Below are 57,671 nucleotides of genomic sequence, written 5' to 3'. Positions count from 1 at the left end.
CCCAGGGCGCAAAGCTCTTCGGCCGCTACGACTCCAAGGTATCGTTTGGCCAGGAGCGCGTTCTTGTGGTTTGGACGGACCTCATTTTCCCGAATGGATCTACCCTGCAGATCGGCGGCATGGCCGGCACGGATGCCGAAGGATATGGCGGCTTCCGGGACAAGGTCGACCGCCATCTGTGGAGGACTTTCGGCTCAGCGGCGCTGGTAGCATTGATCGGAACCGGGATCGATATGTCGATGCCTCAGAGTTCGACGCTGGCGACGCAGGACACAGCCTCCGACGCGGCAAGGCGAAATTTTGCCGAGAGCTTCGGTCGCGTTGCGGAAGAGACTATCTCGAAAAACCTGAACGTTCAGCCGACGATCCACGTCCGTCCGGGCTACAAGTTCAACGTCCTCGTCGACCAGGACATCGTCTTTCCGTCGAATAACGCCCTAAGATAATTTAATCTTTGGATGCTTCAATCATGGGCTTAAATATATGAGAATTTCATGCGCAGTATGTGTCACTTCCCTTACACATGACTCTAGAAACACTCGCAAAAGCTGAGTATTATAGGATCGCAACTTGATGGGCCATCTCGTCGTAGACTCAGATCCGTCACTGCATTTGCGAATGGCCTATGGTCGAGCAGTTTATATTTTATAACTTTCGGTGCCGCCTGGTTCGGGCCATCTCGCATTCACCGGATAGGAGAAAGTCAGTGGACGGTCACATTCGCTCACTCATCGACATGACTGAAGCCGCGCATGATGAGCGCATGATCAAAGGTGCCCTGAAGATATTTGCGCACGCATGTGGCTTTGAGCGCTTCGCATATCTTCATACCGAGGGGTTGGATCTGCGCACATTCAATTCTTATCCAGAAGATTGGCAGGGCGTTTATCTCAAAAGCCGATATTCCCGCATTGATCCCGTGGTTACGGAAGGCAAGCGTCGTATGGAATTGTTCTCCTGGACGGCTGACAATTGGGCGGATCGAGGGAGTTCCGAACTCAGGAGTTTTCGCGACCAAGCGGTCGATCACGGCATCAGGAGCGGAGTGACGATACCCGTTGAAGGGAGTTTCGGATCGACGATGATGCTAACATTTGCATCTTCGGCCCTGACCGCCGACGTTTCAAAGTTGCAGGATTCGCACATGGCGTTTCGAGCGGTTCTTGCGATCCATTACCGTTTGAAGATCATTGCTGCGACGACGATCATTTCACCAAAAAGAGTGCTGTCATCACGAGAGGCTATGTGTCTCATGTGGGCAACTAAAGGCAAAAGCGCGCCGGAAACCGCAATGTTGACAGGGATCAAATCGAGGACCGTGCAACATTATTTGGATAAGGCGCGAGAGAAGCTCGAAGCGGCGACTGTTCCCCACCTCGTCGCCATCGCCAAGGACCACGGCCTGCTCTAGCGTCAATCGTCAACATCTGTGGCAACGTCAGGGATGTAGCCGAGTGCATCGATGATTTCCGAAAGTTCTACTTGCTGGGCTTCGGACTTATGCTGGCGCACGAAGTATTCTCGCTGCAAGGACTCGACTACAGCGCTCGACACCGCAAGATCAGAGGACGCGCGGGTCCATTCTTCATAAACAGCTTCGTCGGCAACAATAAGTCGGCGGTGCTCTTTGATCGCAGCGATCGCCAGAGCCTCCATTTCCGACTTTTGCATAACGCTGAACTGTGATTCCCTGTTTTCTGCTTCGTCGTTACCATCGGCTGAGCCCGCATTATTCATTCCGCCGCCCCTAACGTCATTTTCGCACCGTCTGTCACAGAGGGTTCGCTCATATAAACGCCAACCCTTACATCCACAATCACTGGGTTCGAGGAATAGACTGGGTTCTTTGATCGAAACCCAACCAGTTGCAACCCGAGCTGACAGCGCCTATCGAACAAGCGTTTACATACTTTAGTTGATAAACTCAAAGTGTGTAAACAGCGATCTTCTGCGCATGGATATGCGCAAATTGGTCGGCTCTAACTTTGCACGCCTGCGTCGGGAGAAAGGCCTGACACAGGAGGAGGTAGAGGCACGTTCTGGTTTCAGTCAGCAATATCTGAGCAGTCTAGAGCGAGGTCGACGCAACCCAACCGTAATTACGCTTTTCGAACTCGCTCAAGCCTTGGATGTCAGCCACGTCGAGTTAATTCGTCCCGGGAACGAGAGATAGTAAGCGATACGACGGCCTTGAGATTTCGCGAAGCGTCGTATATATTCTTCTCAAGGAGAATAATTATGGTTGCAGCACTTCGTGAATATACACCTACCGAGGCGGCAGCCGTAAGCGAGATCGGCATTAAATCGGTACATAACGCAATCGACAAACGGATCATTGGAAGTCTGTCTTCCAATTCGCGCAGCCGTTCGATCACTGACGACGATCTGTTGCGCCTGAAGCTCTGGTTCGGCGTGGGTTCAATCCTTTCCGCCGAACGCAGGAAGCGCCTTTTTGCCGCCATCGACGAAAATCCTGAAGCCGACACCGTCAGAGCGGACGACTATCTGATCGTCGACGTTGCGAGAGCGAGGGAGCATTTAGCCGCGCGTGGCGAAGCGCTCAGGGAAGCGGACAAGATCATACACAGCGTGAAAGGCGTGGTTGGCGGCGAGCCGGTCTTCAAAGGCACGCGCGTTCCAGTCCGAACAATCGCTGCGATGAAATTGCAAGGCGCCGCTACGGACGAGATCGTCGAGGGCTATCCAGCTCTTACGACGCGTATGGTAGAGCTCGCCGAAATCTGGCTAGCGGCTCACCCCGCCCGTGGGCGGCCACGAAAGTTGTCGGAACAGGGGCTGAAAGTGAAGTCGGTGAAGCGTCTGCCTCTTGAAGCCGAAAAGCCCTCGGGCAAGACTTCGTGAAGTTTCTCGTCGATGAATGCCTGCACACATCGCTCGTGGCGGTGGCTCAAGAGCACGGCCACGATTGTTTTCACGTGAATTGGCTGGGGCTGAGTGGCGAGACCGACTGGGATCTGATGCCTCGGATCGTTGCGGAAGATTTTACCTTCGTGACGAACAACGCCCGTGACTTCAGGAAACTCCATGCGCGAGAGGATGTGCACGCTGGCCTGGTGATCATCGTGCCGCAGGTCCTGCCAGTGCAGCAGAGGGAATTGTTCGCGCTCGTTTTGCAGGAACTCGCCGGTTCTCCGGACTTGGTGAACGAGGTGATCGAAATTGCCATCGACGAGGGCGAGGCTCTGCTGACGCGCTATTCACTACCCGAGTGAAGAACAATCCCCGCTAATTTGGACAGATCGATCCGAATCCCAGTGTGCCGACGCTGTATATCTAGCTCACACTAATGTCATGCGTTGGAAGCACACTAATTTGATGCTTTCGGACCAAAGCTGCGAACTAGGTCGATCAACAACCCTCACGGGAAGAGCACCTCAACGCTACGGCTGACTACCGATGCGAGATAGGTCCACCCGCATCTCCGCAGTGCCGACTTTCTTTTCGTCCATGGTTTTTGCCTCAGTCTGCAGGGGAGCCCCGGCATTGTCCGTATCCGCCTCCAATGTATCGGCTTGCGGTTCCTTTTGGTTGGCTATTGCCCCACCCGGATCCTCCGCCTGAAACACCCTCACGCCCTCGAACTCACCAGTCTTCCATGCGTATATCGCATCCTCGAAAATCTGCGAGAAGACGTCTTTGTTCGTGGGGTTACCATACCATTTCGCGACGATCCTGAGGACCTTGGCGAACAACGCCGTGCCTCTGCGAAGGTTCTGGCAGGGGTCGACTAGATCGGGCTTCAAATCGGTAGCTTCCTTGACCCCAACGCCTGCGGGAAACTGCGTCAGGCCAACGCGGACGACAGCTTGGCCAGCATACCGCCGCACGATCGCAATCACCTCCTCGGCCGATGCGGCTTTAGGAACGAGGATCAACCGGCCGCCAGATTTCACGGTGACGGCGAGGGGATCACTGGAGCCGGCGTCGGCTACGAACTGCTCCACGATCGCGAGCTTGAGGGAAGGGTCTGCGCATTCTTTTATCAGGTCGGCGTCGAGCATGGGGCCTCCTTGGCGCTCAGGTGTTGAAGGCAATAACAAGCGGCTTTGCGAAGAGCTTTGCCGAGGCTCTGGCAGCTGCGCGCTGGATCGCGACAATTGATGTCCCTCCGGTCCACCAGCCGTTTCCCACGGCAACGACAAAATCAGGGTCGTGCAGCATGGAATGGAGGATCGGCCAAACGATCAGTTGCTCGTAGCAGATCAGCGGCGCTGCCCGATTGGCACCGATCGGGACTACGGGGTTCGCAAAGAAATCCGCCCGTGCTCCACCGCTCTGCTCGAACAAGGATCGCCATGGTTGCCACATCGCGCCAGGAACCGGCATACGTTCCCGATAAACGATGCGGCCACCGCGGCTGTCGATCGCGACCAGGACATTGTCATACCCGGTGGCGTCAAGCAGCGCGGCACCAGCAATGACCGTCGCCGCGCTCGCAAGGAGTGCGCCTCCCCAAAGCCGCTCGACAGTCGGTGTCCAGAAGCCAAGCGTACTTTCGGGGAGCACCACGTAGCTTGCGCCATCGCTGGCCGCATTCTGAAACGTTGCTCTCAAGTCACGTTGGCGTTGAAGACCTGCGTCCCGACCAAGTGAAGCGCCCATTTGCAGATCGACGCCGCGCCATCCCTCAGGTAGGGTCGGTTCGGTCCAGATCGCGGCGGACCAAAGCCACAAGCCTGTCAAGGCAGTGGCAACAGCTGGCCAAGTGCGGGTTACGAGGCCCGCAAGGCCAGCTGTCATGAACGCAAGTCCCCACCATCCCCATCCCGGAAACACAACACCTGCGGCTGTGACGGGATGCGCCCAGCCCGTGATGCCGAATGGTGGGATGGCCATGAGGCCCGCTGCCACAAGATAGCGAAACGGACGGACTCCGCTGTTCCTTGTCCAAAGCACAGTATGCACGGCAACGAAGCCCAACGACGCGCACAGCCAGAGCAACAAGCCGGGCCAGATATCGGACGAATAGAAAGCGGCGACGCCCTGTGGCAAACCTCGCGAGGCGGCCAGGAAATATCCGGCGGAGACAAATGCCACCACCAATCTCGTTCGCGCGATTGACCAAAGAACGGGAAATCCCAGCGCGACCGGCAAAAGCAACGCGTGACCGCTCCAGCCAACCACGCCGATCGCGACGGAAGCGAACACGAGTGTCATCGCCCGAAGGTACTCACGGCGCATAGGTGAGAACCTCCTGCGCTAGACCGAGAACGCCGGAGGCGGGCACCGGACCGAAGTATCGGCCGTCGTAAGAACCTGGAAACGAGGAGTAAAGAAAGACATGTCCTGGCGGTACGGTGCCACTCGGGAAGGGCGTCAACGACCGACCTTTTCCATCGCGCAGTGCGATATCTGAGGAGGAGGTCCTCCGTCCATCCACGCTCACGCTGTCGCCGATTTCGACATGCTGTCCTGCAACGGCGATCACTGTCTTGATCAACGGTGAGAAACCGCCTGGGCAGGAACCAGAGTGGAAATAACGTCGTGCCCTCGCTGCCCGCATCGCCACCGTTTCCGGTGGGCAGATGAACAAGAGGTCGTCGATTGCTGCCGGTCGATGAAGCGGGATGATACGCCACAGGCCGAGTGGCGCGCTCGGGGTCAGATTGATGCGGTAACCGCCGGAGACGGCGGTTACCACCAGCAGGATGGCGGCTACGGCTACTATCGCCAGACCCACTATGGCTCGTCGCTGCTGAGCGGTCATGGACCGGAGCGTTTCATTTCCCGCCCTCATTTCAGCGAGAGCCACTGGCTCTTGGTCTGCCGCAGCGTCTCGGCCTGTTTGAGCGCTTCGGTCGTTCGTTCGTGGGCGCCAAGTTGCTGGACTGTCCGCATGGAATTCCAGGCCGACTGGACCTCGGCCTTCTGGCCGACCGTCATGCCTGCTGTGACGGTCTCGAACGTCTTGCCATCAGTGTCTTTCGCGGCCAAGGGCAGGAAGGTCCGTTCCTCGAACCGTTCGGATACCGCCTTGGCAAAACCTTCGAGTTCGGCCTTCACCATTTTGTCGGCGAGTGCATATTCGAGGCCTGCGGGCAAATCGTTGCGATCGATCGCGTCGCGGACCCGTTCAAGCGTTTGCCTGGCAGATGGAGAGAGCGCCGGGATGTCGACGGAAACCTTCAGCCGGACCGCGCGCTCCTCGGTCTCATGTTTGACTTCGGCCTCGGCCCGCTCACGAAGGTAACGTTGAAGATTTCGGGCGAGTGCTGGCACATTGGCGATGGCCTTTTCCCTGTCCTGCTTGTCGCCACGGCTCGCGAAAAGACCGGTCTTTCCCTTGAGGGTGCCAAAACTCTCTGGCTCGTGCGCGATTTTTGCCAGGGTGGCCTGTGCGACCGAATGGTCCTTCAACATGGTGTCCACATCGATGGCCTTGAAGGCTGCTTGCGGGTTCGCATAAACAAGATGGAAGCGGGTCGAGACGTCGTCCCATTGCGTCTTGAGACCTGGGTCAGTGGCGAGCTTGTCTTCGACAGCCTGATCGAGTGATTTCGGGAAGATGGTGATGCCTGATACCATGGGCCTGGCCTCCTTGATTGTATCAGTGATGGCGTGTTTGTTACGGCCGTGAGCCAGTCCCAGCGCTGCACCGATGGCGGCAAGACGGGTGCCGAGGTCGGCGAGTTTGTGTTTCTGCCGGACGGCCCATTGAAGACGATCATGTGCGATCGTGCGGGCGACGTTCATGAGGTGCATGCCGCGGGCCTCGGCAAATCGCAAGGCGTGGCCGTAGAACGATGCCTTCTCGTAATCGAGGGTCGTCTCCTTGGCGTTTTGGCGCGACAGGATCGCGATGAGGCCGCCCGCCTTGGCAAAAGAGCGACTGCCATAGTAGACCGCGAGATCCTCACGGTGGCGGGTCATGGCCACATAGGTGAGATGACGGTCCAACGAGAGGGATGCCAGCACTTTCACCCGGTCGACGGTGGCGCCCTGGGCTTTGTGGATCGTCGTCGCATAGCCATGATCGAGAGTGTTGTAGAAGCGCTGCTCGACCGTGACCTGGCGACGATGCTCGCCGTCTCCAACCTCGGCGACGATACGGCCAGGTGCTGCCTCAAGCACTTTTGCGAGCATGCCGTTCTTGACGCCAAGGCTGCCTTCGTTCTTGAGGAACACGATCTGGTCGCCGGTGGCGAACATGCGAGATCCGTCCTCTGTCCTGAACACAAAACCGTCTTCGAGAACACCGCGCTCGACAAGTCTGGCGCGGGCCATGTCGTTGAGCTTTCGCACATCACGACGAAGGTGTGCGAGGATCAGGCTGGTCCTGGAAGGATCGTAATCGCGATCCCAATCGGCGATCAGGCGCTCGACCGCCTCGTCCTTCAGCCTCAAACCGATCATTCGACCTTGGGCGGTGTAGGCATCGACCGCCTGGCCGACGTTGCCGCGCGCCAGGTCGAGCGAGGCGTCGCGCATCCATTGCTGGCGCTGACGATAGATCGTCTCGAGTTCGGCATAGCCAATGCGATCGGCGATCGCACGGAAGGCAGCACCCGCTTCGATCGGTTGGAGCTGTTGCGGATCGCCGACAAGGACGAGCTTTGCGCCAGCCTTGGTGATAGCTTCAACGACGAGCGCCATCTGCCGTGACGAGACCATGCCGGCCTCGTCGAGGACGAAGACGCATCTGTCATCGAGCTGGTTGCGACCCTGGTTCCAGCGCAGCTCCCACGACGACAGCGTGCGGGAAGCGATACCCGCTTCCTTCTCCAAACCTTCGGCGGCCTTGCCAGCCAAGGCACCGCCGACCACACGATAGCCGGCCGCTTCCCAGGCTTCGCGCGCCGCCTTCATCATCGTCGTCTTGCCAGCGCCAGCGCGACCGATAACAGCGGCAATCCGCGCGGGCGCAGCGACATGGCTGATTGCCGTTCGCTGCTCATCCGACAGACGGGAATGGCGTGCAAAGGTCGCCTGCAGCACGGCCTCACGGACGCCATGGGCGGGGCTGCCGGAAAGCCAGGTTGCGCGATGGGCCATTCCGGCTTCAAGCCGGATCATCTCGCGCGTGGTGTACTTTGCTGGAGAACGAATGCCTGTCGTAAAGTTGATCCGCTCGCGTTCCAGCCGGAGCGCTTCAGGGCTTTGCAGAACGCGGACCATCAGACTTTGGAACAGAGCGACATCGTCGATATAGCGATACAACACCTTCGCGACATCGCGCTCGTCGAAGACACTTTTTTCCCGCGTGATCAGGTCGAGCACGATCTCCGGACGGCGCTGGATACGACGGGCATTCTCACTACGACGCTGCTCCTGGATCTCGATGCGTTCGAGCTTGATAGCTGGCCTTTGCTGCTTCCGATCGGTCTCTTCAGCCTTGCGCTCGATGGCTTTGGTGCCGACGCCGAGGTGGATGGTTGGCTCGAGCTCGATCCCCTGCTTTTCGAAGGAACGGCCATCGATGCGCAGATCGAGACCGGCGAGCGCCAGATGTCTGTTCTGGCAGGCAAACCAGCCGTCGCGAAACGCATTGAAGTCGTCCGTGTTACCGGCCCATAGCTGATAGACGATCTTGCCGGCATCATTGCGGATTGGCGTGCCATCCGGACCCAGCACCGCGACCTTCTTTGAACCGAAACCATCTTCGGTGAGCGGGCGCAATGTGGTCATGAGATGGACGTGGGGATTGCCGGGGGCGTCGTGATAGACCCAGTCGGCGACCATGCCCTGCGCGGTGATGTGGTTTGCCACAAAGTCGCGCATGAGCGCGATGTTCTGCTCGGCCGTCAGCTCGATCGGCAAGGCTATGGTGACGTCCTTGGCGAGTTGTGCGTCGGATCGTTTTTCGAAGTCCTCCACCTTGTTCCAGAAGGCCTCGGATGCGCCGGCGACCGAGCGATCGGCAATCATGCTGCGCACCCATTCCGGCGCGTCATCAGGGATCACGAACGCCTCATGCAGGAGCCCCTGCTTGCGGGTGTAGTCGAGCGTCCGGGCTTCCCGCTCAAACTCCATCCTGGCGCAATGCCTGTAGGCCGCCGACAGCACGGCGCTGCGGCCGGAGCCACGGGCGACGATGCTGACGGAGAGGTGAGGGACGGCCACGGCGGAGTTCTCCCTGGTTGCGAACGACATCAAAGCGTTCGTCGGGAGCGGCGGGCTCACCAGGCTCTCTCAGCAACACGTCGCGCCAGCGACGTATAATTGCGCCCTTGGAAGCCGCTCCTTCGAACGGCCGGGATCATTCACCAACGCATCGCCCTTGGCGATTGTAGGATTAACAGTAGTGCGTCCCGCACTCCATTGCGAAAAACTGGGTTCGAAAGACAAGCTTTCTCACCCAGGAGACGATCGGACATGAAGAAGCCATCCTCGAAAATCCGCGATGAAATCGCAAAGCTGCAGGAACAGCTCAAACTTGCCGAGACGAGAGAAGCCGAGCGGATCGGAAGGGTCGCGCTCAAGGCGGGTCTTGGCGAGATCGAAATCGACGAGGGAGAACTTCAGGCAGCGCTTGAGCAACTGGCGAAACGATTTCGCGCAGGCCATAGGGCAGACAAGGGCGGCACGAGCGGAGGGAAGAAGAGCACCGGCGACGGCAGCGGAGAAGCGGCGGACGCATCTGGCGCGGGCCCGGGCAGCGGTGGTGAGGCTTGAGCGTATGGCGAGAACGATGACATCCGACGCCCGCAAGAAGGACACGCGCGAAAAGATCGAGCTCGGCGGCCTGATCGTCAAAGCCGGGCTGCGTTATGAGAAGCGCGCGCTGTTGCTGGGCGCGCTTCTCGATGCTGCTCGCAGAATGAAAGGCGACGAGGAGGAGCGCTCCAGGCTTACGGCAATCGGTGTGGAGGCCTTCGGCGATGACCATCAGTAGGGTTGCGCTCGTGGTCGCACCAGGGACGTTGATGATCCTGACTGTCATCGGAATGACGGGGATCGAGCAATGGCTTTCCGGTCTGGGTAAGAGCGAGGCCGTGCGACAGGCTTGGGGGCGGGCGGGGATCGCATTGCCCTATGTGGCAAGTGCGGTAACCGGAGTTCTGTTCCTGTTCGCGCGCGCCGGCTCGATCAATATAAAGCAGGCAGGTTGGGGCGTCCTTGCCGGATGCGGTGGGACGATTCTGATTGCGGCCACGCGCGAGACGGTGCGCCTTGCTGCCTTTACGAAGACGCTTGACGCCGACACGTCTGTCTTTGCCTATCTTGATCCGGCAACAGCGATCGGAGCGGGCATAGCACTGATGTGCGCCTGCTTGGCAATCCGCGTTATACTGACGGGCAACGCCGCTTTCGCACGGCCCGAGCCGAAACGCATCCATGGCAAGCGCGCGCTCCATGGGGAAGCGGATTGGATGAAACTGACGGAAGCCGCGAAGTTGTTTGCCCAAAAGGGTGGCATCGTCATCGGCGAGCACTATCGGGTAGACAAGGACAGTGTCGGAGTTCGGGCGTTTCGAGCCGACAGCGCTGAGACCTGGGGCGCCGGTGGCAAGTCGCCGTTGCTGTGCTTCGATGGCACGTTCGGCTCGTCGCACGGGATCGTATTTGCCGGCTCCGGTGGTTTCAAAACGACGTCTGTGACAATCCCGACGGCGCTCAAATGGGGCAGCACACTGATTGTGCTTGACCCATCTAACGAGGTCGCTCCGATGGTCTCAGCGCATCGCGGAGGAGCGGGGAGGGACGTGTTCGTCCTCGATCCCAGGAAGCCGGACGTCGGATTCAACGTCTTGGACTGGGTCGGCCAGTTTGGAGGTACGAAGGAAGAGGATATTGCTTCGGTCGCATCATGGATCATGAGCGACAGCGGCGGCGTCCGCGGGGTGCGTGACGACTTTTTCCGCGCATCGGCACTGCAACTGCTGACAGCGCTGATTGCCGATGTTTGCCTGTCCGGTCATACGGACGAAAAGAACCAGACGCTTCGACAGGTGCGCATGAACCTCTCTGAGCCGGAGCCGACGTTGCGCAAGCGGCTTCAAGATGTCTACGACAATTCGGACTCCGATTTCGTGAAGGAAAATGTCGCAGCCTTTGTCAACATGACGCCGGAAACCTTCTCGGGTGTCTATGCAAATGCGGTCAAGGAAACACACTGGCTTTCCTATCCGAACTATGCCGGCCTCGTTTCGGGAAAGAAGTTCTCGACCAGCGATATCGCGGCAGGAAACACCGACGTCTTCATAAATATTGACCTCAAGACCTTGGAGACCCATTCCGGTCTCGCCCGGGTCATTATCGGCTCGTTTCTCAATGCCATCTACAATCGCGACGGTCAGATGGAAGGGCGTGCGCTGTTTCTCCTCGACGAGGTGGCCCGCCTTGGTTACATGCGGATCATCGAAACCGCGCGCGACGCCGGACGCAAATACGGCATCACCCTGACGATGATCTACCAATCCATTGGCCAGATGCGCGAAACCTATGGCGGTCGCGACGCGGCGAGCAAGTGGTTCGAGAGTGCCAGTTGGATTTCGTTTGCCGCTATCAACGATCCCGAGACCGCCGACTACATCTCCCGACGCTGCGGTATGACCACGGTGGAGATTGACCAGGTCACCCGCAGTTCCCAGGCAAAGGGATCATCGCGAACACGCTCGAAGCAGCTCGCTGCCAGGCCACTCATCCAACCCCATGAAGTGCTGCGCATGCGTGCCGACGAACAGATCGTCTTCACCGCAGGAAATCCGCCGCTCCGATGCGGACGAGCTATCTGGTTCCGGCGAGATGACATGAGGGCTTGCGTCGACGGGAACCGTTTCCATTCCAACGCATCTGTGCCACCAACGAAAACAAAATGAAGTGGAGAATGACGTGACACAACGGATGGGGTGGCGGGCAGGCGAGAAAGATACCGGCGTGGCGCTGTGGGTCACAATCATCGCCGGTGCGGTATTCACAGGGCTGGGCGTCGTTTTTGGGATTCCCGCTTCGACCGCGATGGCTTCTCCGCTGTCGCCTGACACACAGTCGGCCGAGTTTTCCATCTGCGGGAACAGTCGCCGCGTAAACTGCGTCGTCGACGGCGATACGTTCTGGTTTCATGCCAAGAAAATCCGGATCGCCGATATCGACGCGCCTGAACTCAGCCCGCCCCGATGCGAGGTCGAGCGCGCAAAAGGGGAAGCGGCAAAGCAGCGTCTGCTTGCGCTTCTCAACAATGGAAAGTTTTCAATTACCGCCACTGGCAGGGACCAGGACCGCTTCGGTCGCGATCTGAGGATTATCACCAGGCATGGCCGCTCCATTGGTACCGTGCTCGTGGAGGAAAACCTCGCACGCCGGTGGGACGGTGGCAGACGACCGTGGTGCAACTGATTTGAATGGCTCTATCGTGCTCACTCGCGGTTTGGTCTCGCTGCATCCCGGCCGGCTCTACCGATTCGTGCCTTATGCGGCGTCTAACAGCGAGAGGATCGTGACCGAATGGCCGAAACCGCGTAGCCTGGTTCGTGAAGCAAAGCGAGTAGAGCCATCGGGCGAAGCCGTCTCGCCCGACTATTCGGCGGGCTGTTTCATCACAATAATGAATCGAATGGTGTGGACCGATTCATAACTCTCGTTGGACGAGAATGGCAGGATCGGCGAATCTGTCCGTATGATCTACCAGCCCTACCATATCTATACGGAACGAACGGACCCGACGAAGAACATGGCCCGGTTCTATGCCTTGGAAATCTCCCGAAGCTTGTTCGGAGAGCCATGCCTCATCCGGCGCTGGGGCCGCATTGGAGCGTCCGGGCAGAGCATTGTGCATCATTTCGAAAACGAGCACGATGCTGTGGTGCTCTTTCTCGACCTTGCCCGGCACAAAAAATCGCGCGGCTATGTGCCGAGATCGGCGTAAGACGCCAGAGATGATAGACACGCGACATCGCGGGTATGATTTCGAACAGTTGGCGCACCCCGATCAGAGCTATAATTCGAGGCCAAGATGCGCGCCCAAGGACGCTCGTAAAAGGAAAGTGGCGACAATATCATCGATTGCGTGGCCATAAGACACGCTTACTTAAGTCAGCAGTTGGCGCAAAGTTGCCGAGGCGGCTGTTTGCCCCATGGTCAAAGGCGCGATTACTACACAGAGGTCGGTCTCGACATCCGGCAAGCCTGTATTAAAGTGATCGCGTCATTGGAGTGATCAATTGGGAACACGGCTGACCTCCCTGGCAACACAGACCATTAAATGCAAGCGCTCATAAAGCGATCGCGAGAAATTGGGGGAGCCGCTCATCCTTGACGCGGTCGCCTCGGCCGGCAACCTCGCTCGATCTGAGCAGCTATCTCCCGATTCCGTGTGGCACCAAGAAAGCCGGGCCGGACGACGCCTGTTCCCGGCTCCATAGTCGGAGGGAAGAGGCCCGCCCGATGGGCGGAGCCTCAATGCCTCAATCGCGGTTCTGTCGGGACCAGATCAGCTGGTAACCATCCTCGCCTTCGACTTCGGTCAGGGTTGCGTATATCGGAGCAGGGAAACTCGGGTCGTCGAGCTTGACCGAGAGGTAGTCGCGATCGCTCTCAGTGGATCGCTTCTGCCAGGCCGCACCCAGCTCGACAGCGCCGGCGTAGATGCGGAACTGCGGGCCTTTGTCCGAGGGGTTTTCGACGCGAGAGATACGGGCCTTGACGTTGAGGGCGAGGGTGCGGATTGAGCCTGTGAAACCAGTTTCGGTGGAGTTGAAAGTGCCGATGGTTGCCATGGTGGTGTTCCTTTGCTTGTTCGGGCCGCACCATTGCGGCCTCGATGGCAGTCGCAAAGACCGGGGATGATCGGACCGCACCCGCCGGGGTCCCCTTCGCGCCTTACGCGATGGGGTGGCACAGGGCCGCAATGCAATGAAGGGCGGCCAAAGGAAACTTTGTTGTGCGCGAGGAATGCGAACGCAGTTCGCTGGGGAAGAAAGTTGCAGACGGTCGTTGCGGGAAAACGATCGAGGCGCAGCCGGTCTCCGGTCAGACATGCCCCATCGAGCCCGCAGATGGAGCCGCGGAAACAGGGGTAGGGATATCGCTATGGCGGTCTCGGGACTCGGACCCTTCGAGAAGGGCAACATTGGAATAATCACCTTGAAAAATCCGTCGATACTCACTCATCCGCAGCGAGAACCCATCTCATGAAAAGAGCCGGTTACATGGAGGTATCCGCGCGCGCTCGTTCCTCGGTGACGTCGCCATGAGGATCCATTCGTCAGGACAAAAAGCCAATAACTGTTGAACGAGAGACATCCCGTGGACTCACGTCCGATACTGGCCAGCCCTCGGTCTGTGGGAAGCTGGATCTTCGCTGCAACAGGTCCGCACTGAACGGTGTCGGGTCGTGGCAACGACGGCCGGCGATGATTACCTCCGTTGCTGACAGAATGGTTGTCTTCAACCCGCCTTGGTTCCAGCCTCGGCTACCCGCTGCAGATCATGAAGAAAACTCATAGCGCGCTGCGCATGTGCCGCTGCCTGAAAGATGGCGCGCTTGTCGCCTAACAGCACGCGCAGCCAGGACTGCAGATAGGAGGCGTGATCGGGTCTCGGCTCCAGTTCCGGAACAATGCCAAGATCGGCACACAGGAAGCAACTCCCGAGTTCTGCAATCAACTCTTCGCGGGCGCGCTCGCTTTTGTTCTTCGCGTAGCGGCTGAGATCGCGCCCGACACGGGAAGGATGTGCCGTCCAGTGCGTGGCTTCATGGCTGAGCGTCGCCACATAGCCCGCCGCATCGCGAAACGTCTCGAACGGCGGCATCTGAATATGATCCGTCACCGGCGAATAATAGGCCTGACCGCCGCCATGTCGGATCAGGGCACCTGTATTGAGGAAGAAGCGATCGGCCTGCTCGATCCGCTCTACGGGATCAAGGTTCTCAGCAGGCTGCCCGTAGTAGCGATGAGGTAGTCCATCGATCTGTTCGATGTTGAACACCGAGTATGCTTTGAGAAAAGGAATCTCACGGTCGATCTCATTGCCTAAACCGTCGTTTTCAGATTTCGTGAAGCGGCTGGCGAAGACGACAGTCGAGCCCGTTTCACCCTTGCGCACAGAAGCGCCGACTTCGAGCGCCTGCTTGAATGTCATCCACATCGGTGAGGAGAACCCCCGCGCTACCCCCTCCGACCAGAGAAGCAGCACGTTTATTCCTGAATAGGGCAGGCCATTATGCCGCAACGGTCGGGTGATGCGCCCCTGTGTGTGCGCAACACTCCACGGTTCATCCATGGTCGAACGCCCTGTTCGAGATCGGTCACGATCCGATCGGTAATGCGGGAATAGATGTCGCTGCGGTCGCCTGCCGATTTCCTGGTCATCTTCATTTCTCCTTCTTGTCCGACCGCGCCGATCGCGGTTCGTCACGGAGGTCCTGAAGCAGGAGGCAAAGGATCTCGTGCGCACCCAGGGGGCCGGAACGAAGAGGAGGACGGCAAAGCCGTTGCGCGCGAAAACAGTCTCCTGCAGGACCACCGGCCGGGACTGACCGCGATCAACCGCGGCGCTCTCCGGGTTCAAATCTCAACATGGAAAGGGCCGACCCCGACAAGGCCCGCCCGATTTGAAAGAAAGGAAATGAGCGGGGCCGGAGCCCCGCCGGTTGAGATCAGCCGAGAGCATCCATCTGAACTTCCGCCGCCTTGCGGTCGAGACTGGCACCCGGATTTTCGACCGGGCGTTCGAAGGGCTTCCAAGTCTCACCGATGACCTGTTCGTAGGCGGCAACTGTCCCCTCTGCCGCCATTCTGAGTGAATGGGCCTGGATGCCCATGTCGGCCGCGAATTCCCGCTTGCGCTGGGCGGCGCTGTCGTAGCCGACTGGACCATCGAGGTCCTCGTCACGGGCGTCGTTCGACGCCTTGGCGGTTGCGTCGCGCGCTTCCGTGACGGCGCGGGAGTAGAACTGCCCGGCGCCATGCGCCGATCCGACGAAGGCTCCGACGATGCGCTGCAGGTGTATCTGCATGGCCTTCTCGCCCAAACCTTCGGAGAGGCTGTCGGCGGTCTCAACGACCAGCCGCTGGTGGAGGCTGCGGATGCCATCGCTGTCGACGACCGTAGTGCCGAAGCTTTCGGCGATCTTGAGTGCCTGGGTGGCGTCGGGGCAGGAGAGGCGGACCATTTCGAGGGTGGTGCCGCGGCGAGGTTGCGCAAACCTGGCGTTGGAGCGGTTGGGAGTGGCGGACTTGGCCATGTCTATTCCTTCCTTGACTGCTGAAGCGGTTCCGGCCCGTGCCGGTCTGCCCTTCGATGCGGACGACCAAGAACCGGCAAGGGACGGGCGGTTTCACAGGTCCGGTCCGACTGAGCCAGCAGGGCTGGGTTGCGGGCCAGCAGGTTTTGACCTGAGCAGACCGCGAGCCTGACCTCGCGCAGTGAGGTCGGATCGGCCGCTACGCGGCGCGACAGCGGCCTTGAAACGGCCGGCCGCCGGTTCAGACCGCAACGAGAAGAAGGGCAGTCCGGCACGGGTCCGACGCCAATCCCGAGCAACGAGAAGGAACCATGGCCAAGCCCGCCCTGCCGATGACATCGAAGCCAGGCAAGTCCAGCACCAGCGCCTTCGTTTCGGGTCCGCCTATATCGGCGGATGATGCACAGGCTCATGATCGCGACGTTGGCATTCACCGATGACCAGCTCATTCATCGCCATTCTGCGAGCAATCATGTCGAGTTCGGCCCAATGCTCGAAGGTGAGGCAGTCCACGAGCTCCTGACGGTAAATACGAGGATCCGATCGGCGCCGCGCCCGGCTCCAGACCCTCACCGTCGTCGCCTGTCTTCCGGCGCGCGCCGCAATCTGCCGCGTCAAACAATCTAGATGCAGCTGGGTCTCGCGTCGAGCGCCGATTGCTTTCGCGACGTTCAAAGTGCGGAGGTCGATCATGGCCCACCCCCCGGCTTTCCCAACCAACGAAAGAGGATGGCCCGTCATATTCGACGTGACGCGCGTGATCGATGACAAAGCCGAACCGGCCGCGACCAGCATACTCCTCACTGGCGACAAGGAAGCGACGCCGATGGTTGCCTGGCTTTCGGTCACTATTAACGACCGCCACGACCTCGGTCATGCCAGCGTGTTCGCCAGATAGGATCGCAGAGGCGACAACGAAGTCGTTCCTGTGGCGTTGATCGAACGCCCGACGGTCCTTGGCCCAGCTCTCGCCCTCGGCTAGCACGCAGCCGTGGATCATCTCCCAGGCGTCGGGCCAGATATTGCGAACGGTCTTCTCGGCCATGGGCCGCTCATAGGCGGTGAACAGGTCCGGGAAGGTAACAGCCACGATCGCCCACTCACAATCTTCCTCGTACCACGGCGTGTCCTTGCGTAACAAAGGATGGACTTTGGTGTTACGATCAGCTGAGAGATGGAGACCACCGTGGCCGGAGGTCATGTGGAAGACGATGCCATCGGCATAAATGACCGCCATCTGCGATCCACCCCATGGGGTTACTCGCTGACATGCGGGCGCACACGATCGAGGCTAGCGAGATCGCGTTTATGCCCGGTAGCCTCAGCGACGCGCGCTAGGAATTCCGCTTCGTCAGCAATTCGACCGTCATGCCCGATGAAGTCGGCGCGCGTCAGTTCTGCGAGTGGTCGGCGGATAGCGACGGCACGGCCAAGATAAGAAAATCCACTGGGTGAAATGACCATTGCAAGGACCAGATCACCTATGCGGGCGACGGGCAGGCCGTCCGCGCTGGCTGCATCCACCCCCGAAAGATCGGGGATGGATGCAGCCATGTTCGACTTGACAGCGGCGATCATGCTGCTGCCCTCTGGTCGTGGTCGTGGTCGTTGGTCGTGGTCGTGGTCGTGGTCGTGGTCGTGGTCGTGGTCGTGGTCGTGGTCGTGTTCGTGGTCGTCGTGGTCGTCGTGGTCCGGCAGATCCGCCTTCTGCGGCACGCTATCGACCACATCGTTGGCTTCTTGCTCGGTCTCATCGTCCGACGGGTCATCGAGATCGCTATCCCTGTCATCCTGGGACCCAGCGCCGACGACATCCGTGGCAGCGCCTGCGCGGATCCATTCGAGCAGCTCGTCTGCCGCTGGCGCGAAGCGGCCGGACGGATGGACAAAATGCTCATTTGCGAAATGCTCCACGAGCGCTGCGCGGGTTTCGCGGACCTTCTGCCGCGGCTGGACGGACGCTTCGGCGCAAGACGCTACCAGTGCCTGGCGAGACAGGCACAAGAGGAACTCCTCCGAACCCATGTTCGGCAAATATTCGTCCGCGCCGATTGCATGACCTGCAACACGTGAGACCATGCCGCTGTTCGACATGCCACGGCGGCACGACAGGACATCGATCAGCACAGAGCGAACGGCGATCCGAAGCGTGTCCCGATCGAAGGCGAGCTTGCCATGCTCATCGAACAGCCCGACTGCATGGCGTGAGAAGCGCTTGCCCCCGTAGATGGTGCCATCAGCGCCGGAGTCGACGCGAACATTCTGCCCGGCGAAGGCGAGCACCGTCAGCGCCATCAGCATGTCATCCTCGATCGGCGCGCGACCGAGCGCGTCATGAAGGGCGTCGGTGCGGAAATCACCGATCATGTCATAACCCTTCTGCGTGACGTCGGGCCGGGCCTTCGACATGGTGATTGCATCGGCATCATCGCCACTAGCGACCGATGCGTCACCAGCAGCCCCCTTCGGCTTCGCCTCCTCCGGCATGCGGTAATGCACGGACTGCACCTTGCCATCACGATCCAGATAGAGCGCCGTGTGATCGGACTTGGAGAGCTTGCCATACACCTGGGAGGCCTTCTTCGGCAGATCTGGCTGGCCCCAGCTGTTGACCTCGACAATTCCGCCGCGCTTCGGAAGGTTGCTCGTCATCCATTCGTGCTGCGCGCCAAGGAACCCTTCGACATTGGTGGTGTAGCGCCCGTCCTGGTCGGCCGGCGCGAAAAGGTCCTCCACCCACTCGATGCCGTAGGCCTGGGCCAGATCGTCACCAAAGCTCGCATCGCGGGCGTACATGCGCTTCTTGGTGAGCGCATTGGCGATCTGCCACCACGGAGCCGTGTCTCCCTTCTTCGGCTTGTGCGCTTTCCAGACTTCCTTCTGGTCCACCTGGCCTGCTGCCGCGATGATCCGTAGCTGCGGCTCGGACGGCATGTCGCCCAGGGCCATCTGCTCGAGCATTGCCGGCAGGACATTTGCAAGCAGACGCAGCTTGCGGATCTGTCGAACGGGGAGGGCGAGAGCGACGGCGATCGCTTCCTCGGTCCAGCCGAGAGCAACGAGACGTTCGATGCCGCGCCACTGATCCACGGGGTTGAGCGCCTCGCGAACCGAGTTTTCGACCATCGAGCGCATGGCACCATTATCGTTGGCGGCATCCACGACAAGGATCTCGATTTCTTCCAGGCCGGCGGCGATGGCAAAGCGCACGCGGCGATGACCGGCATCGATGATGTAGCCATTTCCGCCTTCGGGTTCCGGTGCGACGACGGGCGGCTGGACGATGCCGACGGCCTTGATCGTGGCCAGCATCAGCGCGTCGGCCTGCGGCGACGACTTCGACTGGCGCATACGGTCAGGATTTTCCTTCAGCGCGCGCGGGTCAACCTTCATGATTTGCATGGGAGCAGTCCTTTCGAGAGGTTACCGACCGGCACCTTGCCGGCCCTTCCTGTCTTCTTTTTTTCGAAGACACCTCCCGGACCGCCGAGCGGCCGGACTGCCGCAACTGCGGCCGAGCATCCCTGCTGCGCGGGACGAGCGGGGCTAATAGCCCTGCGCGGGACAAGCGGCCGGGATCGCGCAGACCGCGGTTGAGCGACAGCGTCGGTAGGAGGACCGGTCTGCGATCGGTTCATCCTCCCTGCTTTTCTTTTTCCATTCTTCACGTCTCAATTCGAGCCGACGGTTGAAGACGAGAGATGCTGGCGGCAGCGATGCCTGGAGGACGGGACTAGGTTCGGCGCCCTAGAAGGGCCAGCGCGTCAGCCATCATACGCTTCAAGATGAGTTTCCGGGTTTCCGGTGTGACGATGGCCGCTTCCGGGATAGCAACAGCAGCAGGCGAGGGCATGGCGGTTTCGGAGGGCGGAACCGGAAGGGGCTCTTCGATCATTGCGGGGACAACGATGTGCGTGATCGTTGTTTCATCGGATTTTACCGAAACGGTGACCTGTGCTCCAGAGCGGAGACGGTCGATCCCCGTTTGAGCGGCCTCTCGCTCATCTTGAGCTTCTACCAGCGATGACTGCGTTACAAGAAAAAAAGGCATGCTTTTCCACGGAGTGTTGTGATTGAGGTCTCGTCTGCAAATCGGTTTCGGTCAAGGTGCAAGACCACGTTTGCGGTCGCCTCCGACGCAAAAAAGGCGCTCGACCCGTGAGGGGAGCGCCTTCTTTTGGATCCCAGGACAACATCAAACGCCGCTGCGATTGCAGTGAGCAGGACATCGTCTTATCGGGAGGTGATGCTCAGATGTTGTTGACGGAGGAGAATTAAAAGTCGCGATCTGGACTACCCCCTGATAGATCTTCGCGTCCATCCGAACGTCAGGCGAGGCAGCATGAGCACAAATCCTGAGACCCGCAGAGCCATCGCGCAGCGTGTGATTGATCGCGCGGCGGCGCGCGGTATGCCGATCGACAAGGATCCTGCCTTCGTTGCTTTGCTGGAAGAATGGATCCGCGGAGACATCGACATGAAGGCTATGCGCGAACGGTACCTAGATACAATCGCTCTCCAAGCTGCCCAGCGGGGGTCTGCGCAAAAGCCCCTGAGTATAAACCTCTCGAAATGGTCGGACGCGGCGAACAAAGAATAAAAAAATGGGCCTGCGGAAACCGCGGCCCATGAAGTGTGGAGATTTAAAACCTCCAGAGGGGAACAGCTGTTGCGACGGAACTGGAGGTGACCGTCATATGCATCAGCTGGAAGCACTATGCCTGATTTTTGACCATCAGGAAAACATTTATTATGCAACGCAGCTATGCAGGCACCGCGACGGTCTCGTCGTCCAGATCTGCCGCCAGTTGAGCTTCGATTGCCCGCAGCTTCAGCCGCTTGTCCTCCAGCTCGTCTGCGAACGCGAAAGTGCCTCCGTCTCGCGAACGGTAGGATACCAATCGCCGCTTGGCATCGTCGAGCCGCTGGCGATACTGGTGCTGTTCCTCATCAAAGCCGCCAAGTGCGTGCTCCAGCCGTGAGATGGCGCCGAGCGGTGTCACCGTGATCGCCAGATCAATGTCGTAATCGGCGCCAGTGCGCTGGAGAAGGGTCTCGTAGCGATAGCCATCGCCCTTGCAGAACCGCTCGCTCTCGTAGACGAGATCAAAGCCGCCGATTGTCGCCAGATGAACTTCACCTTCTTTCTGGAGCTGAAGAAGCGTGAGGATTTCCTTCATCAGCGCTCGGCCCGCCTCCTTGCGCTCGGTGTGCTCTTCACCGAGTATCATCATAGTGAAGGCATCGCCGGTGGTCGGCGCCAGTCGCACGATGTCCTGGCCGATCTCCCCGATGCGCCGGGTGGCAATCTCGATCTCTCGCTCTGCGTCACGCATCTGCCTGCGGACGGCATATTGGTCGTCCTCATGAGCCGCGCGCAGCCGTTCGAGCCTGGCAATATCTGCCTCCAGTCCTGCCTTCTGCATCAGCCGCTCGTCGCCCGACGCGATCGCCTTGGCCATGGCGAACTGGTTGGCGGCACCTTCGCCGATATCCTCCAGCTTGCGGATCGATGTATCGCCCGAAAGCGCTGCAGCGATGAACCGGGCCTTGCGCTCATTGTTCTGCCACATTGAGGCGTCGAGCGAACCTTCTGTGGCATAAGCGAAGATATCGACCTCGTCATGCTGATTGCCCTGGCGGACAATCCGTCCCTCGCGCTGCTCGATCTGCGACGGCAACCACGGCACATCGAGATGATGGAGCGCTTTGAGCCGCAGTTGGGCATTCACGCCGGTGCCCATCGCCTCCGACGATCCGATCAGGAAACGCACCTTGCCGGCGCGGACATCGCCAAATAGCCGCTGCTTCGCCTCGGTCTTCTTGTAATCCTGCATGAAGGCGATCTGCGATGATGGAACGCCGAGGCGGATCAGTTCGTCGCGAATGAAGCGATAGGCCGAGAAGCCGCGGGACTTTTCGACACTGATCGTGCCGAGATCGGAAAAGATCATCTGGGCTGCCCCCGACAGATCGAAGTCCTTGCCATCGGCGCGACGGTAGATGGCCTTGGCCGTCTCCTTCCAGATCCGGTGGGCATTGCGGACGAGCAGATTGAGCTTGTTGTCAGCTTCGTTGGGGGCCGCCGGCATGACAAAACGCAGATCGATCGCGGCATGCCGTCCATCGGTGATGACCGAGAGCAGGATGTCGTCGCCGGGCTTGGCCTGTCCGTCACGCTGCTCGATCGCCTCGATCCGGGTATCCAGCATCTTCTGATAGCTTTTGAACAGCGCCGTTGGCTTGGCGGTCAGGATCTGTCGGCGACCGGTCGCAATATCTGGCACTTTCACATATTGACGCAAATCCTCCGGCATCACGACATCGGCGAAGGACCGGAACATGGCAATCAGCTCCGGCACGTTGACGAAGGACGCAAAGCGGCTGACTGGCTTGTACTTACCAGATGGCTGGATTTCGAGTTCCGTCGTTGTCTCGCCAAAGCAGGAGGCCCAGGCATCGAACTCGTGCAAGCCTCGCTCGGCAAGAGCGGCATGCCCGAGCAGGCGTTGGATCGAGAACATCTCGCCCAACGTATTGGTGATCGGCGTTCCCGAGGCGAGCACCAGCGCACGGCCGGGGTTCTTTGTCTCGATGTAGCGAGATTTCACATAGAGATCCCACGCACGCTGCGACCCGTTCGGATCTATGCCCTTGAGCGTCGACATGTTGGTGGCGAACGACAACTTGCGGAATTCCTGTGCCTCGTCGACCACGATCTGATCGACACCGATTTCCGAGATGGTCAGCAAATCGTCCTTGCGGGTGGCGAGGCCTTCAAGCCGTTCCTGCAATCCTTCCTTCAGCCGCTCAAGGCGCTTGCGCGAAACGCTGTCCTCGCCATCGACCTTGGTCAACAGATCCTCGTAAAGCTGCAGTTCGTCCTGGATCATTTGGCTCTCGAAGGCCGAGGGAACGGCGATGAAGCGGAATGCCGAATGCGTGATGATGATCGCATCCCAGTTGGAGGTTGCCGCTCGCGACAGGAAGCGAGCGCGCTTGTCCTTGGTGAAATTGGTCTCGTCAGCAACAAGAATGCGGGCATTCGGATAAAGCGCCAGGAATTCGCGCGCGGCCTGCGCCAGGCAATGGCCGGGCACGACCAGCATCGCCTTGGCGATCAGGCCGAGACGGCGCTGCTCCATGATTGCGGCGGCCATCGTCATCGTCTTGCCGGCGCCGACGGCATGGGCGAGATAGGTCGAGCCATCTGCAATGATCCGCCAGATCCCGCGCTTCTGATGCCCGTACAACGTAAAGGCTCCAGAGGCGCCAGGAAGTTTCAGATGGGAGCCGTCGAATTTGCGCGGCGCAATATTGTTGAAGCGATCATTGTAATCGCGCGCCAGCCGGTCGGTGCGATCCGGATCGGTCCAGACCCAGTCCTGAAACGCTTGCTTGATCCTCTGTAGCTTGTCGCGAGCGGCTTCGGTGTCGACCACATTGAGCACCCGGCGCTCGCCGCCGGCATCTTTGAACGTATCGAAGATTTGTGGGACGCGGCTGTTCAATGCATCCGTGAGCAGATCCCCGGCATGCCGACGGCTGGTTCCCCATTCCGATGTCCCGGCGGCGCTATAGCCGAGCTGTCGAGCGTCGACCGTCCATGAGCCGAGTTCCGGCATGTGGTGAATGCGGATATCGGCTTCCATCGTCTCTTTTACGAAAGCGACGACATCGGCGGCCGGGATCCATGGTGCGCCGAGACGCGCGGTGATGTCGGAGGGCCGAAGGTCGGTCGGCTGAACCTCCTGGAGGGCGCGTACATTCCGCTCGTAGGCCGGATCGAGCTCGGATGCAGCCTGCGCGGTTGAGAGTTTGGTGCGTACAGCCCCGGAGAGATAGCCGTCGGCAGTTTGCCACGATCCGTTGATAGGATCCAGGAAAATGGCCTCGGCGAGTTCATCCACCACGGTTGCGGTATCGCTATGGAGCAGTTCGGCGATATGGTCGAGATCGACGTAGCCACGTTCATTCAACACGACAGCGAGCGCATCCGCAGATGAGGTGATAGTTGGTGCAGCCGGCGGCGCGATCACCCGATCGGAAAAAACCGGACCCGGTTTGGCTGTATCGGTTTCCAGATCGTAATCCTCGATCGAGGCAACCAGCCAGCAATCGGGATCATCACGGAAGGGCGCAAGGTTCGGTTGGCGATGGGTTTCCTTGACGTCACCGGTCTCGACATCTTCCTGGATCGAGACAGTCGTGTGATTGATGGGTCCGAAATCTCGCACGAAGCTCGACCATGCGATGCGCAGCCGGACCTGGAGATCTCGCCAGGGCCGGCCCGCCTCCTGCGCCTTCAGCACGTCGCGCACGCCATCACGGATGGGGATCAGCTTGCTGATGATCCTGATATGCTTTTCCGGGATGCCATCGCCAAGGCGACCCTTGCGAACGGTGACCTGCATGGCCGCTCCATCGAGCATCTGCATCAGACCTGTCGATCGATCAAGGAAGAAGCTTCCCTCGCGAACACGACCATCCTTCGGCTGTTGATCGACGATATCGCCAAGTTCTGTCTCAAGCTCGATGTCAACAGGTGTCGGTTCACCGTCGTAACGGCCTTTGGGCAGCCGGGCGATGGCAGTGCCAAGCACGGCCTCGAGATCCTGGTCAGCGGGCGCTGTGCAGGTGTAGGTTTCGCCGAACGGACCGGAGACTGTTGAATGGCTGCCCAGAACAAACTCGGGATTGCGCGCAAGCCAGCGATTGATCCGGATCGGTTCCGCGTCGGAGCTGGCAGGTCGAACCTCTTCCAGTTCCAACCACGAGAGATCGCCTGCCTCTTCGCCACCCTTGCGTTTACGAAAAAAGACAACGTCCACGACGACATCCGTGCCGGCGTCGCGACGGAAAGTGCCTTCGGGCAAACGGATGGCTGCGATCAGGTCGGCCGACTTGGCGATGTGGTCGCGCGCGGTGCCGTCCAGCTTGTCGAGTGTGCCGTGCGTCGTGACGAAGGCAGCGAGGCCGCCGGGCTTTAGGAGATCGACCGACCGGGCGATGAAATAGTCATGCAGGCGCAGTCCAAGCTTCCTATAGGCGCGGTCTGACCGAACAATTCGATCAGAGAATGGTGGATTGCCGATCGCCAGATCGAAGATCGGTGAGAACTCGGTCCGCGCGAAGTCGGCATTGATGATTCTGGCCTTAGGCTGCAGCAAGCGTACGATTCGTGCTGTGACCGGATCGAGTTCGATGCCGGTGAAGAAGCTATCCCGCCGCAATTGCTGTGGAGTCAGGGCCGGGAACAGGCCGGTCCCGATACCGGGCTCGAGCACGCGCCCTCCGCGCCAGCCGAGACGCAGCAACCCCGTCCAGATCGCGCGGATGATCGCTTCCGGCGTGAAGTGGGCATATTGAGTGCAGCGCGCAAGTGATGCGTAATCGGCCTGCGAGACGGCACTTTCCAGCGAAACCGCAACCTCGTCCCAACCCGTCCGGAATTCGACCGCGCCTGGACGGCGGAACATCCCGTTGGCCAGTTCACTGCCACCAAAGCCGGTGAAGCGGATCAATTGCGCCTGTTCATTTGGCGTGGCCGGTCGATCCCGTTGTTCGATCGCCTCGGCGATCAGGATGGCCGCGACATTGGCGCGGGCACGATCCAGCCAGGACGCGGCGAGGCCTCGGTTGCCATCGAGGTAGAAGTTGGAACGCCCGCCACGCGGGCGAGGGTGTGAATTGGTCGGGGCTACCAAGGCAGGGGCAGGCGCAGGTGGCGTCGGATCCGGCTCGTCATCGTTTGCCGCATCAGGTGCGGTGCCCGCGAAACCTGTGATGCCAAGATCGAGGGTGGTGGACAGTGCGGTGTTACCGAACATGTCGAGTGAAAAGGAATTGCTGCTCATGCGATGAAACTCCTGTTGAAGGCACCATTTTGCGATCTGCCGGCGCGGGCAGCTCGAAGTGCGCAGAGGATGGGAATCCGGCAGGGCCGATTGTGCGAGAGTTCGGCCGCGCGTCGCGATCGGTTGTGAAGACTGTTGTGTCGTTCAGGCGGCGATGGAGAGGGGGAGGTGCCTTAAATGCACCGGAAGCTTGGCGGAGATTTCGTCGTCCGTCAGATCATCGAGCAGTTTCAGGAACGTGCCCTCCTTGCAGCCGTACAGGACAACGGTGCGATGGCCACGGTTGCTTTGCGGCCATCGATCGCCCGCATAGTCGCGATAGTCGTCAGCCGTGCTGCTCCAGATGTGCTCGAGCCGCTCTTGCCGAGACATCGACCGGAGCGGACGACTTTCCCGCTCGACGATGGCCAGGCGCATATGCTCGGCCATAGAACGTTCGGACAGGTCGCAATATCCATGGAAGTGACGGATGACCCCATCGATGCGCAGGCTGAAGAACACTGACGTCACGGAGTCGGTCAGGAACTCACGCATGGCAAACATCGATCCGCGGATCCAAAGCGGCGGGAGGATCTCGAACATATAATCGTGCTCCGCTTCGGCGATCTCAAACCATTCACCGGCATAAAGGGATGAAGCATCGCCATCCCATCGGCCCGGTCGCTGGGCATGACGGTCGAACATGCGGTACATTTGCTTGCGTGTTGCCACGCCCTGGAAAACCTTGCGGATTGCGGCAGAGGGGTTCATTTGCGGCTCCTTGGGATATGTCCGGACCGAAGAGAACACCGTCGTCACGACCATGCTCATCTCTTCAATCCTCCATGACCTCTCCCGGGCCGCCGGCATCGTGTCCGCCCGGGTCAAGGGCCGGCGCAGCCGGGCGAAGCCTCCCTTGACGCGGGAGGCGCGAATGCGGCACGCCGTTCATTTCTCCTTCCTTTTCCTGCTTCTCCCTTTCCTGACATTTCAGGACCTCGTTCCAGTCGTCCGCCGGCGGTCGCAGACGCAACCAATCGCATCCAGCCTGATCGGCCACTTCACGAAGGCGATATGCAAAGGCCTCGCCCTGGCGATTGGCGTCGGTCGCCGCAACAAGTTGCACATCCGGGTACCGAGCCAGTTGTCGTAACGCTGCGGCAGTGTTCGGCGACCAACCGCCGCCGGTGCTGAGATAGAGGGTGTCTTCTCGCATCCCCTCGATTGCTGCGAGGCTCATTGCATCGATCGCAGCTTCCGTCACACAAAGCCGATGGGCTCCGGATGGGCCGAGCCGGAACAGCACCTTCGCGCCGCCCGTCGCAAAGCCCCGCCAGTCCGGGCCGCGTTCTTCCCAGCCACAGATGTTACCGTCCTCGTCAACATGGCCAGCCCACATGCTTCCGTAAGGGCCTTCACGAAGTACACCCTGTTTGATGGCACCCTTCAGAATCCGTTCCGGTACGAAGCGCGTAAACCGCAGGTAGCGCCAGGTTTCAGATGACGGTCGAGGTTTCCGACGCGATATCCACCGATCATGGATCGTCGCAATCGCAGTTTTTGTTGGCGCTGCCGCCATCCACTCCGGTTCTATTGACTGGAAGCCGATGAGACCGGCGACACGGTCCAACGCGTCCAGGAAGCCACCTCCGTCGAGGCGTGCAACAAGTGAGAAAACGTCGCCCTTGTCATCGCCTAGCGGATCGAACCAACCCTGGCCACCATGGGTGACGATAACGATCTCACCGCCGCGGCGGTATTTCACAGCCCGGCGGGTGCTTTCCTTCGCATCGATCGCGAAGCCCGATGTCTCCAAAACTGCTCCGCACCCGACCCGTTCGCGAATTTCCTCAATATCTCTTCGCTTCATCATCTTTCCGATCGCCTGGCGATCGTCCCTTGTTAATTTCCTTTCCGCATTCTTCGCGGACCCCTTCACGTCCGGCGCGAAGAGCGAAGGCGGCAAGGGCGGGGTTGGCAATTGGTGAATCCTGCAAAGGATTTGCCAGCCCCGGCGTCGCTTCCCTTGCCACCGCTCGCTCGCTAGCGGCAGCCGGAACGGCAAAAGGCGGCTCAATGAGCCGCCCAGGGGGAAAGCTCGTGCACGATTTCGAGGTCGTCGCCGTCGTCGATCTCGTCGGTGGGTAGGACGCCGTATTCACCGTCGACTGCAAAGACGGTGACCGGGACCATCAGGTCACGGGAGAGTTGGAAGGTGTGGGACTGTGCGAGAGAAAGATCGTGCGACATCGTTATCGGCTCCAGTTGGGGAGCGGGCCAATTCCCGCTCGATGGTTCCGAAAAGGCCCTGAGACGGGCGCGATCACCTCGCAGGCAAAGCCAAGAGGCCGCAGCGTGGCTGCGGACCCTTCACGGGTTGATCGTGGAAGATCCGGATCTGGGCCAGGAAGCCATCGACAGAGAGCGGGATTGGCCGTGGTTCATGCTGGCGATCACGAGGTGATGCGGCGTGTTGTCCCGTACCTATGCGGGCCAAACTTAAGACAGTTTTGATGTGCCTCATTCGAAAAGGGATGAGACCTATGTGAGCGGAGATGGCGCGATCGTTCGCATTCCGGCCTGACCTCCCGACCTGTTGTCATCCTGTCAATTTCGCCAGGTATCGGCGGTTTGAATAAACCATTTTACTGATGACCGACGGTTCTGATGAGCGAAATGGTTCTGAACCTGACAGCATTGCCTGAAGAAACGCGGGAGTGGATAGGACATGCTTGGCCGTGACGAATTTTCCGTGTTGATCGAACGGGCAGGGCTGAAACTTGACGACGACCAATTTGAAGCTGCCCGCGCATCATACGCAAATCTCCGGGTCCTGACTGATTTGGTGCGAATACCGCGTGATCGCCGGGTGGAATCTCCCCACGTGTTTCGTGTCGATGGACCAGCAATTCCAAGGCCCTGCACCACGGACGATCGACCTTCGACGGACGAGGTGTGACAGATGTCGGAGCTCTGGGAACTTGGGATCGCTGAAACCGCACGAATGATTGCTCGAAAACAAATCTCACCCGTCGAGGTGGTTGATCACTTTCTTGCACGTGCAACAACACTCAATTCCACGCTCCATTGTTTCATCACGATCGAGGAGGACGCAGCACGTGTTGACGCCCGCAAGGCTGAGGCTGAAATCATGGAAGGTCAATACAGAGGACCTTTGCATGGCATCCCATATGCGGTGAAGGACATCATCAATGTGTCTGGCCTTCCAACCACCAACAATTCTCGCCTCACGCTGGGTGACATCGCAACGTCTGACGCGTCAGTCGTCGCAAGTCTGCGCGCGGCTGGCGCTGTCTTGCTGGGTAAGACTGAGACGCAGGAATTCGCCATGGGTGGGCCGGATTTCAGCCTGCCCTTTGGGCCCGCGCGCAATCCGTGGGATCTCGATCGCTTTACCGGGGGCTCGTCAAGTGGGTCGGCGGCAGCCGTCGCTGCGGGAACGGTTCCGCTTGCGATCGGAACGGACACGGGCGGATCGATAAGGACGCCGTCAGCCTACTGCGGCATTTCGGGCATGAAGCCGACATATGGTCGGGTGAGCCGCTGGGGGATGACGCCTCAAGCCTATTCCATGGAGACCGCCGGCCCAATGACGTGGTCCGTTGAGGACAATGCGATAGCACTCCAGGCTCTTGCAGGTCATGACCCCGGTGACCCGTCTTCAGTCGACATTCCGTCGCAGCCATGGACCGAGGCGACGTCTTTAGGCGTGTGTGGCATGAGGATAGGTCTCCTGCGCAGTTTCCATGAAGAGGAGCCCGACTTCTTTTCGGACGAGTGCGTCGCAGTTTTCGAAGAGGCTGCCAGACTTTTTGAACACGCTGGTGCCACCACCACGGATGTATCATTATCACCTCTGCGTCACTATTTCGCCGCCCAGCGCGTCATCATGTATAGCGAGGCAGCAGCCGTCCACGAAGACGATTTCAGACGCAGTCTCCATCTTTATGGTCCGTATTCGGTCGAGCGCTTTTTACCAGGCTTCTTGCTCACTGCGACCGATTACCTCCAGGCATGCCGCAGGCGTGGGGAACTGACCACAGAGCTCGCCGAGGCCTTTTCATCTGTCAATCTCCTTTTGGTGATCGGTGCGCTTGGCGTCGCACCTCTCATCCATGACGTGGCAAGAAATTCTCTTGTGAATGGGACCCCGTCCGTCAATGCCGCTTTCAACCTGACGGGCTCGCCAGCCATGAGCGTGCCTGCGGGCATCAGCGCCGATGGCCTGCCCCTTTCGGTCCAGCTCGTCGGGCGGAATTTCGACGAGTTCAGCATCTATCGTGCGGCTCAAGTCATCGAAGACGAAATGGCCCGTAGAGCAATCTGCCCACAGGCGGCCGTAAAGGTCGACTTCCTTGCGTAGAGGAGAGATGCCGGCCCAAATAGAAGTGCGCCTTCCTGCGAGGTTCTCCGTGACGCGCTCTCACTTGTGGAAACATGGAGGCGATCAGGGCTGCCGCGATCGATAGCCTTGGCCTCGCTTATCTGCCAGAGTTCCTAGCGGCCGATGCCATTCGCGAAGGCCTGCTACAAACGGTGCTGAGCGACAGTCTGACGGCACCAGGCCATTTCTCCATCCTCTGGCCGTCGGCGCGATTTATTACACCGAGGCTGCGCGCCTTTATCGATTTCGCAGCGGAGAAGCTGTTTACGGAAGTCTAATTGATGATGCCAATCGCCATGTCTTATTGGCGCAGAGCGGATAACCGCATCTGGCCCAAAGCAGACAAACGCGCGTTTATGCTTCCGACTGACGTTACTCCGCCTATGAGCTAGCAACTGGTGTTGAAGGTGTTTGACGTGCCCTGCTCAGGAAACCAGCGATATAGTCGACGTCCTCATCGCCACATCTTAACCCGAGGTGGATACTCTTGCTGATGCCCCTGCTCCCTATCCGGACAGGTTGAACACCCAGTTCCGCGGCGTCCAGCCGCACGAGCCAGTCTGGGATTGCGCTGACCCCGCGACCTGCCGCAACAAGCTGCAACATCATCTCCGTTGTTTCGACAGTACTGTGATGACGGGGGCGAGTGTCGCCCGGTACTAGGAACTGGGTGAAGACATCGAGCCTTTCCGGCGGCACAGGATAGGTGAACAACGTCTCGTCCAGAAGGTCTGAAGGTTCGGCATGATCTTTGAAAGTTAGCGGATGGCCGGTCGGCACGGCGAGGACTAGCTCGTAATCGAAGACCGCCACATAGTGGATGCCCGCCGCATCGATCGGGTCTGGCGTGATCAGGATGTCGATCTCTGATCCTGTTAAAGCAAATACTCCGCCGAACACGAAAGAGGTCGTCAGCTCCAAGTCGACATCGGGCCATTCGAGCAAATATGGCTTCGTGACGCCCATGAGCCATTGATGGCAGGGATGGCATTCCATCCCGATTTTCAACGATCCTCGTCGTCCATACCGGTAATCAGAGAGGACATTTTCCGCCCTTTCAAGCTGCGGCAGGACGCGCTGCGCGAGTTCAACGATGTAGCGACCCGCCTCAGTCAGACGCACATTGCGTCCGTCTTTTCCCCACACAGCTATTCCATAGCGTTCTTCGAGTTTTCGGATCGTATGGCTGAGCGCCGACTGGGTCACATTCAACCGTTCAGCAGCCGCCGTCAGACTGCCAAGACGGTCGACTTCCCGCAGGATGGAAAGGTGTTGTCTGTCCAGCATGTCAGCGACTTCTCGTCTGCAGGTGCGCGTCGAGGGGGATCGAGACTTGCTTAGGTGCTCTTGTCGTCGGGTTCTGGTTCATCGGCACTGCCATCATGTTGCGGCAGGGCGAAGACATGACGCGAGGCAACGGCGCGAGGATGCCGAACGCAAAGCGGCACACCGGGACACCCCGCCCGTGGACGTTATCTGTCGCGGCAGGTCTCCTGGCTTGCGGGTCAATGCTTCCGTCCGTCTTCCCGAGGCGCGCCTCAGTGACATGAATTGACTTCCGCTCGTCGCTTACAGTTGCGGGGGCAGCTCCGGCTTCGGGCGATGAGCGCCGTACCGAATTCCCTCTTAGCTCCAGACTTTCGCCTGAAGAACCACGATGACGAAGCAATGTAGCATGTTGGTTGGAGGGTCAAGTTTTCTTCTCAAGAAGTAGAGAACGTTGTCGGCATCAAACGCATGAACAGCGCTCATACGTCAGTGAGATAATACCATTTTTAGTCAGCCGCCGGGTCAGGCATACCGCCCGCAAGAATGACTTTGAACCGAAAGGGCCGCTTACGACGACCTAATTCGGGAAGCAGGATGCCGGATGATGTTGGACAGCACTTTCACTTTCTCGATCAGGTGCATTCCGTTTGACGAGGACTATCGCCCTGCAGAGAGTACGCGCGCCACGACGAATTTCGCCAATCTGGCACGAGGCGAGAACCGTCGAGAGAACCTGCGCAACGCATTGCGGATGATCGACAACAAGTTCAATGCGATGGCGCATTGGGATAACCCGCTACGGGATCGCTACGCAGTCGAGATCGAAATCGTATCCGTGGAGATGAGCATCGGGTCATCGGCAGAGACCGAAACCTTCCCCATCATCGAAGTCCTCAAGACCAACATCGTCGATCAAGCGACGAGCGAGCGTATCGAAGGCGTCGTCGGTAACAACTTCTCTTCCTACGTCAGAGATTATGATTTCAGTATCCTGCTGCCCGAGCATAACATTAACAAGGACGCTTTCAGCGCACCTGACGACTTCGGTGATCTGCATGGGAAGCTGTTTCAGGCGTTCCTGAAGTCAGAAGCTTACAGGGACCATTTCAGCAAGCCGCCGATCATCTGCCTGAGCGCCTCCAGCACCAAGACCTATCATCGCACCGACAATCAGCATCCGATCCTTGGTATCGAATACAGGCAAAGCGAGTTCTCGCCGACAGACCGGTACTTCGAGAAGATGGGATTGCAAGTACGTTATTTCATGCCGCCCAACAGCGTCGCGCCATTTGCATTCTACTTTATCGGCGACCTGCTGACGGATTACACGAACCTCGAGCTCATCAGTACCATCAGCACGATGGATACGTTCCAAAAAATCTACCGCCCGGAAATCTACAATGCCAATTCCGTTGCGGGCACGTGTTACCGCCCAAACCTGAAGCACTCGGACTATTCACTGACGCAAGTCGTCTATGATCGGGAGGAGCGCAGCCGCCTTGCAGTCGAGCAGGGAAAATTTGCCGAGCAGCATTTTATCAGACCGTTCAAGACCATTCTCGATGCATGGTCCGCCAACTACGTCGTCCGTTAATCCGAAAGCATAGGATCATTCCGATGAAGTCATTGTTGCCCCCTTCGGCCGCCGGCAGCCTGCCAAAGCCCTCCTGGCTTGCAGAGCCTGAGAAGCTATGGTCGCCCTGGAAGTTGCAGGGTGATGAACTGATCGAAGCGAAGCAGGACGCCTTGCGTCTGGCATTGGACGACCAGCTTCAGGCTGGCATCGAGATCGTCAGCGACGGGGAGCAGACCCGCCAGCATTTTGTCACAACGTTCATTGAGCACCTCGACGGCGTCGATTTCGAGAAACGAGAAACCGTCAGGATTCGTAACCGGTATGATGCAAGCGTCCCGACGGTCGTTGGAGCCGTGTCCCGTCAAAGGCCGGTCTTTGTCGATGATGCCAAATTCCTGCGCCAACAGACGACGAAGCAGATCAAATGGGCTCTTCCAGGCCCAATGACCATGATCGATACGCTCTACGACAGTCATTACAAAAGCCGCGAAAAGCTCGCTTGGGAGTTCGCAAAGATACTCAACCAGGAAGCAAGGGAACTGGAGGCTGCCGGCGTCGACATCATCCAGTTCGACGAACCCGCATTCAACGTGTTCTTCGATGACGTGAACGAATGGGGTGTCGCCACGCTCGAAAAGGCGATCGAAGGATTAAAGTGCGAGACCGCCGTGCACATCTGCTATGGTTATGGCATCAAGGCCAACACCGACTGGAAGAAAACGCTTGGATCGGAGTGGAGGCAATACGAGGAAGCGTTCCCGAAACTTCAGAAATCCAGCATCAATCTGATTTCATTGGAGTGCCACAACTCCCACGTTCCGATGGACCTGATGGAGCTCATCCGAGGCAAGAAGGTCATGGTCGGTGCCATAGACGTGGCAAGTTACGCCATCGAGACGCCGGAAGAAGTAGCCGACACTCTCCGGAAGGCTCTCCAGTTCGTGGATGCGGACAAGCTCTATCCATGCACCAATTGCGGCATGGCACCGCTTCCGCGTCATGTGGCCACAGCGAAGCTGCGTGCACTCGGTGCAGGCGCTGACATCATCCGCAGGGAGCTTGCGGCCTGATGCCGATCGACAATTTCTCGATTGAATGGCTGACTGATGACGCACAGGCCGCCGTCCGGGCTGAAGCGAGGACCTTCTGCCTGCGGATGATCAAGAACGTCTACGGGATCGACTACACTCCCGCCTGGCATTCTGACCTGGATTCGCTGTTGCTGGCGCAGCCGGACAACTGGTTCTCCCTCGAAAGGCACGGCAGTTTTCTCGTTGTGCGGGACGGAGATGGACATATCATTGCGACTGGCGGTCTTTACGCGCTCGAAAACAAACCCTCTACGAAGGAGCGCTTACGAAATCGCTATGGCGACGGCGAAAAGGTATGTCAGATTGTCCGCGTGTACATAGAGCCGTGCGCCCGTCGTAAAGGGCTTGGCACAAAGATTGTGGCAGCCTTGGAGAGCCGGGCATCCGCGTTTGACTACACCTCGTCCTACCTCCATGCCGATGTTCAGACACCGGAAACACTCAGCTTCTGGAAAGCCCAAGGCTATGGCGCGTTTGGCCACTTCTCCTATCCGTCCAACCGCGGAACCGAGACGAGCGTCGATTTCGACAAGCCGTTGCGCTACGAACGTTGCGGAAACGCAAAATCGATACTTGATATCGGCTTGTCTGCGGCTATTCGGGGCTGAACTTTCACGCTGTATGATCACCCTGTTATCCACAGGCTGCGGTGGACGAGGACTTAATTTTTTAACAACCACCCTGCTAAGAGTTGACGAAACTATCCCCTCATATACTATATCTAGTGTTCGAGGTTCTTCCGATTCGCGTCGGAAGCTAAGACGGGAATACGGTGCGTGACGTCCATTCTGGACGGAGCAATGCCGGAGCTGCCCCCGCAACTGTAAGCGGCGAGCATCCTCTCAAACTGCCACTGAGGCCGCAATGCTTCGGGAAGGCGAGATGGATGCGACGACCCGTGAGCCAGGAGACCTGCCTCAAACGAATACGTCCACGGGCGGGGTGTCCGAAGGTCGCGTTTGCGTGCGGGATGAGCCTGCGCGTGCCGCTTCCCCTGGTCTCCGCATCAACCACTTCGGGGTGAAGTCAATGTCGCATCATTTTAGTCAGTATCCGCGTGAATAGCGGGCGGTAACGCCCGTAGCCGAGTCCGGCTGCCATGCATCCCAGAATCTCCCGAACAGGTGTTCCCAACGCCTGATCGATATCGCACGCCCTAAACAAATCTCACGAGGATCATTATGACCATTACCGTTTACAGCAAGCCAGCCTGCGTCCAGTGCACAGCAACCACCCGCGCTCTGGACCGCCAGGGCATCGACTACACCGTCATCGATGTTTCCGAAGACACCAATGCCTATGATTTGGTCCAGGGACTTGGCTATCGTCAGGTTCCCGTTGTGGTGGCTGGTGAGACCCATTGGGCAGGTTTTCGCCCGGATATGATCAGCACGCTTGCGGCCTGAGCCAGAGCAATGGGTCAGATCGTCTATTTCTCCAGCCGATCGGAAAATACCCATCGCTTCGTCGGACGGCTGGGAATGAGTGCGCGGCGCATTCCCCTCAGTCCTTCCGAGAGCCTTCAGGTCAAAGCCCCCTATGTTCTCATCCTGCCCACCTACAGTGGCGAAGGCGGAAAAGGGGCCGTTCCAAAACAGGTGATCCGCTTTCTCAACGATGAGGAGAACCGCGGAAACATTCGTGGCGTGATCGCCGCGGGCAACAGCAATTTTGGCGAGACCTATGGGCTCGCGGGTGACGTCATCTCGAAGAAGTGCCAGGTGCCGTATCTTTACAGGTTCGAGCTTCTGGGAACCGACGAAGACGTCGTTAACGTCATACACGGATTGGAACGATTTTGGACGCGACGACTTTCGAAAAGCCTTTGAAGACATCGGAATCCGAACTGGATTTCCACGCCCTCAACGCGATGCTCAATCTTTATGACGAGCAAGGAAAAATACAGCTCGGCAAGGATCGGCTTGCCGCCAAGCAATATTTTCTTCAGCACGTGAACCAGAACACGGTCTTCTTTCACAATCTGCGAGAAAAGCTCGATTATCTGGTGACCGAGGGCTATTACGAGCGAGAGGTGCTGGACCAGTATTCGTTCAATTTCGTGCGGGATTTGTTCGATCGTGCGTTTGTCAAGAAATTTCGTTTCCCGACATTTCTTGGCGCGTTCAAATATTACACCAGCTACACCTTGAAAACCTTTGACGGGAAGCGGTATCTCGAACGCTACGAAGACCGCATCTGCATGGTGGCGCTGGCACTTGCGCAAGGCAACGAAGAACTTGCCAAGGATATGGTCGATGAGATCATCGCCGGCCGCTTCCAGCCCGCGACGCCGACATTCCTCAATGCGGGAAAAAAACAACGTGGCGAACTGGTTTCCTGCTTTCTGCTGCGCATGGAAGACAACATGGAATCCATTGCACGTGGCATCAACTCCGCGCTCCAGCTTTCCAAGCGCGGCGGTGGCGTGGCCTTGTCACTGACGAACATTCGCGAGGCTGGAGCGCCGATCAAGCAGATCGAAAACCAGTCATCCGGCATCATTCCTGTCATGAAACTGCTAGAAGATAGTTTCTCTTACGCCAACCAGCTCGGCGCGCGCCAAGGTGCCGGTGCCGTCTATCTCAACGCCCACCACCCTGATATTATGCGTTTTCTCGATACCAAGCGGGAGAATGCCGACGAGAAGATCAGGATCAAAACCTTGTCGCTCGGCGTCGTCGTGCCCGACATCACCTTCGAATTGGCGAAGAACAACGAGGATATGTATCTATTCTCGCCCTATGACATCGAGCGCGTCTACGGCGTCCCCTTCACCGAGATATCGGTTACCGAAAAATACCGGGAGATGGTGGCGGATAGCAGGATCAAGAAGAAGAAGATCAAGGCCCGTGACTTCTTCCAGGTGATCGCCGAGATACAGTTCGAAAGCGGCTATCCCTACATCATGTTCGAGGACACGGTGAACAGGGCGAACCCGATTGCCGGTCGCATTTCCATGAGCAATCTCTGCTCGGAAATCCTTCAGGTCAGCGACGCCAGCGAATATAATGACGACCTATCCTATAACGTCATGGGCAAGGACATCTCCTGCAATCTCGGCTCCCTGAATATCGCGGCCGCCATGGACAGCGCCGATTTCGGAAAAACAATCGAGACATCGATCCGGTCGCTCACGGCGGTGTCTGACATGAGCCATATTGCCTCCGTGCCGTCGGTGGAGAAAGGCAATGACGACAGCCACGCCATCGGTCTCGGACAGATGAATTTGCATGGCTATCTCGCCCGCGAGCGCATCTTTTACGGTTCGGACGAAGGCATCGATTTCACCAACATCTATTTCTACACGGTCACCTATCACGCCATTCGCGCCTCGAACCGTATCGCGACCGAGCGCGGCGTCAGCTTCAAAGGCTTCGAGAACTCGAAATATGCGTCCGGTGAGTATTTCGACAAATACACCGAACGCGAATGGCTGCCAGCGACAGAGCGTGTTCGCGAGCTATTTGTGACGGCAGGCATCGCGATCCCAACGCAGGAGGATTGGCTTGCGTTGAAACAAGCGGTTATGACCTCAGGCCTCTATAATCAGAACCTCCAGGCCGTGCCGCCGACAGGATCGATCTCCTACATCAACCATTCGACCTCTTCGATCCACCCGATCGTCTCGAAGATTGAAATACGCAAAGAGGGTAAGATCGGCCGCGTCTATTACCCCGCCGCCTTCATGACCGACGATAACCTCGAATTTTACCAGGATGCGTACGAGATCGGCCCGGAAAAGATCATCGATACCTATGCGGCGGCGACCCAGCATGTAGACCAAGGTCTTTCGCTGACGCTGTTCTTCCGTGACACCGCGACGACGCGCGATATCAACAAGGCGCAAATCTACGCGTGGAAGAAGGGCATCAAGACCATTTATTACATCCGTCTTCGACAGATGGCACTGGAAGGCACGGAAGTGCAGGGTTGCGTGTCATGCGCGCTGTGAACAAGAACGCTTCGAAAGATCAACACATGAACATCGCCGTCAAGCCCGTCAGTCGCATCCGTGCCATCAACTGGAACCGTATCGAAGACGACAAGGACCTCGAAGTCTGGAATCGCCTGACCGGTAATTTCTGGCTGCCGGAAAAGGTCCCGCTCTCCAACGACATCCCATCTTGGGGAACGCTGAAGCAAGAAGAGCAGCAACTCACCATCCGCGTCTTCACTGGCCTGACCCTGCTCGACACGATCCAGAACGGCGTTGGATCGGTCAAGCTGATGGCAGACGCCGCGACGCCGCACGAAGAGGCGGTGCTATCCAACATCTCCTTCATGGAGGCGGTCCACGCGCGTTCCTACTCCTCCATCTTTTCCACCCTGTGCTCGACACCGGATGTTGATGATGCCTATCGCTGGTCGGAAGAGAACGAGTTCCTACAACGGAAATCGGCGCTGATTATGCGCGAATACGACAGCGGCGATCCGCTGAAGAAGAAGGTCGCCTCCGTATTTCTGGAAAGCTTCCTGTTCTATTCCGGCTTTTATCTTCCGATGTACTGGTCGAGCCGCGCCAAGCTCACCAACACCGCCGACATGATCCGCCTCATTATCCGCGACGAAGCCGTGCACGGTTATTACATAGGCTACAAGTTCCAACGTGCGGTAGACCGGTTGCCTGCGCAGAAGCGCCAGGACATCAAAGACTTCGCCTTCGATCTCTTGCTCGAACTCTACGACAACGAAGCAAAGTACACCGAAGCGTTGTACGACGGCGTCGGCCTGACGGAGGACGTCAAGAAATTCCTGCATTACAACGCCAACAAGGCGCTGATGAACCTCGGTTACGAAGCGCTGTTTCCCGCAGAAGCCTGCAAGGTCAATCCCGCAATCCTCTCCGCGCTTTCACCAAACGCCGACGAGAACCACGACTTCTTTTCCGGCTCTGGCTCGTCCTATGTCATTGGGAAGGCGGTGGCGACAGAGGATGAAGACTGGGACTTCTGAGGGATTGAACCCCGTCGCGACATCGAGACCGCCGCTAGAGCCAATGTCTTGATGCCGCGACCCGATCAGCGAAGAATGAAGTGGCTTCGTTAGAACCGACGCTGAACTAACAGTTCATCGGTGGTTCGGTTCGTTGCGAATGACCGCTTTTGGCGCAAAGCTGCCAAGGGAAAGGTTGGCCCAAACCAGTCATTGACACGGGCACTGGATGAAGCGCAGTGCTTAATTGGTCCTCTCCGATATCTCGCTTTTGATCCACAACGCCAGGGCAACTGCACTAAACGCGGCCCCGAGGAGAGAAATCCCGTCCAGCCGAACCACGAGTAGGTCGCCGTAGCAGCAATAGCTCCAATGGCGCTGCCAACAGAGTAGAAGACCATATAACCTCCAATCAACCGGCTGCTTTTTTGCGGGTTGAAAGCCACAATGGCGCTGAGATTGGTGACGTGGACCGCCTGTACCGCCAAGTCCATCAAAACTACACCTACGAGCAGCACCGCCATCGAGACCGGAAGGAGAGCGATCAGTCCCCAGGATAACAGCAAGACCGCCAGAGAAACTCCTGTTGTCCATCGACCGTAACCTCGATCCGCAAGTCTTCCCGCGCATGTCGCGGCAATCGCTCCCGCCAGCCCAACCAGTCCAAACATGCCTATTCTCGTGTGTGAATAGGAAAAGGGCGGGGCACTGAGCGGAAGGACAAGCGCGGTCCAAAACGTGCTGAAGGCAGCAAAAATCAGGAGCGCTAGGGCACCTCGATACAGCAAGCTTCGCTCTCGGAGGAACATGGTTGGAATGGAGAGTAAAGCGTGGGTATACGTCTCCGTATTCCGTTTCGCAGATTGGCGCGGTAGAATCGCGATGAGAACGATGGCCATGACAAGTGTGATAAGCGCAGATGTCAAATACACAGCCCGCCATCCGCTGACATCGGCAATTGTTCCTGCAAATGATCGGGCGGCAAGAATGCCTGTTACGATTCCGCTGGTAACCGTGCCAACCACCCTACCCCGCTGGGCCGGAGTGGCTAGGGCCGCCGCCTGAGCGACCAGTGTCTGTGCAACAACAGCCGTCAAGCCGACCGCACCCATACCTGCCAACAAAATCGCGTTCGTTCCCGCTGCCCCGACAATCACGAGAGCGATGGCCAATAATAATCCCTGAACGATGATAAGCTTACGGCGGTCGATGAGATCGCCAATCGGCACGATAAAGATCAACCCCAAACCATAACCCACCTGCGTCAACATCACGATGAGACCGATGGTGGCTGGCGGTATTCCAAGATCATGTGCCATTAGGTCGAGCAATGGCTGCGCGTAATAGATGTTCGCTACGCTTAAACTGGCTGCGGCGGCAATGATGAGGGTATGTAGTCCCGACAAACCCTGTTCCCGCATTCCTGGCACGGCATTGTCTAACTTCTCTTCCATTTGGTGGCCTTCATGATCTTGTTTCATGCCACTCCCAGACCACTTGGCTCAACACATTTCTAGTTCTAAGATAGAACCAGATTCTGAAGGATGGAGATGGGCACCGATGGTGAAACGTGTGAGCTTATGGAATTCCGGTTGCCCGGTGGCACGGTCTCTCGATGCAATCGGAGACTGGTGGTCGCTTCTGATCATCCGCGATGCTTTCGATGAGAAGCGGCGCTTTGGTGAGTTCCAGAACGGGCTGGGCATCAGCAGGGGCGTATTGGCCACTCGGCTTGGTGATCTGGTAAGGCGCGGAATATTTGAGACCGCGCCAGCATCGGATGGAACTGCCTACCGCGAGTACGTCCTTACTGCAAAGGGGCGCGGGCTGTTCCCTGTCATCGTTGCACTTCGCCAGTGGGGCGAAGATTTCCTGTTCACCGAGGGCGAGGAACGCTCATCACTGGTGGACCACGAATCCGGTAGACCAATCGCCCGGCTCGTTATCCGATCCGCCGATGGCCGATCCCTCGACTGGAGCGACACGCGTGTGACAGCCTGAGCATCTATAGGTCGGTGGCCATCGCTCAAACGTCCACTTTGGTGGAGAGCGGAAGACCGCCGTTGGCGCGAAGCGGAAGGCGCAATTCGAACCTATGCGGCCCAATTGTTCCGCGCTCATTCCTCGGTATGAGACACTTCGTAAACACAAATGAAGAGTATACTCTGTAGATGAATGCGCTGCAAAACGCATGAATCCGTTCATGGGTATCAGAGAAACTTTCGCGTCCAATCTGCGGGAAATTCGCTTGCGACGAGGTCTTTCGCAGGAAGAGCTCGCTCACCGGGCGGACATCCACCGAACCTACGTCAGTTCCCTGGAAAGATGCCAGTATTCTGCGACAATCGATATGGTCGAAACGCTGGCGCGGATCCTGGAGGTCGAGGCCACCGATCTGCTGAAAGCGAGATCGGCCACCAAGCAATGACAGCCGATCTTGTTTTAGGCCGAGGAAGAACGGCCCGGCTCCTTTATCAATTGGCGTCGTAATAGCCAACATCTTCCGAAATCCTGATACGCGTGCCGAACTGCGTGCACTGCTGCTGAAACCGCTGCAGGATCCGCTGCCCGTCTTCACCGGTCGCAATCTCAGGTGCAAGGCGCTGGTCGAGCGCTTCGTTCTTTAATCCTTCGGGGCCGCCTAAAATTACCGGATGAAAGGCAATTCCAGTCAATGAGCCGGTGTCGTTGAATGTGCATAAGCCAATCACGCTTTCCCAAACCTCACGGGCGGTCCATTTGGATTTGCCCGGACGGATATGAAAGACGAAATTTCCAAGACTGTAGAAAATTGGTTTCCCCTCGTAAATCTCCAGCGGCTGAAGAACGGGAGCGCCGTGGCTGACGAACATGTGGGCACCCGCATCAATGCATTGTCTGGCCACAGAACCGACCCACCCTGGAACCTGATACCAGTCAGACGCCCAATGATGATGGTGAAGATAAGCCACGACAAGGCAGTCGCTGTTGGCAGCAGCAGTGATCGCGGCAAGATTTCTCCCCAGGTCGTCCGGATCGATTTTGACGTTGCGGCCGAACGTCTCAGAGCGCCTGAAGAGACCACGAGCAAGGGCGATCTCGGATAGGTCATCCACAATCGGTTTGTCGTCGGGCTGACTGTCATTACCGAGATCCATGCTGGTGTAGCCGACCTTATCCCGGATCGCAGCGAGTTGTTCGAAAGCCTGAGAATCCACGTCGATGATCTGGGTCAGTTTCAGTCGGTTGATTCCGGGTCGCTCAGGTCGGCCCGGAGCTGCATCTGCTGCGTACATGAAATCTGGGCCCGGCCCACCATCCATGGCGACTAAGGCGATCTTTCGACCAGCGACGGACCCAAGCCCGGATCGTGCCGCAGCCGTCCGGTTGCGACCGATACCGGCATGGAGAAAGCCGCGCCTCTCGACCTCCTCAAGCGTCGACAGGATGCCGGGCGAGCCGAGATCGTAGGCGTGGTTGTTCGACAGGGATAGTCCATGGAACCCGAGCGACTGGAGAGTATCGAGGACGACGGGTTGGCTGCTGCCAAAAAACGAGCCCTTCATCGGCCATCCGCCATGGCTGCCGAAGATCGTGCTCTCGAAATTGGTGAATGCAAAGTCCGATTTGCTAAGTGTCTTGCACACTGCCTCGAAGCCGGGGTTTTCGAGAGTGCGAATGTCGTGTTTGATCAGCGACTGGCCGGTTACTGCGACCGTGAAGGCATTCGTCATGTCATGTGTTCCTGCATGATGGAAAAGAGCGAAGTTTTGGTTGGCACGGAACTCGAATTCGAGTTCCGGCCGGTCTGAGGTCAGTGCGTGAACCGCAAGGGGCGAGCGTCAATCAGCCGCCGCGTGTAGGGATTGTCCGACTGGGAGAATATGAAATCCGTGGGGCCGGAATCTTCCACGATGCCATCCTTGAAAATGTAGATCGCATGGCAGAGGTCCTGAACGAGGGCCAGGTCGTGAGAGATGAACAGCATCGACAACCCGCGCTCGCGAACGGTTTCCTTGAGAAGGGTGACGATCTCGGCTTGAACCGAGACGTCGAGCGCCGAGGTCGGCTCGTCAGCAACGATAATGCTGGGTCTTGCGAGAAGGGCGCGTGCGATGCAGACCCTCTGCTTCTGGCCACCGGACAATTGATGCGGAAAACTCTTCAATAGGATTCTCGGCAGGCCCAGCCGGTCCATGAGATCGCCGACCTCGTGAGCATATGACTTCGATCCCCGGTTGCCGGATCGAACGCTTTCTTCAAGCGCGGAGCCGACCGACATGCGAGGATTGAGTGACATTGCGGGGTCCTGGAATATCATCTGAACCTGTCCCAACAGACCGCTTTTGCGACCTGATCGGGAAATATCGAAACCTGCACCATCGATTTCGAGTGTTCCCTGATTGGCTGTCTCAAGACCCGCGACAATGCGTCCGATCGTGCTCTTGCCACTGCCGCTTTCACCGACGATCCCGGTGATGGCACCGCGCTCGATTTCGATGGTAACGTCCTGGAGCGCAAATGACTGCCGATCGCTTCGTAGCCAAGGCAGGCTGCGGCGAGCGAATGTCTTGGTCACGCCTTTGACTGACAGGACGGAGCGCGGACCAACCAGTCCGGCGGGATCAACGCCATCTCCGGCCGGCTCCGCGCCATGCGAAAACACAGGCGGCTGGTGGACGCCCGAAAGGCGCAAGCGCGGAACAGCGGCGAGGAGATCGCGGGTGTAAGGTTCGGCTGGCGCGTCGAGAATCGAGGATGTCACGCCCTGTTCGACAACCTTGCCGTGGCGCATGACGACGACCCTGTCTGCGATCTCCGAGATCACGCCCATGTCGTGCGTGACAAGAATGATCGAGACACCCGTCTCCTCAGCCAGCTTGCGTAACAAGGCGAGGATCTGTTTCTGGACGGTCGCATCGAGAGCAGAGGTTGGTTCGTCCGCAACGATAATGTCCGGCTTGCCAGCCAATGCGATCGCGATGACGATTCTTTGGCGCTGTCCGCCGGAGAACTGGTGCGGATACTGACTGTATCGGCCCGCCGGATCCTGGATCCCCACACGCTCCATGAGGTCAAGCGCGTGGGCTCTGGCCTGTCGAGCGGTGAGACTACGATCCAGAGCCTGGATCGTTTCGACGATCTGCGAACCAACGCACATCAAAGGGTCGAGTGAGGCCGTGTGATCCTGAAATATCGCCGAAATCCGGCGTCCTCTGACCATCATTCGGTCCTTGTCACTCATTTCATCGAAGGCTTGTCCCCGGAAAAGAATTCGACCACCGGTCTGGCTGAAGCCAGACGCGAGCAAGCCGAGAACTGCATTGCCGAGCGTCGATTTGCCAGCGCCGGATTCGCCGATCAGGCCGAGGATTTCACCTGCACGAAGCTCGAAAGAGACGTCCCGCAGGATTGTCGTCGAGGTTTCGGCCCGTTGATGCTTCAAGGTAAGATTGCTGACGACGAGGAGGGGAGATTGCTTCTGATCCTGTTCCATTCATCGGCTCCTTGGATCGAGCCGCCGACGCAAGTCTTCGCCGACGAAATTGATGCTTGCGATGAGGCCGAAGAGGGCCAGCCCCGGAAAAAGGCTGATCCAGTATTGGCCGGTGAGGAGATACTGAAATCCGTTCGCAACGGCCGAGCCGAGGGAAGGTTTGTCGATGGGAACACCAAGGCCGAGGAAGGATAGCGTCGCTTCAAGGGCTACCGCGTGGCCGAGCTCTATCGGGATCAGTGTGATTGCCGGCGCGATGCTGTTCGGTAGAAGATGACGCAGCACGATCCGGGGCGGAGACAGGCGCAAAAGGCGCGCAGCATCCAGATATGACTTGCTCGCTTCGGTCATCGCCACGGCGCGTGTAACGCGTGCGTAGGTCGCCCATTGAACGATGACCAGTGCGAGAATGATGCGATCGATGCCAGGCCCGAGGGTCACGATAGCGATCAACGCGACAAGGATCGTTGGAAGGCTCAGTTGCAGATCGACAATCCGCATGATGAGCGCATCAATCCACCGGTTGGAATATGCGGCGGTGACGCCAGCCGTAATTCCAATCAAGGCCGCAAGCGCTGTGCTGGTGGTTGCCACAAACAGGCTGATCTGCAGTCCGTAGAGCACGGTGCTGAAAATGTCGCGGCCGAGCCCGTCTGTCCCCAGAAGATAGGTGTAGCCAACGCTGCTGGCGGTTCCCGGGGGTGAAGACGACTCCCATGCAAATATCTGCAAGGGATCATAGGGGTTTTGAGGCGCAATGAGCGATGCCGCAAGCGCCAGGAGAATATAGGCGGCGAGGAGCGCCAGCGGAAGTTTGATGCGGGATAGGACGGGGCGCTTCCAGATAGCGCGCAACGTGTCGGTTTTCATGGGTTCCCTTTCATGCGCTGCGGCGTGTGCGCGGATCGAGCACGACGTAGAAGAGGTCGACGAGCGCGTTGAGCCCGACGAAAGCAATCGAGATGAAGGTGAGGGTGGCCATGACGACTGGCCGGTCGAGAAGCTGGATCGAGTCGATCAATAGTTTTCCGACACCCGGCCAGTTGAAAATGGACTCGACCACGACGGCAAAGGCCAGCATCCCGCCAAACTGCATGCCAATGATCGTCACGATCGGAACGCTGATATTTGGTAGCGTGTGTCGGAACAGGATCCGTCGTGACGACAGGCCCTTCGCCTGGCAAAACCGTGTGAAATCCTGTGTCTCGACTTCGATCGTTCCGGACCGCGTTAGCCTTGCGATCAAAGCGATGTTGGGGATCGCGAGCGCAAGTGCTGGCAACGTCATCTTCCGAAGACCGTCGAGCGTTAGGAAACTCCACTCTGCGCCGAACAAAGCGGCTGTAGAGCCGCGGCCACCGGACGGGAACCAGCCCGTCAGAATGGCGCCGACCAGGATAAGCATCATGCTTAGCCAGAAGGATGGAATGCTCAACGCAATAACGCTTCCATGGAGGATCGCACGATCAATCGGCTTTCCTTTCCGGCGGCCCGCAAGCAAGCCCAGAAGCACCCCGCCCGGCGCTGCAATCGACATCGCGACGATTGCCAGCTCAAGGGTTGCGGGCAACTTGCTTATCACCAGTTCGAACGCCGGAAGATGATAGATATAGGATGTCCCGAAATTGCCACTCAGAACGTTTCCGATGAACAGGAAATACTGATGCCAGACAGGCTGATCCAGTCCAAGTGCGATGGTCGCATTTCTGATGTCCTCGGGAGTCGCAGTCTCGATGTTGACGAGATTGAAGACCGGATTGCCGACACTATGGATGCCGATGAAGCCAATGAGCGACATGACGAGGAGGAGAAGAAAGGCTTGTGAAAGCCTTCCAATGATTGTCGATACCATGTGCGCTGCCCTCACTCTGTCCGTGAGGCGGCTTGCATGGCCGTCGTCCAGCCACGCGGATGCACTGTGTAGGCCCCGACTTTCGGCCCATGCCCGACGATCAGGTGGTAGTGGTAAAGCGGAATGATCGGATAGTCGCTCATCACGAATTCCGTCGCGCGTGCCAGAGCCTCGTGACGACCCGGCCCTTCTTCCATCGCCTTCGCTTTGACCAGCATTTCGTCGAAGGCCTTGTTCTCATAGTGGCCGTAATTGAGCGATCCTGTGCCGCGTGCTGCATCTGACAATGCAAGAACGCCGTCGAGGCAAAGTGTGACCGCCTCCCCGGAGCAACCGCCATACCAGACCGGGTACTCGCCGTTAGACCGCTTCGTCATGAAGACGGAGAAGGGTGAGACGACAGGCTGGACCGTGACACCGACACGAGCCCAGTTCTGGGCAATCGACTGGAGCGACTCCGCATCGCCGGGATAGCGGCCACCTGGACCTGCCAGCACGACGTTGAAACCGTCAGGATATCCGGCCTCTGTCAAAAGAGCCTTGGCCCCGGTATTGTCAGGCGGGGTGACTTTCAGCCTATCCGAGGTTCCCGCCAGGCCCGGTGGAAAAAGCTGCGCAGCGGCAGTGCCGTAACCGGACAGGATTCGATCGGTGATGAAGGACCGATCCGTCGCCATCGTCAGCGCCTGACGAACGCGCTTGTCGCGAAACGGATTGCCGATGGGCTTTCCGTCCTTGCCTGTCACGCCTGGAGGCTCATCGCTTCCGATATCGAACTGAAGAAAGTTGGACCGGGACGCGGCCGTGCTGTCAATTTCGATCTTGCGTGCTTTGAGACCCTCGACATCCCGTGCCGGAATAAAGTCCGCGAGATCAACATCACCAGTCGTGAGCGCAGCCACGCGTGCAGCCGGGCTTTCGATGATGCGAAAGGTGACATCGGACCACGCCGGAGCGCCGCCCCAGTAATCGGGATTGCTCGATAGCGTCAGACGTTCACCGGACTGCCACGCCTTGAATTTGTAAGGGCCGGTTCCATTCGGCTGCGCGCCTGAATTCAGTTCCTCGGTGGTCGCGAAGCCATTGGCTTGATGCGGGAGAATGAACAACGTGGTCATCTGCAAGGGAAGGGTAGGGGCCTCTCCACTTGTTTCGATGACGACAGTCAGGGGATCCGGTGCTGTCACGGACTTGATCGGCTTGGTGTAGCCATGAAACCCACCACTTGGAGGCTTCAGGAAACCACGGACTCGCTCGATCGAATAAATGACATCCTGAGCGGAAAATGCCGAGCCATCATGGAAACGAACACCGTCGCGCAGTTTGAACTCCCACTGGGTCGGAGATAGACGCTTCCATGATACAGCAAGGGCCGGCTGGGGATTGAGATGCTCGTCCTGTCGAACGAGGCGCTCATAAATATGAGCCAGCAACGCGTTGTTTTCATTGAGATCCGCGTAGTGGGGATCGAGGGTCATCAGTTTAAGCTGCGTGCCGACCCGCAATTCCTCCGCAAAGGCGGCGGTGATCCCGACAAATCCAGCGGAGGTAGCGGTGGCGATTGCCAAAGCCAGGATAGGTGGGCGGAATCCTTCTAGAAATTGCATTAGGTCGTTCCCTTCTTTTGATTTCTTCGACTTCGTTGCTGGCAGCGAGTTTTCACGGCGCAGGTCATCCTTCCCATGGTGCGCCTTGCGCATCGCAGGTCAGAAACTTCATAAGTTGCATAGTATGCTCTGTCGTTGTATACTCTACATTACACGACGTATTGCTCAAGAAAAGTGCAAAATCCGAAAAAATTGCACGAACGTTTTAAAATCGGCAGTTGACCGGGTGTAGGGAACTGCCACGTCTCGTTAGACTCTCAACCAGACAGAGATTATCGAGCGTTGAGACTTACCGGGCACAGGTCTCCTTTGAGAAAACACCATGCATTGCGAGAATATCGATCAGGACTGACCTGAGCTGAGGCCAAGGAAACTCGTCACTGTCTGGTCGGGGGGAGCCGCGTTCCAAAATACAGTGGAGCTTTGCGGCGACGGCGACGCTTGTCATCCCTGGTGCTTGCGAGAGATCGCGGGCCAAACGTTCCTCTACGAGAGATGCCTCGTCCTCCGCGCGCTTTGCGCGGCTATAGCCGAGAGACTCGTCCACAGCCTCCCACTGCTTGTGCTTGGCAAGCAAATCTGCCTCTGCTTTTGCTCGGGCCACCGCAAAGTCATTTCCTCTCAATCGGTTCTGAATCTCGGAAATCGAGGAGGTCATGAAAGGCGAAGCGCTATTCGGCAAGATAACTTCCACCTGAAGCGCTGGTGCCGTGCACATCAATAGGCTTTCGAGCTTCTGCTGAGTTCGTCCAAAAGCAGCTACTTCGTGAAAAGCACGGTTCCAGTCATGCCATTTTGTCAGGACGCCATCGCGTAAGCTCGGCGACCAGAGCTCCTGATCAGAAAAATTGTTGAACAGGAACCATTCCGCGGTCTGCAGAGAGTTTCTGCACGTGATTGCGGGCAAAGTTCTGCTATTCTCAGAATCAGCCATGATCCGAGCTCCATACAGCTAGGTGTGGTCAGGTCACATCCGGTGGCTCAAACACTGGATGTGACCGAGTGAACGAAAATATTGCATATGAACGAAAATGTTTCAATGAGAAAACATAGAAGATGAGCGAAATAACCGGAGCTCAAATTCGAGCAGCGAGAGCGTTGCTCCGATGGACGGCTGAATATCTTGCCGAGTCAGCCAGCGTGGGAGTTTCTACAATTCGGCGCGCCGAAATGGATAACGGAATTCCGGCGATCACGCCGGCAAATTTGAAGCTCATAAAGATGACGCTGGAAGCGGATGGAATTGAGTTCATCCCAACCAATGGCGGTGGTGTCGGCGTCAGGTTCAAGAACCCGTAACAGCAAGCAGCGAGGCGGGCTTCGTCGCCTTTGGATGGCGATCCTTGGTCGAAAGCCGCTATCGGTTTGGCATGAATGCCTGCGCGACCGGGCACGTCTGTGAACGTGACACCTAAAGGAGAGCCGCGGCAGCAGGCATCCAGTTCTGATCATTACTGACACCCTCATGCCATGCGTATTCGAACCTGCCTCGGTGATGAAGATAAGCGAGACGTTACCAATGTCCTCCTTATTCAAGACATGGAAACCGCGTCCCGCATCGATCTCCGTCTTCGCCGACCAGCCGATCACACCCCATCGCTGCCATCCGGCGCAGCCGTCCGAAGGTGATGTTAGCACCGTGCTTCCTTACCAGAGCGGCTCGATCAAGTGCTCCGTGGCGGCCACAGGTTCGACATTCTACTGTGATGATCGGGTCGCGCACCTGACGCAGCCTTGCCGTCAGGTCGAGTGCAGATGATTTCCGGCTCATCGATCAACCTCGTCATTTTCGACGGGGAAGCAAACGCCGTCGACTACGCCTTTCGCCAACACCGACACGGGCGACCTTGGCTGGCTGGAGCCCCCAATTCCTGAGAGCTTCAAACATGCTGCACCGGCCAGGACGGGGGGTATGGAGCGGATGTCCTCTCTTACTAGCGCAGAATGTCCTGACGGGAGATTGGTCCATGATTCTGATAACCTCACTTCGAAACAAAAATGAAATTTTCTTCAATTGAGCCGGTCACTTACAGAAAGTCTCTAGCGAACTGATTCAAAACGAGAATCTGCAGATTCACTAAAATGGTGAGATCATATTCCTATTTCCGAACCGCTTGACTCTGCCGTTATGAAGGAACAGAAGAAGAACATCAAGCATTGTCGGCGGCATGATGCCGTGTTTCTGAACTCCGCGAACCGAAGGGATTCCGCGACCGATGTCGGCTGTCCGCGACCTAGTCCTTGCTGATCTGCGCGAGCGCATCTCGTCCATTGAGGGTGAGGGCGCGAAGAAGACGGGCTGTCTTCCATTCGGTGTCGAAGAGATTGACGCGATCCTGCCGGGAGGCGGCCTGGCTCATGGAGCGCTCCACGAATTCGCAGGCGGTGGTTCCGGCACTGTTGATGGCGCAGCGGCTGCTCTTTTTGCCGCCGGGATCGCAGCACGCACGAAGGGGCCGATCGTCTGGTGTCTGACGCGGCCCGATCTGTTCTTCCCGGCTCTTGCTCAGGCAGGCCTGCATCCGCGTAGGGTCATCTTCGTCGAGAGCGACAAGGAAGAAGATGTCGCTGCCAACATGGAAGAAGCGCTTTCCTACGGCGGCTGTGGCGCGGTTGTCGGCGAGATGGTGCGGTTGCCAATGGTCGTGAGCCGTCGGCTCCAGCTCGTCGCGGAGCGAACCGGGACAATTGCCTTGGCAGTGCGCCGTTGGCGAAGGCAGACAGAGGCAAACGACTTCGGCCAGCCGACCGCATCGACCACAAGGTGGCGGGTAAGCGTGCTGCCGTCCGAAGAACTTCCGGTACCGGGAGTAGGGCGACCTCGATGGTTTCTTGAGTTGATGAGATCGCGTGCCGGCGAATGCAAAGAGTTCTGCGTAGGAGCGTGTGATGGCAAGGGTCGTATCCATATATCTACCGGAGCTGGCCACGGACAGGATCAGACGAGACGATCCCACCATTCCGGCTGACCAACCGATCGCGGTGATCGCGAAGAGCGGATCCAAACGGTGGGTCGCGTCTGCCGACGGGGCTGCGCAGAAGATCGGTGTCCGCGTCGGCATGGCCGCGGCGAAGGCTCAGGCGATCTTCCGCGGGCTGATGCTCATCGATGCAGATCCCGGCGCCGATGCCGCCGCGCTGGATCGCATCGCGCTGTGGGCGCTTGGTCACTATTCCCCGATCGTCGCGGTCGACGGCAAGGACGGTCTCGTGCTGGACACCGAGGGCGCGGACCATCTCCAAGGCGGCGAAGCAAAGATGATCAGCGGTATCGTGAATACGTTCCACTCTCGGAAGCTCACTGCCAAGGTCGCGATCGCGGATACATGGGGCGCGGCGCACGCATGCGTCCGTGCAATCAATCGGGATACCGTGATCATCCCCCGCGGCGAGATCGTTCGCGCCGTCGAAAAGCTATCGATCTCGTTGCTACGGCTCCCGGAGAAAGTCGTTCAGGATCTCTGGATACTCGGCTTCCATTCCATCGGTGAACTGTCGAATACCCCAAGAGCACCGCTGGCCCTCCGTTTCGGGCCTGAAGTCGGCCGTCGCCTCGACCAGATGTTCGGTCGCGCGGGAGAACCTATCGATCCGATCCGCACTGCCGATCTCGTTGAGGTCTCCAGGTCGTTTCAGGAGCCGATAGGCGCGCCCGATACGATCAACAAGTATGTAGGTCGGCTCGTTGTCCAGCTCGTCGCCGAACTCGAGAAACGCGGCCTCGGCGCGCGCCGGACGGACCTCATCGTGCATCGCGTCGACAACACCCACCAGGCGATCCGTGCAGGGACGGCAAAGCCGGCACGCGACATCGCTTGGCTCACGAAATTGTTCAAGGATCGCACCGAGCAGATCGATCCAGGTTTCGGGATCGAGAAACTCGTCCTCGTTGCCGTGTCGGCGGAACCGCTGCAGGAAGAGCAGAAGGCCTCGTCTCTCGTTGAGGAAGAGATAACCGACCTCACACCATTGATCGATATCTTCAGCAACCGCGGTGGTCAGCGCGTCTACCGCGTGGCACCTGTTGCATCGGATGTTCCCGAGCGGAGCGTTCAGCAGATATCCGCAGTCGCCGAGGAGATAACTGAGAGCTGGGTCGGACACTGGCGCAGGCCCACCCGGCTGTTCGAACGACCGGAGCAGATTCAGGCAATTGCAATGATGCCAGACTATCCGCCAGCAACAATTACGTGGCGTGGAAAGCGCCACCGCGTGAAGCGAGCCGACGGCCCCGAGCGCATCTTCGGTGAATGGTGGAAACGCCCCACCGAGCTGGAAGCGGTCAGAGATTACTTTGTCGTCGAAAACGACGACGGCGAGCGGTTCTGGATCTTCCGCTCTGGGGACGGGATCGATCCGGAAACGGGTTCGCACCGATGGTTCATGCACGGGATCTTTGCCTGATGAAATATGCTGAACTCCAGGTCACGACACATTTCAGCTTCCTGCGAGGCGCATCGTCCGCGCAGGAGCTGTTCGCGACGGCGAAAGAACTCGGCATCGAAGCCATCGGTGTGGTGGACCGCAACAGCCTGGCGGGGATCGTACGCGCGTTGGAAGCTTCCCGCGAAACCGGGATTCGTCTGGTCGTAGGCTGTCGGCTCGATCTGCAGGACGGCATGTCGGTGCTCGTCTATCCGACGGACAAGGCAGCATACTCCCGGCTCACCCGACTGATTACCGTCGGCAAGGGCCGGGGCGGCAAGAACAACTGCATCCTTCATATTGATGATCTCGCCCTCTATGCCGAGGGCCTGATCGGCATTCTCGTGCCTGATCTCGCAGACGATGTCTGTGCTGTGCAGCTCCGCAAGATGACAGAGATCTTCGGTAGGCGCGCCTATCTTTCGCTCAGTCTTAGGCGGCGACCCAACGACCAGATGCGACTCCACGAACTTTCGAACCTTGCGACAAAGTTCAAAGTGAAAACGGTCGTCACCAACGATGTTCTGTTCCATGAGCCGTCCAGAAGACAGCTTCAGGACATCGTCGTTTGTATCCGCACGACTACGACTATCGACGACGTGGGCTTTGATCGTGAGCGGCATGCCGACCGCTATCTCAAGCCCCCGGAAGAGATGGAGCGCTTGTTTCCGCGTTACACGCAGGCACTCGAGCGCACGATGGAGATTGTCGAGCAATGCAGGTTCTCGCTTGAGGAGCTGACCTACGAATATCCCGAGGAAGCGCTGATCGACGGAATGGATGCCCAGCAGTCGCTGAAGCAGTGCGTCCGCGAGTGCATTCCTGACCGATATCCCGAGGGTCTGCCGCAAAGCGTACTGCGAGCCGTCAAACACGAACTCGACCTGATCAAGGAGATGGAATACGCTCCTTACTTCCTGACCGTCTACAGCATAGTTCGTTTCGCGCGGGGGCAGGGCATACTCTGCCAGGGCCGGGGCTCCGCCGCGAACTCCGCGATCTGCTACATCCTCGGGATCACCTCTATCGACCCGGAAACCAACGACCTCCTGTTCGAACGCTTCGTCAGCAAGGAGCGTAACGAGCCGCCGGACATCGATGTCGACTTCGAGCACCAACGCCGTGAAGAAGTCATCCAGTGGATCTACAAGACTTATGGCCGCGACCGGGCTGCTCTCGTCTGCACCGTCACGCGTTACCGCGCCAAGGGCGCGATCAAGGATGTCGGCAAGGCAATGGGTCTGCCGGAGGACGTGACCAAAGCGCTATCGTCCGGCCTTTGGTCGTGGTCTGAGGAGATCACCGAGCGCAATGTGCGGGAATTGAATCTGAATCCAGACGACTACCGTCTGGTGATGACGCTGCGGCTTGCTCGGGATCTCATGGGCGCGCCACGCCACCTCGGCCAGCATGTCGGCGGCTTTATCCTGACGCGGTCGCGCCTAGACGATCTTGTTCCTATCGAGCCGGCGGCGATGGAAGATCGTCAGGTGATCGAATGGGACAAGGACGATGTCGAAGCGCTCAAAATGATGAAGGTCGACGTGCTGGCCCTAGGGATGCTGACGTGCATGCAGAAGGCCTTCAACCTTATCCGGGAGCACAAGCACGAGGATCTCGATCTCGCTAAGGTTCGGCAAGAGGACGGTCCGACCTACGCGATGATCCGCAAAGCCGATACTCTCGGCACCTTCCAGGTCGAGAGTCGGGCGCAGATGGCGATGCTCCCTCGGCTGAAACCCCGCACCTTCTACGATCTCGTTGTTCAGGTGGCGATCGTCCGGCCGGGGCCGATACAGGGCGACATGGTCCATCCCTATCTTCGTCGTCGGGAGGGCAAGGAACCTGTCGAATACCCTACACCTGAGCTGGAGGCGGTGCTGGGCAAGACGCTGGGTGTGCCGCTGTTTCAGGAGAGCGCGATGCGGGTGGCAATGGTCTGCGCGGGATTCACAGGCGGGGAGGCGGACCAGCTTCGCAAGAGTATGGCGACCTTCAAATTCACAGGAGGGGTCAGTCGGTTCAAGGACAAACTCGTCAGCGGCATGGTGCGGAATGGTTACACACCGGAATTTGCGGAGAAGACGTTCTCGCAGCTCGAGGGTTTCGGAAGTTATGGTTTTCCGGAAAGCCACGCGGCGTCCTTCGCCTTGATCGCCTACGCGTCATGCTTCATCAAATGCCATTATCCGGATGCCTTCGCCGCAGCGCTTATGAACTCCCTGCCAATGGGGTTCTACGCGCCCGCCCAGATCATAGGTGACGCGCAGAAGCACGGCGTTGAGGTGAGGCCCATCTCCGTGCAGCACTCACGGTGGGACTGCACGCTGGAAGAAATTCCCGGAACCGACCGGCATGCCGTGAGACTTGGCATGCGACAGGTCACTGGGCTCGCCATGCGGGATGCCGCGAGGATTGTCGCCGCCCGGATCGAGCGACCATTTGAAAGCGTCGATGATGTCTGGCGAAGATCGGAGGTGCCGTCCGAGGCTCTGGTTCAACTCGCCGAGGCAGATGCTTTCCGACCAGCATTCAATATCGAACGTCGGGATGCGTTATGGGCGATCAAGGCATTACGAGACGAACCGCTGCCACTGTTCGTGGCGGCCGCCGAGCGCGAGATGATGACGGTCGCCGAGCAGCAGGAACCGGAGGTCGAACTCAGGCAGATGACCGAGGGCCACAACGTCGTGGAGGACTATCAACACGTTGGCCTGACGCTTCGTGCGCATCCGCTTTCGTTTCTGCGCCAAGATCTGGCCGCGCGCCGTATCGTCACTTGCGCCGATGCAATGAATGGGCGCGACAAGAGCTGGCTCTGCGTTGCCGGACTGGTGCTGGTTCGACAGAAGCCCGGCTCGGCGAAAGGAGTGATGTTCATCACGATTGAGGACGAAACCGGGCCTGCGAACATCGTTGTGTGGCCGTCATTGTTCGAGAAGCGGCGGCGCGTCGTGCTCGGAGCTTCGATGATGGCGATACAGGGCAAGATCCAGAGAGAGGGCGATGTGGTCCATCTGATCGCGCGGCAGCTCTATGACTTATCGGCTGATCTTTCGTCTCTGTCGGACCGCGACGCTGTGTTTCGGAATCCGAGCGGCAGAGGAGACGAGTTCGCACACGGGTCACACGGCGGCGGGGATGCTCGGGATCGACCGAAGGCAATCCCGGACGCGCGGGAGATCTACGTCCGGGATTTGCACATCGACACGCTGAAGGTGAAGAGCCGGAATTTCCACTAATGTCGTCTGCCCGCATTTGGACAGCGCTCAGCGCCCTGACGCTTTGACATCAATATCGCGGTTGAATGGCAAGTCGAGATAGGGGTTCTGCGCAACTTTGGCCCTGATTTTCACCTGGTGGGAGCCGACATCACCCCACACCACTTCGACGGTTCGGCCTATATGCGAGATAGCGATATCGATCAGGCAGAGTGATATTATCTTCATGTAGTACTGACTGAACATGCGTCCGCTCGAAATGCCGACGAGATTGCCGTCCAGTAAGACATCGTCTGCAAAGACCATGGAGATGTTTCCTGCCAGACGGAATTAGCGGGGAAATCCATGAACTGGTCAACAAGGCGGACCGGCAAGAACGTCGGTGACACATCTCGACCGGAGAGAATTCTCCGCCAGACACGAATTGCGATGGATGAACGTCATGCCGACGTGCCACATCGCAGACACGCGCGCCTGGCTGAGACGCTTCCGCCAGGATGGTCAGCTTCACCTCTACCGGCCAGCGCCGCCTGCGTTCAATGCCTGAAATAATTCCCGTGCGAGCCATCCCAACCTCTAAGATCCCGATCTAATCCCAGCATTAATGCTTGTACTAACGCCAGATCATCGCCTGGATGACTCAATTCGCGAAATGTGTTGGCCGGACGCGCATCGCCGCTCCACTAGGTCATCGACCGTGGCAAAGGAAATCACGCTTTCGATCTCACAGATCAAGAGTGCTGGTATAACGCCGGGGAGCCTAAGACTCGTCGATGGCTAGTTCACACAACCAATTAGCAAACCTGGAGACGACTTGTATCCAAGGTCCTACATCTGTCTTTCCCATCCCAGGCTGATCAGTATCTAGCCAAATCGGACGCGGGTCTTCGAACGTCTGCTTAGCTTTCCCATTGAGCGCAAAAGCGCCTTTCTCGCTGGCGAAATACACCGCGCCCATTTTCAGTGCAGTTCCGTTGCACCGGATTTGCATTTTCTGGACATCGAACGGCCATTTGCATTTCGCGTCGCTTCGGTTCACCACCAAAGTCTTTCCCTCGACGACGCCACCGCAAGCCAAGACCTCGTCGGAATTCGCGTTAGCATATGTCGATGGGGTTGCAGCCATGCCTGCAACGAGCGCAATAATGCTAGCTATTTTCAATGTGTCCTCACTTATGCGACGGTCAAATCTGTCAGGCCCTGACAGGTTACAAGTCGGTGGCTTTTATCTGCCAGCTGTCTACATCACGGCGAGTAGCTTCCCAATTTTCTTCAAGGTCAGGCATATCTTCCGGCGAAACTAATGGGTAATCCAAGCCTTCGAACTGGTTCCCGATGTAGGTTGCAAGGCCTGCCCCGCCTTCGTTGGCAAACCAGACACCAACGAGGTGAGCCACTTGGACGAGTTCCTTTAACGCTTCCCGAGAGTCTCGAATATCAAATTCATCCAGGAGCTTGTCCTGTCGGCTTTCTCTATTCCCCGCATGGGCCAAGTGCGAACTGACATGATCGCTGATGCTGTTGAGCGCGACCAATCGGTTTTCCAGCCGCTCGAAAATGTCCTCGCTGATCAGATCGTTAGGGCTACGCTTGTCACCCGAAATTCCGCTTAGAAAGTCAAAGTGCTGGTGGGCTGTCTGGCTTTGGGTTAACGCGGGATCGCCCCAAACGGCCTTTCCGTTTGCCGCCTTCAAAGCCTCCCGTTGCTCCTCTTCCAGCTTCGAGAGATCATATCGACAGTCGCGCAAAACCTCGACATAGACACGTCTCGAAAGTTTCGCTCGGCAAGCTTTGATGTCGTTTAGGACTGCTCTGATCGAGTAGACCCCGTGAT

General features: G+C 58.2%; 50 protein-coding genes, 4 pseudogenes and 2 riboswitches (2 of these 56 running past the window's edge). Of the genes and pseudogenes, 28 read left to right on the top strand and 26 right to left on the bottom strand.

The features are described from left to right. Both trbI and ATO67_RS14580 read left to right on the top strand, forming a co-directional pair. Positions 1-446 carry the end of an IncP-type conjugal transfer protein TrbI gene (gene trbI, locus ATO67_RS14585; RefSeq protein ID WP_067650553.1) on the top strand. 853 nt of this gene lie to the left of the window's left edge, so only the last 446 of its 1,299 coding nucleotides appear in the window; its start codon lies beyond the left edge, outside the window; the stop codon is at positions 444-446. Between the two features lie 260 nt (positions 447-706). Next, entirely contained in the window at positions 707-1,411 is a 705-nt protein-coding gene (locus tag ATO67_RS14580; RefSeq protein WP_067650550.1) for an autoinducer binding domain-containing protein, read from the top strand. A 2-nt stretch (positions 1,412-1,413) separates the two neighbouring features. Here ATO67_RS14580 and ATO67_RS14575 read toward each other — a convergent pair whose 3' ends face one another. Next, entirely contained in the window at positions 1,414-1,737 is a 324-nt protein-coding gene (locus tag ATO67_RS14575) for a transcriptional repressor TraM (RefSeq protein WP_067650547.1), read from the bottom strand. Between the two features lie 217 nt (positions 1,738-1,954). Here ATO67_RS14575 and ATO67_RS14570 point away from each other — a divergent pair, with 217 nt between their 5' ends. From ATO67_RS14570 to ATO67_RS14560, 3 genes are all read left to right on the top strand, one after another. Continuing rightward, positions 1,955-2,173, top strand: a complete 219-nt coding sequence (locus tag ATO67_RS14570; RefSeq protein ID WP_067650544.1) for a helix-turn-helix domain-containing protein — start codon at positions 1,955-1,957, stop codon at positions 2,171-2,173. A gap of 65 nt (positions 2,174-2,238) precedes the next feature. Further along, positions 2,239-2,862: a DUF433 domain-containing protein gene (locus ATO67_RS14565; RefSeq protein WP_067650542.1), complete on the top strand. Its 624-nt coding sequence runs from the start codon at positions 2,239-2,241 to the stop codon at positions 2,860-2,862. Further along, complete coding sequence (locus ATO67_RS14560; RefSeq protein ID WP_067650539.1) at positions 2,859-3,233, top strand: DUF5615 family PIN-like protein; 375 nt, start codon at positions 2,859-2,861, stop codon at positions 3,231-3,233. Before ATO67_RS14565 ends, ATO67_RS14560 begins: the two co-directional genes overlap by 4 nt. A gap of 168 nt (positions 3,234-3,401) precedes the next feature. On the opposite strand, the gene ATO67_RS14555 is transcribed toward ATO67_RS14560, so the two are convergent. From ATO67_RS14555 to traA, 4 genes are read right to left on the bottom strand one after another with little or no spacing between them, the layout of a single operon-like run. Further along, positions 3,402-4,022, bottom strand: a complete 621-nt coding sequence (locus ATO67_RS14555; RefSeq protein ID WP_067650536.1) for a TraH family protein — start codon at positions 4,020-4,022, stop codon at positions 3,402-3,404. Positions 4,023-4,038: 16 nt separating this feature from the next. Further along, the gene (locus tag ATO67_RS14550) at positions 4,039-5,202 is read right to left on the bottom strand and encodes a conjugal transfer protein TraB (protein WP_067650533.1); all 1,164 of its coding nucleotides are present in this window, start codon (positions 5,200-5,202) and stop codon (positions 4,039-4,041) included. Next, the gene (traF, locus tag ATO67_RS14545) at positions 5,192-5,728 is read right to left on the bottom strand and encodes a conjugative transfer signal peptidase TraF (RefSeq protein WP_067650530.1); all 537 of its coding nucleotides are present in this window, start codon (positions 5,726-5,728) and stop codon (positions 5,192-5,194) included. Before traF ends, ATO67_RS14550 begins: the two co-directional genes overlap by 11 nt. A gap of 26 nt (positions 5,729-5,754) precedes the next feature. Then, positions 5,755-9,081 (bottom strand): Ti-type conjugative transfer relaxase TraA, encoded by a 3,327-nt coding sequence (gene traA, locus ATO67_RS14540; protein ID WP_067650527.1) that lies wholly within the window; start codon positions 9,079-9,081, stop codon positions 5,755-5,757. Between the two features lie 252 nt (positions 9,082-9,333). Between traA and traC the strand changes: the two genes are divergently transcribed. The 5 genes from traC to ATO67_RS14515 all read left to right on the top strand — a co-directional run bounded on the left by traC (position 9,334) and on the right by ATO67_RS14515 (position 12,826). Beyond that, entirely contained in the window at positions 9,334-9,633 is a 300-nt protein-coding gene (traC, locus tag ATO67_RS14535) for a conjugal transfer protein TraC (RefSeq protein WP_067650524.1), read from the top strand. Between the two features lie 4 nt (positions 9,634-9,637). After that, on the top strand, positions 9,638-9,853 hold the full coding sequence (gene traD / locus ATO67_RS14530; protein ID WP_065661776.1) for a type IV conjugative transfer system coupling protein TraD: 216 nt from the start codon (positions 9,638-9,640) through the stop codon (positions 9,851-9,853). Then, complete coding sequence (gene traG / locus ATO67_RS14525) at positions 9,840-11,780, top strand: Ti-type conjugative transfer system protein TraG (RefSeq protein ID WP_082760286.1); 1,941 nt, start codon at positions 9,840-9,842, stop codon at positions 11,778-11,780. Before traD ends, traG begins: the two co-directional genes overlap by 14 nt. Positions 11,781-11,793: 13 nt before the next feature. Continuing rightward, positions 11,794-12,297 (top strand): thermonuclease family protein, encoded by a 504-nt coding sequence (locus ATO67_RS14520; RefSeq protein WP_245303989.1) that lies wholly within the window; start codon positions 11,794-11,796, stop codon positions 12,295-12,297. Between the two features lie 280 nt (positions 12,298-12,577). Continuing rightward, positions 12,578-12,826 (top strand): WGR domain-containing protein, encoded by a 249-nt coding sequence (locus ATO67_RS14515; RefSeq protein WP_067650520.1) that lies wholly within the window; start codon positions 12,578-12,580, stop codon positions 12,824-12,826. A 538-nt stretch (positions 12,827-13,364) separates the two neighbouring features. Here ATO67_RS14515 and ATO67_RS14510 read toward each other — a convergent pair. The 3 genes and pseudogenes from ATO67_RS14510 to ATO67_RS14500 form a co-directional block, all read right to left on the bottom strand. Beyond that, a complete protein-coding gene (locus tag ATO67_RS14510; RefSeq protein ID WP_042615792.1) occupies positions 13,365-13,676 on the bottom strand; it encodes a DUF736 domain-containing protein in 312 nt (103 codons plus the stop codon). Between the two features lie 670 nt (positions 13,677-14,346). Further along, a pseudogene (locus ATO67_RS14505) lies at positions 14,347-15,272 on the bottom strand (ArdC family protein). A gap of 287 nt (positions 15,273-15,559) precedes the next feature. Next, positions 15,560-16,147, bottom strand: coding sequence for a hypothetical protein (locus tag ATO67_RS14500; RefSeq protein WP_067650517.1), 588 nt, complete (start codon positions 16,145-16,147; stop codon positions 15,560-15,562). Between ATO67_RS14500 and ATO67_RS23135 the strand changes: the two genes are divergently transcribed. Next, a complete protein-coding gene (locus ATO67_RS23135; protein WP_158667363.1) occupies positions 16,146-16,319 on the top strand; it encodes a hypothetical protein in 174 nt (57 codons plus the stop codon). The two genes, ATO67_RS14500 and ATO67_RS23135, sit on opposite strands and share 2 nt — an antisense overlap. 139 nt (positions 16,320-16,458) lie before the next feature. Next, the gene (locus ATO67_RS23725) at positions 16,459-16,587 is read left to right on the top strand and encodes a hypothetical protein (protein ID WP_269085571.1); all 129 of its coding nucleotides are present in this window, start codon (positions 16,459-16,461) and stop codon (positions 16,585-16,587) included. A 5-nt stretch (positions 16,588-16,592) separates the two neighbouring features. Here ATO67_RS23725 and ATO67_RS23795 read toward each other — a convergent pair whose 3' ends face one another. The 3 genes and pseudogenes from ATO67_RS23795 to ATO67_RS14485 form a co-directional block, all read right to left on the bottom strand. After that, on the bottom strand, positions 16,593-17,384 hold the full coding sequence (locus ATO67_RS23795) for a DUF7007 domain-containing protein (protein ID WP_342585718.1): 792 nt from the start codon (positions 17,382-17,384) through the stop codon (positions 16,593-16,595). Positions 17,385-17,815: 431 nt separating this feature from the next. Then, positions 17,816-19,549 (bottom strand): annotated as a pseudogene (locus ATO67_RS14490) (ParB/RepB/Spo0J family partition protein); the annotation flags it as partial. Between the two features lie 331 nt (positions 19,550-19,880). Next, positions 19,881-20,198 carry a hypothetical protein gene (locus ATO67_RS14485; RefSeq protein WP_067650514.1) on the bottom strand — a complete coding sequence of 106 codons (318 nt, stop codon included), beginning with the start codon at positions 20,196-20,198 and terminating at the stop codon, positions 19,881-19,883. A 291-nt stretch (positions 20,199-20,489) separates the two neighbouring features. Here ATO67_RS14485 and ATO67_RS14480 point away from each other — a divergent pair, with 291 nt between their 5' ends. Then, a complete protein-coding gene (locus ATO67_RS14480; protein WP_067650511.1) occupies positions 20,490-20,747 on the top strand; it encodes a hypothetical protein in 258 nt (85 codons plus the stop codon). Between the two features lie 163 nt (positions 20,748-20,910). Here the strand turns inward: ATO67_RS14480 and ATO67_RS14475 are convergent, their stop codons facing one another. The 4 genes from ATO67_RS14475 to ATO67_RS23300 all read right to left on the bottom strand — a co-directional run bounded on the left by ATO67_RS14475 (position 20,911) and on the right by ATO67_RS23300 (position 28,233). Next, complete coding sequence (locus ATO67_RS14475; RefSeq protein WP_067650508.1) at positions 20,911-26,004, bottom strand: DEAD/DEAH box helicase family protein; 5,094 nt, start codon at positions 26,002-26,004, stop codon at positions 20,911-20,913. 144 nt (positions 26,005-26,148) lie between these two features. Beyond that, entirely contained in the window at positions 26,149-26,754 is a 606-nt protein-coding gene (locus ATO67_RS14470) for a DUF1419 domain-containing protein (protein ID WP_067650739.1), read from the bottom strand. 64 nt (positions 26,755-26,818) lie between these two features. Continuing rightward, entirely contained in the window at positions 26,819-27,853 is a 1,035-nt protein-coding gene (locus ATO67_RS14465; RefSeq protein ID WP_067650504.1) for a DUF3991 and toprim domain-containing protein, read from the bottom strand. Between the two features lie 203 nt (positions 27,854-28,056). Continuing rightward, positions 28,057-28,233: a hypothetical protein gene (locus tag ATO67_RS23300; RefSeq protein WP_170063839.1), complete on the bottom strand. Its 177-nt coding sequence runs from the start codon at positions 28,231-28,233 to the stop codon at positions 28,057-28,059. A gap of 712 nt (positions 28,234-28,945) precedes the next feature. On the opposite strand from ATO67_RS23300, the gene ATO67_RS14455 reads away from it, so the two are divergent. Together ATO67_RS14455 and ATO67_RS14450 are read left to right on the top strand one after the other, a co-directional pair. Then, on the top strand, positions 28,946-30,367 hold the full coding sequence (locus ATO67_RS14455; protein WP_067650498.1) for an amidase: 1,422 nt from the start codon (positions 28,946-28,948) through the stop codon (positions 30,365-30,367). Positions 30,368-30,435: 68 nt separating this feature from the next. Beyond that, a pseudogene (locus ATO67_RS14450) lies at positions 30,436-30,666 on the top strand (LysR substrate-binding domain-containing protein); the annotation flags it as partial. A gap of 103 nt (positions 30,667-30,769) precedes the next feature. On the opposite strand, the gene ATO67_RS14445 reads toward ATO67_RS14450, so the two are convergent. Then, on the bottom strand, positions 30,770-31,675 hold the full coding sequence (locus ATO67_RS14445; RefSeq protein WP_067650490.1) for a LysR family transcriptional regulator: 906 nt from the start codon (positions 31,673-31,675) through the stop codon (positions 30,770-30,772). A 179-nt stretch (positions 31,676-31,854) separates the two neighbouring features. Then, positions 31,855-32,060: riboswitch (cobalamin riboswitch) on the bottom strand. Positions 32,061-32,261: 201 nt separating this feature from the next. Between ATO67_RS14445 and ATO67_RS14440 the strand changes: the two genes are divergently transcribed. The 7 genes from ATO67_RS14440 to nrdF all read left to right on the top strand — a co-directional run bounded on the left by ATO67_RS14440 (position 32,262) and on the right by nrdF (position 39,277). Beyond that, complete coding sequence (locus ATO67_RS14440; RefSeq protein ID WP_210176135.1) at positions 32,262-33,251, top strand: DUF1852 domain-containing protein; 990 nt, start codon at positions 32,262-32,264, stop codon at positions 33,249-33,251. A gap of 23 nt (positions 33,252-33,274) precedes the next feature. Continuing rightward, positions 33,275-34,303 (top strand): methionine synthase, encoded by a 1,029-nt coding sequence (locus ATO67_RS14435; protein ID WP_067650487.1) that lies wholly within the window; start codon positions 33,275-33,277, stop codon positions 34,301-34,303. Further along, complete coding sequence (locus ATO67_RS14430; RefSeq protein WP_067650484.1) at positions 34,303-34,932, top strand: GNAT family N-acetyltransferase; 630 nt, start codon at positions 34,303-34,305, stop codon at positions 34,930-34,932. Before ATO67_RS14435 ends, ATO67_RS14430 begins: the two co-directional genes overlap by 1 nt. A gap of 106 nt (positions 34,933-35,038) precedes the next feature. Then, positions 35,039-35,258, top strand: a riboswitch (cobalamin riboswitch). A gap of 247 nt (positions 35,259-35,505) precedes the next feature. Next, positions 35,506-35,730 (top strand): glutaredoxin-like protein NrdH, encoded by a 225-nt coding sequence (nrdH, locus tag ATO67_RS14425; protein WP_042620157.1) that lies wholly within the window; start codon positions 35,506-35,508, stop codon positions 35,728-35,730. A 9-nt stretch (positions 35,731-35,739) separates the two neighbouring features. Continuing rightward, positions 35,740-36,153, top strand: coding sequence for a class Ib ribonucleoside-diphosphate reductase assembly flavoprotein NrdI (gene nrdI / locus ATO67_RS14420; RefSeq protein ID WP_067650481.1), 414 nt, complete (start codon positions 35,740-35,742; stop codon positions 36,151-36,153). Next, positions 36,123-38,276, top strand: coding sequence for a class 1b ribonucleoside-diphosphate reductase subunit alpha (gene nrdE / locus ATO67_RS14415; RefSeq protein ID WP_067650344.1), 2,154 nt, complete (start codon positions 36,123-36,125; stop codon positions 38,274-38,276). Before nrdI ends, nrdE begins: the two co-directional genes overlap by 31 nt. A 26-nt stretch (positions 38,277-38,302) precedes the next feature. After that, positions 38,303-39,277: a class 1b ribonucleoside-diphosphate reductase subunit beta gene (nrdF, locus tag ATO67_RS14410; protein ID WP_067650734.1), complete on the top strand. Its 975-nt coding sequence runs from the start codon at positions 38,303-38,305 to the stop codon at positions 39,275-39,277. Between the two features lie 89 nt (positions 39,278-39,366). Here nrdF and ATO67_RS14405 read toward each other — a convergent pair whose 3' ends face one another. Next, positions 39,367-40,737, bottom strand: coding sequence for an MFS transporter (locus ATO67_RS14405; RefSeq protein WP_245303988.1), 1,371 nt, complete (start codon positions 40,735-40,737; stop codon positions 39,367-39,369). A 79-nt stretch (positions 40,738-40,816) separates the two neighbouring features. Between ATO67_RS14405 and ATO67_RS14400 the strand changes: the two genes are divergently transcribed. Further along, on the top strand, positions 40,817-41,257 hold the full coding sequence (locus ATO67_RS14400; RefSeq protein WP_067650341.1) for a winged helix-turn-helix transcriptional regulator: 441 nt from the start codon (positions 40,817-40,819) through the stop codon (positions 41,255-41,257). A gap of 202 nt (positions 41,258-41,459) precedes the next feature. After that, positions 41,460-41,684: a helix-turn-helix domain-containing protein gene (locus ATO67_RS14395; RefSeq protein ID WP_067650731.1), complete on the top strand. Its 225-nt coding sequence runs from the start codon at positions 41,460-41,462 to the stop codon at positions 41,682-41,684. Between the two features lie 46 nt (positions 41,685-41,730). Here ATO67_RS14395 and ATO67_RS14390 read toward each other — a convergent pair whose 3' ends face one another. The 6 genes from ATO67_RS14390 to ATO67_RS14365 form a co-directional block, all read right to left on the bottom strand. After that, entirely contained in the window at positions 41,731-42,969 is a 1,239-nt protein-coding gene (locus tag ATO67_RS14390) for a CapA family protein (RefSeq protein ID WP_067650339.1), read from the bottom strand. An 80-nt stretch (positions 42,970-43,049) separates the two neighbouring features. Next, entirely contained in the window at positions 43,050-44,732 is a 1,683-nt protein-coding gene (locus tag ATO67_RS14385; RefSeq protein WP_067650336.1) for a dipeptide ABC transporter ATP-binding protein, read from the bottom strand. Further along, positions 44,733-45,602, bottom strand: coding sequence for an ABC transporter permease (locus tag ATO67_RS14380; protein WP_067650333.1), 870 nt, complete (start codon positions 45,600-45,602; stop codon positions 44,733-44,735). Between the two features lie 10 nt (positions 45,603-45,612). Beyond that, positions 45,613-46,584, bottom strand: a complete 972-nt coding sequence (locus ATO67_RS14375) for an ABC transporter permease (RefSeq protein ID WP_067650331.1) — start codon at positions 46,582-46,584, stop codon at positions 45,613-45,615. An 11-nt stretch (positions 46,585-46,595) separates the two neighbouring features. Then, positions 46,596-48,191 (bottom strand): ABC transporter substrate-binding protein, encoded by a 1,596-nt coding sequence (locus ATO67_RS14370; RefSeq protein ID WP_067650729.1) that lies wholly within the window; start codon positions 48,189-48,191, stop codon positions 46,596-46,598. A gap of 289 nt (positions 48,192-48,480) precedes the next feature. After that, a complete protein-coding gene (locus tag ATO67_RS14365) occupies positions 48,481-49,125 on the bottom strand; it encodes a hypothetical protein (RefSeq protein ID WP_067650328.1) in 645 nt (214 codons plus the stop codon). 122 nt (positions 49,126-49,247) lie between these two features. On the opposite strand from ATO67_RS14365, the gene ATO67_RS14360 reads away from it, so the two are divergent. The 4 genes from ATO67_RS14360 (at position 49,248) to ATO67_RS14340 (ending at position 55,858) form a co-directional block, all read left to right on the top strand. Continuing rightward, the gene (locus tag ATO67_RS14360; protein ID WP_067650325.1) at positions 49,248-49,490 is read left to right on the top strand and encodes a helix-turn-helix domain-containing protein; all 243 of its coding nucleotides are present in this window, start codon (positions 49,248-49,250) and stop codon (positions 49,488-49,490) included. Positions 49,491-50,407: 917 nt separating this feature from the next. Further along, positions 50,408-51,160 carry an ImuA family protein gene (locus tag ATO67_RS14350; RefSeq protein WP_067650319.1) on the top strand — a complete coding sequence of 251 codons (753 nt, stop codon included), beginning with the start codon at positions 50,408-50,410 and terminating at the stop codon, positions 51,158-51,160. Beyond that, positions 51,081-52,595, top strand: a complete 1,515-nt coding sequence (locus ATO67_RS14345) for a Y-family DNA polymerase (RefSeq protein WP_067650315.1) — start codon at positions 51,081-51,083, stop codon at positions 52,593-52,595. Before ATO67_RS14350 ends, ATO67_RS14345 begins: the two co-directional genes overlap by 80 nt. After that, positions 52,595-55,858, top strand: coding sequence for an error-prone DNA polymerase (locus ATO67_RS14340; RefSeq protein WP_067650727.1), 3,264 nt, complete (start codon positions 52,595-52,597; stop codon positions 55,856-55,858). Before ATO67_RS14345 ends, ATO67_RS14340 begins: the two co-directional genes overlap by 1 nt. 27 nt (positions 55,859-55,885) lie before the next feature. Here the strand turns inward: ATO67_RS14340 and ATO67_RS23295 are convergent, their stop codons facing one another. The 3 genes and pseudogenes from ATO67_RS23295 to ATO67_RS14325 all read right to left on the bottom strand — a co-directional run. Then, entirely contained in the window at positions 55,886-56,143 is a 258-nt protein-coding gene (locus tag ATO67_RS23295) for a hypothetical protein (protein WP_067650312.1), read from the bottom strand. A 127-nt stretch (positions 56,144-56,270) separates the two neighbouring features. Continuing rightward, positions 56,271-56,405 (bottom strand): annotated as a pseudogene (locus ATO67_RS22890) (transposase); the annotation flags it as partial. Between the two features lie 640 nt (positions 56,406-57,045). Further along, positions 57,046-57,671, bottom strand: partial view of an AbiU2 domain-containing protein gene (locus ATO67_RS14325; protein WP_245303987.1) — the 3' portion only. It continues 253 nt past the right edge of the window; the window shows 626 of its 879 coding nt (coding positions 254-879); its start codon lies beyond the right edge, outside the window; the stop codon is at positions 57,046-57,048.

This window comes from Agrobacterium bohemicum (assembly GCF_001562555.1).
Lineage (GTDB): Bacteria > Pseudomonadota > Alphaproteobacteria > Rhizobiales > Rhizobiaceae > Agrobacterium > Agrobacterium bohemicum.
Note: the sequence above shows the minus strand (reverse complement) of the source record. Positions and strands in the feature narration are given on the sequence as shown.

Bases quoted from the DNA above. Each gene is read 5' to 3' on its own strand.
- ATO67_RS14350 (WP_067650319.1), top strand. From the start codon at position 50,408: ATGTCGGCTGTCCGCGACCTAGTCCTTGCTGATCTGCGCGAGCGCATC.
- ATO67_RS14480 (WP_067650511.1), top strand. From the start codon at position 20,490: ATGAGCACAAATCCTGAGACCCGCAGAGCCATCGCGCAGCGTGTGATT.
- ATO67_RS14405 (WP_245303988.1), bottom strand. From the start codon at position 40,737: ATGAAACAAGATCATGAAGGCCACCAAATGGAAGAGAAGTTAGACAAT.
- nrdH (WP_042620157.1), top strand. From the start codon at position 35,506: ATGACCATTACCGTTTACAGCAAGCCAGCCTGCGTCCAGTGCACAGCA.
- ATO67_RS14575 (WP_067650547.1), bottom strand. From the start codon at position 1,737: ATGAATAATGCGGGCTCAGCCGATGGTAACGACGAAGCAGAAAACAGG.
- ATO67_RS14340 (WP_067650727.1), top strand. From the start codon at position 52,595: ATGAAATATGCTGAACTCCAGGTCACGACACATTTCAGCTTCCTGCGA.
- ATO67_RS14345 (WP_067650315.1), top strand. From the start codon at position 51,081: ATGGCAAGGGTCGTATCCATATATCTACCGGAGCTGGCCACGGACAGG.
- nrdF (WP_067650734.1), top strand. From the start codon at position 38,303: ATGAACATCGCCGTCAAGCCCGTCAGTCGCATCCGTGCCATCAACTGG.
- nrdI (WP_067650481.1), top strand. From the start codon at position 35,740: ATGGGTCAGATCGTCTATTTCTCCAGCCGATCGGAAAATACCCATCGC.
- ATO67_RS14390 (WP_067650339.1), bottom strand. From the start codon at position 42,969: ATGACGAATGCCTTCACGGTCGCAGTAACCGGCCAGTCGCTGATCAAA.
- ATO67_RS14395 (WP_067650731.1), top strand. From the start codon at position 41,460: ATGGGTATCAGAGAAACTTTCGCGTCCAATCTGCGGGAAATTCGCTTG.
- traC (WP_067650524.1), top strand. From the start codon at position 9,334: ATGAAGAAGCCATCCTCGAAAATCCGCGATGAAATCGCAAAGCTGCAG.
- ATO67_RS23135 (WP_158667363.1), top strand. From the start codon at position 16,146: ATGTCTATTCCTTCCTTGACTGCTGAAGCGGTTCCGGCCCGTGCCGGT.
- traD (WP_065661776.1), top strand. From the start codon at position 9,638: ATGGCGAGAACGATGACATCCGACGCCCGCAAGAAGGACACGCGCGAA.
- ATO67_RS14435 (WP_067650487.1), top strand. From the start codon at position 33,275: ATGAAGTCATTGTTGCCCCCTTCGGCCGCCGGCAGCCTGCCAAAGCCC.
- ATO67_RS14470 (WP_067650739.1), bottom strand. From the start codon at position 26,754: ATGAACCCCTCTGCCGCAATCCGCAAGGTTTTCCAGGGCGTGGCAACA.
- ATO67_RS14510 (WP_042615792.1), bottom strand. From the start codon at position 13,676: ATGGCAACCATCGGCACTTTCAACTCCACCGAAACTGGTTTCACAGGC.
- ATO67_RS14565 (WP_067650542.1), top strand. From the start codon at position 2,239: ATGGTTGCAGCACTTCGTGAATATACACCTACCGAGGCGGCAGCCGTA.
- ATO67_RS14465 (WP_067650504.1), bottom strand. From the start codon at position 27,853: ATGAAGCGAAGAGATATTGAGGAAATTCGCGAACGGGTCGGGTGCGGA.
- ATO67_RS23300 (WP_170063839.1), bottom strand. From the start codon at position 28,233: ATGTCGCACGATCTTTCTCTCGCACAGTCCCACACCTTCCAACTCTCC.
- ATO67_RS14445 (WP_067650490.1), bottom strand. From the start codon at position 31,675: ATGCTGGACAGACAACACCTTTCCATCCTGCGGGAAGTCGACCGTCTT.
- traF (WP_067650530.1), bottom strand. From the start codon at position 5,728: ATGACCGCTCAGCAGCGACGAGCCATAGTGGGTCTGGCGATAGTAGCC.
- ATO67_RS14455 (WP_067650498.1), top strand. From the start codon at position 28,946: ATGTCGGAGCTCTGGGAACTTGGGATCGCTGAAACCGCACGAATGATT.
- ATO67_RS14500 (WP_067650517.1), bottom strand. From the start codon at position 16,147: ATGGCCAAGTCCGCCACTCCCAACCGCTCCAACGCCAGGTTTGCGCAA.
- ATO67_RS23295 (WP_067650312.1), bottom strand. From the start codon at position 56,143: ATGGTCTTTGCAGACGATGTCTTACTGGACGGCAATCTCGTCGGCATT.
- ATO67_RS14365 (WP_067650328.1), bottom strand. From the start codon at position 49,125: ATGGCTGATTCTGAGAATAGCAGAACTTTGCCCGCAATCACGTGCAGA.
- ATO67_RS14385 (WP_067650336.1), bottom strand. From the start codon at position 44,732: ATGGAACAGGATCAGAAGCAATCTCCCCTCCTCGTCGTCAGCAATCTT.
- ATO67_RS14360 (WP_067650325.1), top strand. From the start codon at position 49,248: ATGAGCGAAATAACCGGAGCTCAAATTCGAGCAGCGAGAGCGTTGCTC.
- ATO67_RS14400 (WP_067650341.1), top strand. From the start codon at position 40,817: ATGGTGAAACGTGTGAGCTTATGGAATTCCGGTTGCCCGGTGGCACGG.
- ATO67_RS14485 (WP_067650514.1), bottom strand. From the start codon at position 20,198: ATGCCTTTTTTTCTTGTAACGCAGTCATCGCTGGTAGAAGCTCAAGAT.
- ATO67_RS14550 (WP_067650533.1), bottom strand. From the start codon at position 5,202: ATGCGCCGTGAGTACCTTCGGGCGATGACACTCGTGTTCGCTTCCGTC.
- ATO67_RS14570 (WP_067650544.1), top strand. From the start codon at position 1,955: ATGGATATGCGCAAATTGGTCGGCTCTAACTTTGCACGCCTGCGTCGG.
- ATO67_RS14375 (WP_067650331.1), bottom strand. From the start codon at position 46,584: ATGGTATCGACAATCATTGGAAGGCTTTCACAAGCCTTTCTTCTCCTC.
- traG (WP_082760286.1), top strand. From the start codon at position 9,840: ATGACCATCAGTAGGGTTGCGCTCGTGGTCGCACCAGGGACGTTGATG.
- ATO67_RS14380 (WP_067650333.1), bottom strand. From the start codon at position 45,602: ATGAAAACCGACACGTTGCGCGCTATCTGGAAGCGCCCCGTCCTATCC.
- ATO67_RS14370 (WP_067650729.1), bottom strand. From the start codon at position 48,191: ATGCAATTTCTAGAAGGATTCCGCCCACCTATCCTGGCTTTGGCAATC.
- ATO67_RS14475 (WP_067650508.1), bottom strand. From the start codon at position 26,004: ATGAGCAGCAATTCCTTTTCACTCGACATGTTCGGTAACACCGCACTG.
- ATO67_RS14440 (WP_210176135.1), top strand. From the start codon at position 32,262: ATGTTGGACAGCACTTTCACTTTCTCGATCAGGTGCATTCCGTTTGAC.
- ATO67_RS23725 (WP_269085571.1), top strand. From the start codon at position 16,459: ATGGCCAAGCCCGCCCTGCCGATGACATCGAAGCCAGGCAAGTCCAGC.
- ATO67_RS23795 (WP_342585718.1), bottom strand. From the start codon at position 17,384: ATGGCGGTCATTTATGCCGATGGCATCGTCTTCCACATGACCTCCGGC.
- ATO67_RS14515 (WP_067650520.1), top strand. From the start codon at position 12,578: ATGATCTACCAGCCCTACCATATCTATACGGAACGAACGGACCCGACG.
- ATO67_RS14430 (WP_067650484.1), top strand. From the start codon at position 34,303: ATGCCGATCGACAATTTCTCGATTGAATGGCTGACTGATGACGCACAG.
- ATO67_RS14555 (WP_067650536.1), bottom strand. From the start codon at position 4,022: ATGCTCGACGCCGACCTGATAAAAGAATGCGCAGACCCTTCCCTCAAG.